Source organism: Microbispora sitophila (genome assembly GCF_014892245.1).
Lineage (GTDB): Bacteria > Actinomycetota > Actinomycetes > Streptosporangiales > Streptosporangiaceae > Microbispora > Microbispora siamensis.
Genome location: NZ_JADBGC010000009.1, coordinates 57,672 through 115,342, shown reverse-complemented (window position 1 = coordinate 115,342; position 57,671 = coordinate 57,672). Strand labels below are relative to the sequence as shown.

General features: G+C 72.0%; 43 protein-coding genes (2 of these 43 cut by a window edge). 18 read left to right on the top strand and 25 right to left on the bottom strand.

The genetic code is table 11. The features are described 5' to 3' along the window. The 5 genes from IL992_RS18140 to IL992_RS18120 form a co-directional block, all read right to left on the bottom strand. Positions 1-619 carry the beginning of an ABC transporter substrate-binding protein gene (locus IL992_RS18140; protein ID WP_193204540.1) on the bottom strand. The gene continues 731 nt to the left of window position 1, outside the view, so the window shows 619 of its 1,350 coding nt (coding positions 1-619); its start codon is at positions 617-619; its stop codon lies beyond the left edge, outside the window. Between the two features lie 341 nt (positions 620-960). Then, positions 961-2,469 carry a sulfatase family protein gene (locus IL992_RS18135; RefSeq protein WP_319018637.1) on the bottom strand — a complete coding sequence of 503 codons (1,509 nt, stop codon included), beginning with the start codon at positions 2,467-2,469 and terminating at the stop codon, positions 961-963. 203 nt (positions 2,470-2,672) lie between these two features. After that, positions 2,673-3,329 (bottom strand): DAK2 domain-containing protein, encoded by a 657-nt coding sequence (locus tag IL992_RS18130; protein ID WP_226873296.1) that lies wholly within the window; start codon positions 3,327-3,329, stop codon positions 2,673-2,675. Between the two features lie 11 nt (positions 3,330-3,340). Beyond that, entirely contained in the window at positions 3,341-4,357 is a 1,017-nt protein-coding gene (locus IL992_RS18125) for a dihydroxyacetone kinase subunit DhaK (RefSeq protein WP_193204538.1), read from the bottom strand. Continuing rightward, on the bottom strand, positions 4,354-5,694 hold the full coding sequence (locus IL992_RS18120) for an MFS transporter (RefSeq protein WP_193204537.1): 1,341 nt from the start codon (positions 5,692-5,694) through the stop codon (positions 4,354-4,356). The genes IL992_RS18125 and IL992_RS18120 overlap by 4 nt, the downstream gene beginning before the upstream one ends. Positions 5,695-5,781: 87 nt before the next feature. Here IL992_RS18120 and IL992_RS18115 point away from each other — a divergent pair, with 87 nt between their 5' ends. The 3 genes from IL992_RS18115 to IL992_RS18105 are packed head-to-tail and all read left to right on the top strand — an operon-like array spanning position 5,782 to position 8,916. Next, positions 5,782-6,669 (top strand): dihydrodipicolinate synthase family protein, encoded by an 888-nt coding sequence (locus tag IL992_RS18115; protein WP_193204536.1) that lies wholly within the window; start codon positions 5,782-5,784, stop codon positions 6,667-6,669. Positions 6,670-6,685: 16 nt separating this feature from the next. Next, positions 6,686-7,393, top strand: coding sequence for a GntR family transcriptional regulator (locus IL992_RS18110; protein WP_226873295.1), 708 nt, complete (start codon positions 6,686-6,688; stop codon positions 7,391-7,393). 5 nt (positions 7,394-7,398) lie between these two features. After that, on the top strand, positions 7,399-8,916 hold the full coding sequence (locus tag IL992_RS18105) for an aldehyde dehydrogenase (NADP(+)) (RefSeq protein WP_193204535.1): 1,518 nt from the start codon (positions 7,399-7,401) through the stop codon (positions 8,914-8,916). A 70-nt stretch (positions 8,917-8,986) separates the two neighbouring features. Here the strand turns inward: IL992_RS18105 and IL992_RS18100 are convergent, their stop codons facing one another. Then, positions 8,987-9,805 carry an aldo/keto reductase gene (locus IL992_RS18100; RefSeq protein ID WP_193204534.1) on the bottom strand — a complete coding sequence of 273 codons (819 nt, stop codon included), beginning with the start codon at positions 9,803-9,805 and terminating at the stop codon, positions 8,987-8,989. A 99-nt stretch (positions 9,806-9,904) separates the two neighbouring features. Between IL992_RS18100 and IL992_RS18095 the strand changes: the two genes are divergently transcribed. Both IL992_RS18095 and IL992_RS18090 read left to right on the top strand, forming a co-directional pair. After that, a complete protein-coding gene (locus tag IL992_RS18095; RefSeq protein ID WP_193204533.1) occupies positions 9,905-10,936 on the top strand; it encodes a hypothetical protein in 1,032 nt (343 codons plus the stop codon). Beyond that, positions 10,933-12,159 carry a DUF6716 putative glycosyltransferase gene (locus IL992_RS18090; RefSeq protein ID WP_193204532.1) on the top strand — a complete coding sequence of 409 codons (1,227 nt, stop codon included), beginning with the start codon at positions 10,933-10,935 and terminating at the stop codon, positions 12,157-12,159. Before IL992_RS18095 ends, IL992_RS18090 begins: the two co-directional genes overlap by 4 nt. Before the next feature lie 34 nt (positions 12,160-12,193). On the opposite strand, the gene IL992_RS18085 is transcribed toward IL992_RS18090, so the two are convergent. From IL992_RS18085 to pulA, 5 genes are all read right to left on the bottom strand, one after another. Then, a complete protein-coding gene (locus IL992_RS18085) occupies positions 12,194-13,456 on the bottom strand; it encodes a polysialyltransferase family glycosyltransferase (RefSeq protein ID WP_319018636.1) in 1,263 nt (420 codons plus the stop codon). After that, positions 13,449-14,399: a glycosyltransferase family 2 protein gene (locus tag IL992_RS18080; protein WP_193204531.1), complete on the bottom strand. Its 951-nt coding sequence runs from the start codon at positions 14,397-14,399 to the stop codon at positions 13,449-13,451. The genes IL992_RS18085 and IL992_RS18080 overlap by 8 nt, the downstream gene beginning before the upstream one ends. Then, positions 14,396-16,480, bottom strand: coding sequence for an N-acetylneuraminate synthase family protein (locus IL992_RS18075; protein WP_319018635.1), 2,085 nt, complete (start codon positions 16,478-16,480; stop codon positions 14,396-14,398). Before IL992_RS18075 ends, IL992_RS18080 begins: the two co-directional genes overlap by 4 nt. A gap of 115 nt (positions 16,481-16,595) precedes the next feature. Next, positions 16,596-18,002 (bottom strand): sensor histidine kinase, encoded by a 1,407-nt coding sequence (locus IL992_RS18070; RefSeq protein WP_193204529.1) that lies wholly within the window; start codon positions 18,000-18,002, stop codon positions 16,596-16,598. A 135-nt stretch (positions 18,003-18,137) separates the two neighbouring features. Continuing rightward, positions 18,138-23,855 carry a pullulanase-type alpha-1,6-glucosidase gene (gene pulA / locus IL992_RS18065; RefSeq protein ID WP_226873294.1) on the bottom strand — a complete coding sequence of 1,906 codons (5,718 nt, stop codon included), beginning with the start codon at positions 23,853-23,855 and terminating at the stop codon, positions 18,138-18,140. Between the two features lie 121 nt (positions 23,856-23,976). Here pulA and IL992_RS18060 point away from each other — a divergent pair, with 121 nt between their 5' ends. Further along, positions 23,977-24,621: an ACT domain-containing protein gene (locus IL992_RS18060; RefSeq protein ID WP_319018634.1), complete on the top strand. Its 645-nt coding sequence runs from the start codon at positions 23,977-23,979 to the stop codon at positions 24,619-24,621. A 6-nt stretch (positions 24,622-24,627) separates the two neighbouring features. On the opposite strand, the gene IL992_RS18055 is transcribed toward IL992_RS18060, so the two are convergent. Continuing rightward, positions 24,628-25,899 (bottom strand): ABC transporter ATP-binding protein, encoded by a 1,272-nt coding sequence (locus tag IL992_RS18055; protein WP_193204528.1) that lies wholly within the window; start codon positions 25,897-25,899, stop codon positions 24,628-24,630. A gap of 313 nt (positions 25,900-26,212) precedes the next feature. Here IL992_RS18055 and IL992_RS18050 point away from each other — a divergent pair, with 313 nt between their 5' ends. The 6 genes from IL992_RS18050 (at position 26,213) to IL992_RS18025 (ending at position 33,147) form a co-directional block, all read left to right on the top strand. Beyond that, complete coding sequence (locus IL992_RS18050; RefSeq protein ID WP_193204527.1) at positions 26,213-27,508, top strand: extracellular solute-binding protein; 1,296 nt, start codon at positions 26,213-26,215, stop codon at positions 27,506-27,508. Positions 27,509-27,511: 3 nt separating this feature from the next. After that, positions 27,512-28,474, top strand: a complete 963-nt coding sequence (locus IL992_RS18045) for a carbohydrate ABC transporter permease (RefSeq protein ID WP_193204526.1) — start codon at positions 27,512-27,514, stop codon at positions 28,472-28,474. Beyond that, the gene (locus IL992_RS18040) at positions 28,468-29,340 is read left to right on the top strand and encodes a sugar ABC transporter permease (RefSeq protein WP_193204525.1); all 873 of its coding nucleotides are present in this window, start codon (positions 28,468-28,470) and stop codon (positions 29,338-29,340) included. The genes IL992_RS18045 and IL992_RS18040 overlap by 7 nt, the downstream gene beginning before the upstream one ends. A gap of 26 nt (positions 29,341-29,366) precedes the next feature. Continuing rightward, positions 29,367-30,989: a glycoside hydrolase family 13 protein gene (locus IL992_RS18035; protein WP_193204524.1), complete on the top strand. Its 1,623-nt coding sequence runs from the start codon at positions 29,367-29,369 to the stop codon at positions 30,987-30,989. 10 nt (positions 30,990-30,999) lie between these two features. Then, positions 31,000-32,022, top strand: coding sequence for a LacI family DNA-binding transcriptional regulator (locus IL992_RS18030; RefSeq protein ID WP_193204523.1), 1,023 nt, complete (start codon positions 31,000-31,002; stop codon positions 32,020-32,022). Positions 32,023-32,253: 231 nt separating this feature from the next. Then, complete coding sequence (locus IL992_RS18025) at positions 32,254-33,147, top strand: carbohydrate kinase family protein (protein WP_226873293.1); 894 nt, start codon at positions 32,254-32,256, stop codon at positions 33,145-33,147. 202 nt (positions 33,148-33,349) lie between these two features. On the opposite strand, the gene eda is transcribed toward IL992_RS18025, so the two are convergent. From eda to edd, 3 genes are read right to left on the bottom strand one after another with little or no spacing between them, the layout of a single operon-like run. Continuing rightward, complete coding sequence (gene eda / locus IL992_RS18020; protein WP_193204521.1) at positions 33,350-33,967, bottom strand: bifunctional 4-hydroxy-2-oxoglutarate aldolase/2-dehydro-3-deoxy-phosphogluconate aldolase; 618 nt, start codon at positions 33,965-33,967, stop codon at positions 33,350-33,352. Further along, positions 33,964-34,923: a glucokinase gene (locus IL992_RS18015; RefSeq protein ID WP_193204520.1), complete on the bottom strand. Its 960-nt coding sequence runs from the start codon at positions 34,921-34,923 to the stop codon at positions 33,964-33,966. The genes eda and IL992_RS18015 overlap by 4 nt, the downstream gene beginning before the upstream one ends. Next, positions 34,920-36,767 carry a phosphogluconate dehydratase gene (gene edd / locus IL992_RS18010; RefSeq protein ID WP_193204519.1) on the bottom strand — a complete coding sequence of 616 codons (1,848 nt, stop codon included), beginning with the start codon at positions 36,765-36,767 and terminating at the stop codon, positions 34,920-34,922. The genes IL992_RS18015 and edd overlap by 4 nt, the downstream gene beginning before the upstream one ends. 241 nt (positions 36,768-37,008) lie before the next feature. Here edd and IL992_RS18005 point away from each other — a divergent pair, with 241 nt between their 5' ends. Further along, entirely contained in the window at positions 37,009-38,160 is a 1,152-nt protein-coding gene (locus tag IL992_RS18005) for an ROK family transcriptional regulator (protein WP_193204518.1), read from the top strand. 2 nt (positions 38,161-38,162) lie between these two features. On the opposite strand, the gene IL992_RS18000 is transcribed toward IL992_RS18005, so the two are convergent. Beyond that, positions 38,163-40,061 (bottom strand): serine/threonine-protein kinase, encoded by a 1,899-nt coding sequence (locus IL992_RS18000; RefSeq protein WP_193204517.1) that lies wholly within the window; start codon positions 40,059-40,061, stop codon positions 38,163-38,165. A 166-nt stretch (positions 40,062-40,227) separates the two neighbouring features. On the opposite strand from IL992_RS18000, the gene IL992_RS17995 reads away from it, so the two are divergent. Further along, entirely contained in the window at positions 40,228-40,992 is a 765-nt protein-coding gene (locus IL992_RS17995) for an ion transporter (protein WP_319018633.1), read from the top strand. A 48-nt stretch (positions 40,993-41,040) separates the two neighbouring features. Continuing rightward, on the top strand, positions 41,041-41,637 hold the full coding sequence (locus tag IL992_RS17990) for an HD domain-containing protein (protein WP_193204515.1): 597 nt from the start codon (positions 41,041-41,043) through the stop codon (positions 41,635-41,637). Between the two features lie 33 nt (positions 41,638-41,670). Here the strand turns inward: IL992_RS17990 and IL992_RS17985 are convergent, their stop codons facing one another. The 6 genes from IL992_RS17985 to IL992_RS17960 form a co-directional block, all read right to left on the bottom strand. Continuing rightward, positions 41,671-42,624 carry a zinc-dependent alcohol dehydrogenase family protein gene (locus IL992_RS17985; protein WP_319018667.1) on the bottom strand — a complete coding sequence of 318 codons (954 nt, stop codon included), beginning with the start codon at positions 42,622-42,624 and terminating at the stop codon, positions 41,671-41,673. A gap of 220 nt (positions 42,625-42,844) precedes the next feature. Beyond that, on the bottom strand, positions 42,845-43,411 hold the full coding sequence (locus IL992_RS17980) for an AAA family ATPase (protein ID WP_193204513.1): 567 nt from the start codon (positions 43,409-43,411) through the stop codon (positions 42,845-42,847). Further along, positions 43,408-43,659, bottom strand: a complete 252-nt coding sequence (locus IL992_RS17975; RefSeq protein ID WP_319018632.1) for a hypothetical protein — start codon at positions 43,657-43,659, stop codon at positions 43,408-43,410. Before IL992_RS17975 ends, IL992_RS17980 begins: the two co-directional genes overlap by 4 nt. Before the next feature lie 106 nt (positions 43,660-43,765). Then, positions 43,766-45,127: a S8 family peptidase gene (locus IL992_RS17970; protein WP_193204512.1), complete on the bottom strand. Its 1,362-nt coding sequence runs from the start codon at positions 45,125-45,127 to the stop codon at positions 43,766-43,768. 133 nt (positions 45,128-45,260) lie between these two features. After that, on the bottom strand, positions 45,261-46,619 hold the full coding sequence (locus IL992_RS17965; protein WP_319018631.1) for an LCP family protein: 1,359 nt from the start codon (positions 46,617-46,619) through the stop codon (positions 45,261-45,263). 438 nt (positions 46,620-47,057) lie between these two features. Beyond that, a complete protein-coding gene (locus tag IL992_RS17960) occupies positions 47,058-48,572 on the bottom strand; it encodes a neutral zinc metallopeptidase (protein WP_319018630.1) in 1,515 nt (504 codons plus the stop codon). A 556-nt stretch (positions 48,573-49,128) separates the two neighbouring features. On the opposite strand from IL992_RS17960, the gene IL992_RS17955 reads away from it, so the two are divergent. The 3 genes from IL992_RS17955 to IL992_RS17945 all read left to right on the top strand — a co-directional run bounded on the left by IL992_RS17955 (position 49,129) and on the right by IL992_RS17945 (position 52,775). Beyond that, positions 49,129-49,998 carry a LysR family transcriptional regulator gene (locus tag IL992_RS17955; protein WP_193204510.1) on the top strand — a complete coding sequence of 290 codons (870 nt, stop codon included), beginning with the start codon at positions 49,129-49,131 and terminating at the stop codon, positions 49,996-49,998. 86 nt (positions 49,999-50,084) lie between these two features. Continuing rightward, entirely contained in the window at positions 50,085-50,966 is an 882-nt protein-coding gene (gene folP, locus IL992_RS17950; protein ID WP_226873292.1) for a dihydropteroate synthase, read from the top strand. A gap of 618 nt (positions 50,967-51,584) precedes the next feature. Further along, on the top strand, positions 51,585-52,775 hold the full coding sequence (locus tag IL992_RS17945; protein ID WP_193204509.1) for a Cmx/CmrA family chloramphenicol efflux MFS transporter: 1,191 nt from the start codon (positions 51,585-51,587) through the stop codon (positions 52,773-52,775). Between the two features lie 190 nt (positions 52,776-52,965). Here the strand turns inward: IL992_RS17945 and IL992_RS17940 are convergent, their stop codons facing one another. From IL992_RS17940 to IL992_RS17930, 3 genes are all read right to left on the bottom strand, one after another. Then, positions 52,966-54,033, bottom strand: a complete 1,068-nt coding sequence (locus IL992_RS17940; RefSeq protein ID WP_193204508.1) for a glycerophosphodiester phosphodiesterase family protein — start codon at positions 54,031-54,033, stop codon at positions 52,966-52,968. 157 nt (positions 54,034-54,190) lie between these two features. After that, positions 54,191-55,966, bottom strand: a complete 1,776-nt coding sequence (locus tag IL992_RS17935) for a bifunctional metallophosphatase/5'-nucleotidase (RefSeq protein WP_319018629.1) — start codon at positions 55,964-55,966, stop codon at positions 54,191-54,193. A gap of 150 nt (positions 55,967-56,116) precedes the next feature. Beyond that, positions 56,117-57,671, bottom strand: partial view of a bifunctional YncE family protein/alkaline phosphatase family protein gene (locus IL992_RS17930; RefSeq protein ID WP_226873291.1) — the 3' portion only. 977 nt of this gene lie beyond the right edge of the window; only the last 1,555 of its 2,532 coding nucleotides appear in the window; its start codon lies beyond the right edge, outside the window; the stop codon is at positions 56,117-56,119.

Here is a 57,671-nt window from a genome sequence, read left to right as displayed (position 1 = left end):
CCTGGAACTTGTGGGCGACCTTGATGAAGTCGTCCCAGGTCGGCCAGAGCTTGCTGACCTCCTCGCGGTCGGCGGGCAGACCGGCCTTCTCGAACAGGTCACGGCGGTAGCACAGGCTCATGCCGCCGACGTCGGTGCCGAGGCCGAACAGCTTGCCGTCGGCGGTGATGCCGTTCTCCCACTTCCAGGCGGCGAAGTCGCTCTTGCGGTTCTGCAGGCCGAACTCGCCGAGGTCGGCCCACCACTCGGGGTGCGCCTTGGCGAGGCCCATGCCGCCCTCGTCGATGCCGACGACGTCGCCGGCGCCGGCGCCGGACTGCAGCCACTGGATCATCTGCGGCCAGTAGACCTGCTCGAACTGGTCGGTCAGGTTGTCATACTTGATCTGGATGTCCTTGTGCTCGGCGTTCCACTTGTCGACGGCCTCCTTGTAGCCGAAGTTCTTGCCGCCGCCGAACGTCTGGAGCGTGATGGTGACGGGGCCGGCCGCCGCCGCGGACGACCCGCCGGACGCGGTGTCCGAGCCCTTGTCGTCGGACTGGCAGGCGGTGGCGCCGAGAGCCAGCGCCGCCACCGCGGCGACCGCGAGCAGCCTGCCGCGGCGCGAGTTTGCAATCATTCCGGACCCCTCTCAGGTGGTATCCCGAATCGTTCGTGGGAGGTGCATCCCAGGCCGGTCCCCGATCTCTCGGCCCGCGATCGAAGGTTGTGCTCGGTACTCCCGCACCGTGTGCTTCGCACTTTTTGGGAGCGCTCCCACGAAGGGTCCTCTATGAGCAACGCGGGCGTCAATATGCCGAAACCTAACTGTTACTCCCTGGGTGGTTAGAGCCGGTCAACGGGACATACTAGGACATAGCACGCTTGGGAGCGCTCCCATATCCATATGGGCAGAAATGAATAGGGCACGCCCCCAACCTGCCGGGGCGCGCACCCTTATCCGCTCCGTCACCTCACCCGTCAGCCGCCGGGGGCCGTGCCCAGGGACACTCCGCCCTCAAGCGAGACCCCCGTGCCTGAGATCACTGTGCCGGCGGCGTCCGCCAGTCGGCAGACCGGTCCGGAGCAGGCCCGCAGCAGCGCCAGCCGGGCCGAGAGCGCGGCCCTCAGGCCCGGATCGGCCGTCGCCGCGATGTTGTGCAGTTCCGCCGGGTCGTCCCGCAGGTCGTAGAGCTGCCGCTCCCCGGTCTCGTACTCCACGTACGCGTATCGCCCGGTCCGCACCATCGCGTACGTGGGCGGCGAGCTCGGCGAGTAGGAGGGGTGGTAGAACTCCGCGAGGACGGCGTCGCGCCAGGGGACGTCGCGCCCGCGCAGGAGCGGGACGAGCGAGCGGCCCTCGGCCGTGGGCGGCACCGTGGCCCCGCCCAGCTCGGCGAACGTGGGCGCGAGGTCGACCGTCGACGTGAGCGCGTCGATCACGCCCCCGGCCGGCACGCCCGGCCCGCGCACCACCATCGGCACCCGGATGTCCTCCTCGAAGGGCGTCGTCTTGCCCGGCCGCAGCCGATGCTGGCCGAGGTGGAAGCCGTTGTCGGAGGTGAAGAAGATGTAGGTGTCGTCGAGCCGGCCCGCCCGGCTCAGCGCGTCCACCAGGGCGCCCACCATGTCGTCCACCCCGAGCATGGCGCGCAGCCGGTCGCGGTGGACGCGGTCGATCCGGCGCGTGTCCGCGGCCGACAGCGGCGTGCGCTCGCTGAGCCAGCGGGGCTCGGCGGACAGGTCGGCCTGGTCGAACGACGCGGTCCGCGGCGCCCGCTCGCCGGCGAAGGCGGCCGCGTGGCGCGGCGCGTAGTGTGCGGGCAGGTGCGGCGCGACCGGGGCGAGGTAGAGGAAGAACGGAGCGTCTCCTCCGGCGGAATCGGTCGCGAACCTGGCGGCCTTGGCGCTCAGCACGTCCTCCAGGTAGTCCTCGGGGGCGTCGCCGTACCGCCGGATCACGCCGTTCTCGTTGAGCGTGTAGCCGTACTCCTGGTAGAGGCGGGTGACGGGGACGTGCCACTCGTCCCAGCCGGGCGGCACGTACGTGCGCGGCGCGCCCTCCGGGTAGTTGTTGAGATATTTGCCCATGAGTGCGGTGCGGTAGCCCGCATCGTGCATCCACGTCCCGAGCGTGGAGGCCTCCAGCGGCCGGAACTTCGGGAACCCGCCGGTCGGCGACCGGTTGCTCTCCACCTGGTGGCTGTGCATGTACTGCGAGCGGAGGATGGACGAGCGGGAGGGGCAGCACCAGGGATTGGTGACGAAGAAGCGGGACAGCGTGGTGCCCTGGCGGACCAGGAGGTTGGTGATGTTGGGGAACCGGCTCAGATCCGCCGCGTCAAGGTCGTCGGTGAGGATCAGCACGATGTTGGGCCGATGAGCCGCGGGGGCGGGCTCGGCGCGGGAGGCGCCGGTGAGCCCGAGGCACAGCAGGAGCGCCGCGGCGAGCCCGGCCCACAGCTTTCTCGATCGTCGTGGTTGGGGCACGGCAGCAATCATTGCCATGCGTTCGCCAGGGGAAACGTGCGCAGCGTGACCGCGTGACCGCGCCGCGTCCGTTATGCGGGAGGCTATGGTGAATCCTGCCGCCACGGACGCGGACCCGGCGGCCACGGCACAGCACGAACCGGAAGCCGTCCCCGGCCGTCGCCCGGATCAGCACGTCCGGCCGCTCGACGAGGGGGTCTCCTTCAGCCCTCGGCAGCGGTGATTCGCGTGACCTCCGCGGCGGTCACGCCCGCGCCGGGTTCCAGTACACGGGCCGCCGATATCAGCAGCAGCGCGACGGCGACGGCCCCCGGGTCCGGAACGCCGACGCTGCGGTCGCCGACGTAGCTGGCCCTTCCCCGGCGGGCGCGAAGCGAGGAGGTGGCCCGCGCGCCGTCGGCGGCCGCGCGTGCGGCGCCGCTGAACGTGCCCTCCGCGGCGAACCCTTCGATGGCGGGGACGAGGGCGTCGACGAGGGTCCGATCGCCGGGTTCCGCCTCGCCGACACGCTGGATCGCGGCCAGGCCCGCGACGAGCCCCTCCCGCCAGGCGGCCACGGGATCAGGCAGGCGCCGCCCGGCCCGCGCGAGCTCCGCGAACATGAGGCCGAACAGCGGACCGCTGGTGCCGCCGACCTCGTCGAGGAACACGGACGCCGCCACGGCGAGCGCCGGGTCCTCGACCGCCGCATGGGACTCCTGCGTCTCTTGAGACGGGGCGTCCAGCCGGTCGACGACCCGCCGCAGGCCGTCACGCAGGTTGTCGCCGAAGTCGCCGTCTCCGGCCCGCCGGTCCATGAGAGTGAGGTCCGCGTGAGCGTCCTCAACGACGCGGTGGTATTCACGGATCACTGGTTCCATGCCTGTGGCGGTCATCGGGAGAGCACCTCGTCGTGGTTCGGAAAGGCAGGGGTGACCGAGGGCGCCCGCCACAGGTCCAGCCAGCCGGGCGCGAGCCGCGTCAAGGTGAGCGAGAACCCCCTCATGTCGAGCGCGGCGACGTACGTCCCCACCAGTGAAGCAGCAAGGCGTACGCCGTTGTCGGCCAGGATCCGCGACACATGGCCGAAGATCGAATACAGCTCCAGGGCGGTCGCCGACCCGAGCCCGTTCACGACCAGCAGGACCTCGGAGCCGCCGGTCGGCATGGCGGTCAGCAGGTCGGTCACCATGCGTTCGAGGAGCCGGGAAAGCGCTGGCCGGGCGATGCTTGTGGCGGCTCGTTCCCCATGGATCCCGACGCCGTACTCCAGTTGTCCGGGATCGAGCTCGAAGGCGGGTTCCCCCGCCCGCAGGGTGGTGTACGAGCGGGAGGCGACCGCCAGGCTGCGGGACGCGGCGCCGACGCGGGTGCCGAGCTCGGCCAGTTCGCCCAGGCAGAGCCCGGCGTCGGCGGCGGCGCCCAGGATCTTCTCCACCACCACGGTGGCCGCTGTGCCCCGGCGCCCGGTCGCGGTGTCGTCCCTGTCGGTCGCGAGGTCGTCGTCGACCAGTACGCGGCGTACGGCGACGCCGTCCTGGCGCAGTCTCTCGGCGGCGATGCCGAAGTTGATCCGGTCTCCGGTGTAGTTCTTCACGATGTGCAGGACGCCCTCAGGGCCGGCGACCGCCCGGCTCGCCTCGTAGACCTGCCGGTTGTGCGGTGAGGCGAAGACCTGGCCGGGTGCGACCGCGTCCAGCATGCCCCGCCCCAGGAACCCCGCGTGGAGTGGTTCGTGGCCGGAGCCTCCGCCGGACACCAGACCGACGCGCCGGCCGGGATGCCGTTGCCGGGCGACGAGGTGAAGCGGGTCGTCCCGCATCTCGATCAGGTGACCGTGGGCCTCGGCGAACCCGGCGCAGGCGGCCTGGACCAGGTCTCGTTCGTCAGAAACGAAGGCGGCGGTCATCGGTGTGCCATCTCCTGAGCGTCGGCGGACGTGGGGTGGGCGGCCTCGCCGGAGCGAAGCCGCGAAGCGCTGACGCCGGAGATGACGGCGATGGCGACGCCGTAGAGGGCGACGTAGCTCCAATGACCCCCGGCGGCCACGAGCAGCGAGGTGCCGATGAGCGGAGCGAGGCCTCCGCCGAGCGTCGCGCCGAACTGCTGGGTGGCGGACAGGCCGGTGTAGCGCACCCGCACCGGGTAGAGGTTGGCGAACAGCGCGGCCTGCGAGCCGTACATGGCCCCGTGCCCGATGCCCAGCCCGAGCGTCATCGCGAGCGTCGTGAGGAAGAAGTCGCCCGTGGAGACGAGCAGGAAGAACGGGGCGGCGAGCACCACCTGGAACAGCGCTCCGCCGACGTAGACCTTGCGGCGCCCGATGCGGTCGGAGAGGGCACCGAAGATCGGGAGCGTGAGGCATTCGACGACGCAGGCGATGAGCACGGCCATCAGGATGGGCGTGCGCGGCAGGTCCAGGTGGGTGGTCGCGTACGCGACCGCGACCACGTAGTAGACGTTGTAGAGCCCGCTCTCGGCGATCTTGGCAAGGATCGACAGCACGACCTTCCCGCCGTAGCCGGTCAGGAGCTCCGTGATCGGCAGACGCTGCGTCTCACGGTCGTCGCGCATCGCGAGGAACTCGGGACTCTCGCTCACCCGCAGGCGGATGTACACGCCGACGGCGATGAGGAGCACGCTGAGCAGGAAGGGCACGCGCCATGCCCACCCGTCGTAGGCGCCCTCCGGCAGTACGGTGGTGAGGAGGGTGACCAGTCCGACGGGCAGGAGAACTCCGGCAGGGGTGCCGATGTGGACCAGCGACGTGTAGAAGCCCTGCCGTCCCCGCGGGCTGTACTCCAGCGCCATCAGCACGCCGCCGCCGTATTCGCCGCCCATGCCCAGGCCCTGGATCAGTCGGATCAGCACCAGCAGGATCGGCGCGGCCACCCCGATGCTCGCGTAGGAGGGGATCAGGCCGATCGCGAACGTGCCGAGGCCCATCATCAGCATGGTGGTGATGAGGACGTTCTTGCGTCCGAGCCGGTCGCCGAAATGCCCGAAGATCAGCCCGCCCAGTGGTCGCGCGATGTAGCCGACGAAGAAGGTGGCGAACGACGCGAGCGTGCCGACCAGCGGGGTGCTCTCCGGGAAGAAGACCTTGTTGAAGACCAGCGCCGCGGTCGTGGAGTAGAGGGTGAAGTCGTAGTACTCGACGGTCGTGCCCAGCGCGCTCGCGGTGACGACTCGTTGAAGGGGTGTTCTGCCGAGAGGGGCGCCGCCCGCCGTGGCCGGGGTTGTCATGAGTGTTTCTCCTTGGCTCAGGTCAAGGTGAGGTTCTGGTAACGTAATGCATCAGATATTAGATGTACAGATCCCCTAGGAGGGCCGATGGCCAAGCTCGACCTGCACGGCATGATCTCGACCGTCGTGACGCCGTTCGACGAGCGTGATCAGGTGGACCTGGACCTGCTCCGAGCGGAGGTCAAGTACCTGCTCGACGCCGGCGTGACCGCGATCTGCGCGTGCGGCAGCACGGGCGAGGGGCAGACCCTCTCGGTGGAGGAGAGCCGGCTCATCTGCGAGACCGTCGTGGGCGAGGTGGCGGGCCGCGTCCCGGTGATCGGCGGGGTGATCCAGAACTCCACCGCGCAGGCGATCCGGTACTCGCTGGCTCTCAAGGAAGCCGGAGTCGACGCGCTGCAGATCACGCCGGTGCATTACGTGTTCAAGCCCTCGGCCGAGGAGACGGTCGCCTACTACCGCGAGATCGGCGAGGCCGTGGACCTCCCGATCGTGCTGTACAACGTCGTGCCGTGGGCGCTCGTGCCGGTGGACACGATCGAGAAGCTCGCCGTCGTGCCGCACCTCGTCGCCGTGAAGCAGAGCGGCGGGGACATGCACCTGCTGGCCGACCTGCTCCACCGGGTCCGTGACCGGTTCACCATCCTGGCGGCCCTGGACGACCTCCACTACGCGGCCTTCGTCCTCGGCGCACACGGGGCGCTCGCGGCGATCCCGACGGTGACGCCGCGGCTGAGCGTGGAGCTGTGGGACGCCGTCCAGGCCGGCGACCACGCCCTGGCGCTCGAGCTGCACGAGAGAATCCTGACCGTGTGGCGGGCGATCGACGGGCCCAACCTCCCGGCGACGATCAAGGCGGCACTCGAGCTGCAGGGCCGGAACGGCGGCCGCCCGCGCAGGCCCTTCTCGCCGGCCACCCAGCAGGAGCGGGAGCGCATCCGGGCCGCTCTCGCCGCGGCTAACCTGATCGATTAGACATCACGCTGCACCGATGGAGGAGGCCGTGTTGGCCGTGCCCATGTCGAGCCCGTCGAGGCCAAGCCTCAAGGTGGAGTCCATCGCCGACCAGCTTTACCGTTTCCTGTGCGACCGCATCACCAGCGGCCACTATCGCCCCGGTCAGAGGCTCGACCCCGGAGCGATAGCCGCCGAGTTCGACGTCTCGCGCACACCGGTGCGCGACGCGCTCGTCCGGCTGGAGCACGACAACCTGATCGAGACGCGACCCCGGTCAGGCACCTTCGTGGCCCGGCCGGACGTCAACGACGTGCACGAGGTGTGCCAGGTGCGCAAAGGCATCGAGTGGCTCGCCACGGGCATCGCCGCCGTGAAGATGTCCGACGCGCAGATCGCGGATCTGCGGGCGGAGGTCGTCGAGGCCCAGGAACAGGCCGAGAAGGGCTCGTACGAGCCGTTCTTCGCCAGCGACACCCGGCTGCACAGGGAGATCGTCGCCGCTACCGGCAACCAGCGTCTCATCGCCATCCGCGCCTCCGTCGATCCGTTCGTGCAGTGGCTGCGTGTCCTCGGCGCGACCGGCACCCACCGCACGGCCGGCTCCACGGCCCGCCACCTTCAGATCCTCGACGCCATGGCGTCTCGCGACGTCGCCGCCGCCCAGCAGGCGGCGGCCGTCCATCTCGACGAGGTCGCGGCGTGGACCGCCGCGGACATGGAGTCGCACGTCATCGAGACCTGAGCCGCATGCACTATCGGAATGGAGTTGCCCTGTCTCACAGAAGCGGGTCCCACGAAGCCGGGTCCCACGAAGCCGGGTCCCACGACACCAGCCCCCAGGTCCTGACCTCCGTTCTCGCCGCGAGCGCCGCGAGCGCCCGCCCCTTCGCCCGGACGACCCCCGAGGAGCGGTCTCGCATGCTCCACGCGGTCGCGGCGGCACTCGACGCCCATGCGGAGGAACTGGTGCCGCTGGCGGAGGCCGAAACGCATCTGCCCGAACCCCGGCTGCGGGGTGAGCTGAAGCGCACCAGCTTCCAGGCCCGCCTGATGGGCGACCGGCTGCGCCAGGGGTTGCTGGCCGACGTGCGGATCGACCACGCCGATCCCGGCTGGCCCATGGGTCCACGTCCGGACATCCGCCGCACGACGGTTCCGCTCGGGCCGGTGCTGGTGTTCGCGGCCAGCAATTTCCCCTTCGCCTTCAGCGTCGCCGGAGGCGACAGCGTCAGTGCCTTGGCCGCGGGCTGCCCCGTGGTGGTCAAGGCGCACCCTGGGCACCCGCGACTGTCGCGGCGCACGGCCGAGGTGGTGGCCGCCGCGCTGGGGGAGACCGGAGCGCCCGAGGGGGTCTTCGCCCTGATCGAGGGCGTGGCGGCGGGGGTCGCCGCCGTGCAGGACCCGAGAGTTCGCGCCGTGGCCTTCACCGGCTCACTTCGCGGTGGCCGCCATCTCTTCGACCTGGCATGCGCCCGCGACGAGCCGATCCCGTTCTACGGCGAACTCGGGAGCACCAATCCCGTAGTGATCACGCCCTCGGCCTGGCGGAGCCGGGCGGAGGAGGTGGCGCGAGGGCTCGCAGCCTCATTCACGCTCGGATCGGGACAGTTCTGCACCAAGCCGGGCATCGTGCTCGTACCCGACGCCTCGGCGCTGGTCGCGGCGCTGCCGCCGGTGCACAGCGGGCCGATGCTGACTCCGGGGCTCACCGACGGGTTCCGTAAATCGCTCGACGAGCTGTCGGCCACCCCTGGTGTCGAGGTGGCCCTGGTCGGCGAACCTCTCGAAGAGGGGGTCCCCGCCCCTGTGGTCCTGCGCACGACCGCGGCCACCGTGCTGGCCGACCCACGGATCCTTGAACTGGAGTGCTTCGGGCCGTCGACTCTGCTCGTGGAGTACGTGCGGGAGGACGAGGTGTACGAGGTCGTCGGGGCGCTGCGCGGGCAACTGACGGCCACCGTGCAGGCCGGGCCGGACGACGACGAGCTGGCGCTGGCACTGGTGCCCCTGCTCGCCGAGCACGCGGGCCGCGTGCTGTGGAACGACTGGCCGACCGGTGTCACCGTCAGCGACGCCCAGCAGCACGGCGGACCCTACCCGGCCTCGACCGCTCCGGCCACGACCTCGGTGGGAACCGGGGCCGTCGCGCGCTTCCTGCGGCCCGTCGCATTCCAGAACCTCCCGGACGCCGCCCTGCCCGCGGAACTCCGGGACGGCGCTTCCGGCCCGCGCCTGGTCGACGGGCACCTGAAGACGCCGCGCTGAGGCGCCTCCCGCCGCCCGGCGGGCCCCGCCGCCTCGACCGCGGAACGCGGTCGAGGCGCGGCGCCGGCCGTCAGCCGAAGGTGGCGGGGTCGGGGCCGAGACGGCGGCCCTCGTCGAGACCGTTGATCGTGGCCATGTCCTCCGGGCTCAGCGCGAAGTCGAAGACCTCGATGTTCTCCTTGATGCGCGACGGCGTCACCGACTTCGGGATCACCACGTTGCCGAGCTGGATGTGCCAGCGCAGCACCACCTGCGCGGCCGTCTTGCCGTACTTCGCGCCGATCTCGGCCAGGACGGGCAGGTCGAGCAGGCCCTTGCCCTGACCGAGGGGGCTCCACGCCTCGGTGGCGATGCCGCGCTCCGCGTGGAAGCCGCGCAGCTCCCGCTGGGCGAGTTGCGGGTGCAGCTCGATCTGGTTCAGCGCGGGGATCACACCGGCCTCGGCGAGCAGGCGCTCCAACGTGCTCACGGTGAAGTTGGACACGCCGATCGCCCGCACGCGCCCGTCGGCGTACAGCTTCTCCAAGGCCTTCCACGTCTCGACGTACCTGTCCTGCCTGGGGGCCGGCCAGTGGATCAGGTACAGGTCGAGGGTCTCCAGGCCGAGCCGCCGCATGCTGGCGTCGAAGGCGCGCAGCGCCTCGTCGTAGCCGTGCTGGTCGTTCCAGAGCTTGGTGGTGACGAACAGCTCGTCGCGGGGGATGCCCGAGGCGCGCAGGGCGCGGCCGACGCCCTCCTCGTTGTGGTAAAGCCTCGCGGTGTCGATGCTGCGGTAGCCGTACTCCAGGGCCGTCGCCACGGCCTTCTCGGCTTCGTCGTCGGCCACCTGCCACACACCGAAGCCGAGCTGGGGCATCCGGACGTTGTTGTTCAAAGTGATGACGTTCATGCCTCTCATGCTGCCGTAATGCCCCGAGAAGATCCCTTCGGGGTCTGTTCACCGCGTGTTCCCGCCGTCGTCGTGTCGGGCGGCTAAGGTGAGCGCGTCGTGAACGTTTCTTTACGGGGCGTGGAGAACGAGGGACGGCGCCACGCCGCCGAGCAGGGGCAGGCCGTCGCGTGGGTGGAGTCCCCTCTGCAGCTGCTGTGCGTCGTCGAGGCGCACCACGCGGGGCTCCTCGGGTCCGGCACCACGGTGGTGCCGAGGGCCGGGTTGCCCGCGCTGCGGCTGACCCGCCGCGAGCTCGAGCGGCTCGGGCTGCCCGAGGGGCTCAAGTTCGCCGAGCCGGCCGAGCGGGTGCCCCGGCCGGGCCGCGTGTGGGCGGTGGGCGACGCCTTCTCCGGGCGCGTCCAGCTCGCCCTCGTCACGGCCCTTCCCGGCCGTACGGTGCTGGTGGACGACGGGCTGGCCACGATCCGCCTGCTCGAGCTGCTGGTCGCGCGGCGCCCGCTGCTGCGCGCCCGCGGAACCCCGGGCCTGCGCCGCAAGGTGCTCGCCGCGGCCGCCGGGTTCCGCCTGCGCACCCGCAGGCCCACGGTGTTCACCGCGCTTCCGGTGCCCGCCGGCCTCGCCGAGGCGGTGGAGGGCACGGGCGCGCGACTCGTCCGGCACGACTTCGCCTGGCTGCGCGCCCAGCCCGCCGACCGGCCGCCGCCGGAGCGCACGGTCGTGCTCGGCACCTCGCTCGTACGCAACGGGCTCATCCACCGCGACCGCTACCTGCGCTGGCTGGAGCGGATCGACGAGCCCGTCGCGTACTTCCCCCACCGGCGTGAGGACCCCGGGGACCTCGACCGGGTGCGCAGGATCGCCGGGCTGACCGTCTACGACGCGGGAGCGCCCGCCGAGATGACGCTGCGCGACCTGCGGCCGGACCAGCGGGTGCTGAGCCTGCCGTCCACCGCGGTGACCTCGCTGCGCGTCCTGCTGTCGGCCCGCGGGGTGCCGGTGGAGACCGTGGACGTGCCGGAGGACTGGTGGACGGCCTCGGCCGCCCCGTCGCTGCGCTCCCACCTCCAGCTCTTCGCGCATGAACCCCATCAGCCCCACACGCACGATCCCGGAAAGGTCGCTCCTTGACCCGTCTGCTCGCCGTGGCCGACTCCGACTCGTATCTCAAGTGGGCCGCGGGCCTGCTCGACGCGACTCCGGAGGACTGGGTCACGGATCTGGCCGTCGTCCGCACTCCCATCACTCCCTCGGCGGCGCAGATCGCCGCCGCGGTGAGCGGCACCCGCGCGCACGGCGACGCTCTTCCCCCGGTGCTGCCGGCCCGGCAGCTGCGCCGGGCGGCCGAGAAGTTCCGGCCCGACGCCGTGCTGCTGGCCTGCACCGGGCCGGTGGTGGACGCGCTTGCGGCGGAGACGCTGGCCGGGCTGCGGCCCCGGCCGGTGCTGGTGTCGGGGCTGCCCGGCATCTCGGTGCCCGCGACGGAGAAGGCCTGGCTGTTCCGCAGCGGCTGCGACCTGTTCGTGGTGCACAGCGGCCGGGAGGTCGCGGAGTTCTCCGAGATCGGCGCGCGGCTCGGCGGGGGCGGGGCGGTGGCGCTGGCCCGCCTGCCCTACCTGGACCTCCTGCCCCCCGAACCGGGCGCGTACGACGCCGGGGGCGTACGCGACCGCGTCGTGTTCGCCACCCAGGCCAAGGTGCCGCGCCGCAGGGAGGAGCGGGAGCGGATCCTGCTCGCCCTGGCCGAGCTCGGGCGGGCCCGGCCCGACCTGGACGTGGTGGTCAAGCTGCGGGCCCGCGACGACGAGCGGCAGACGCACAACGAACGACACCACTACGAGCGGCTGTGGACCGAGATGGAGTCCGAGGGCCGGGTGCCCGCGGGCGCCGTGCGCTTCGCCGCCGGCCCGATGCACGAGCACCTGAGCCGCGCCGCCGGGTTCGTCACGGTCAGCTCGACGGCCGCGCTCGAGGCGATCGCCGGGAACGTGCCGCTGCTCGTGCTGTCCGACTTCGGGGTCAGCGCGGAGATGATCAACCTGGTGTTCGAGGGCAGCGGCTGCCTGGGCACGCTCGACGACCTGGCCAAGGCGGACTTCCGGGTCCCTGTGGAGGAGTGGTGCCGGGCCAACTACTTCCACGACTCCTCGGCCAGCGACTGGACCGGCCGCGTCGCCGCGCTGGTCGCCGCGGCCCGCGCGGGGACGCTGGAGCCCGCGCGCTCGCTCCTCGACGGTCCCGAGCACGCCGCCGCCCGCCGCCGCGCCCGGCTGCGCCTGGAGGTGCCGCCCAAGGTCCTGCGGTACGGCTACCGCGCCAAGCGCCGGATGCGCCGCTACCTCAAGGCGTTCTGACGCGCCGGTCGCGTCGACGCCCCGCGAGCGCGGTTCAGCGGGACAGCAGGCGGCGCAGGCGCGACTCGGGTCGGGCCTGCGCGGGGGCCGGGCGTTCGATCAGGCCGATCGACTCCAGCCTGCGCTTCTTGAAGTAGGGCGCCGGTCCGTGGGCGCGCACGTAGGCCGCCGCGGTCTCGCGCAGCCCCGGGTGGGCCGCGCTCTGCATGCAGTAGCCCACGGCCCCCACCAGGGCGGCGAGGTCGGCGGCGGGCGGCTCCGTGACCGTGCCGTCGGCCTCGAGTCGGGGCAGCGTGGCGTCCACGATCGTCGCCGGGATCCGGTTGCTGTTCTCGTACGGCGTGAGCCGTTCGAGCACGAGATCGGTGCCGACGGCCGCGACCGGCAGGCCGAACAGCCGCCGCGCGGTCACCAGGGCGGTGGAGAAGCACCCGGCGACCAGTTCGGGGCGGTGCGCGGCGAAACACGCCTCGGCGGGCGTCGTCTCGGGGGCCACGAGGAGGTCGACGCCCAGCTCCGCGGCGACCGGCCGCAGCTCGCGGGCGTGCCGCCGCCCGGCGGCGGGGTGCGGCTTGAACAGCACGGTCCGGTGGCCGCGCGCCGCCAGGCCGCGCAGCATGCGCTCGTGCAGCGCGGCCTCCTCGGCGGCCGTGACCAGGCCGAGCGCGGACAGGTACTGGCCGAGGACGATCGCCTCGGCGCGGGGAGCCGCCTCGGCCGCCTCCGCCACCCGGCCCACCACGTCGGTGAACGACGCGTCCGCCAGGGCCTCGGCCGGCACCCCGTGCTCGGCCAGGAGCAGGGGCGCCAGGCCCGGGACGAGGTCGAGGTGGAGCAGCCGGGTGATCCGCCCGGCGATCTCCTGCGGGAGCGGGTCACGGGTCGGCCCGTAGCTCATGAGGCCGTCGGAGTAGACGGTGATCGGGCAGTCCTTGATCAGGCCCGCGAGCGTACGCGACGGCGGCACCGCGATCGACTCCAGGACCAGCTCGCCCGGCTCGCCGGCCAGGTCGCGCAGCAGGCGGCCGAGCATGGGCGTCTCGATCGAGCGGGGCTTCCAGTCCGACGGGTGCAACGGCGCGATGATCTCGTTCCAGGACAGGACGCGGTCGAATTTTTCGCGCAGCGCGGCGAACCCCGGCGCCTCGTCCAGCGCCGGGGTGACCTCCGGGATCGCGGCGTTGTTCGACACGAGGAGGACCCGGCCGCCGTCGCGGAACCGCCCCTCGTCGATCGCCGCCGCGAGCGTCATCGCGCCGAACAGCGTGGAGGCGTAGAACAGCGTGGAGTCAGGCACGCGGCCCTCCCGGTAGGTAGGGGTCGAGCAGAGCGGCCCGCTCGGGCTCCAGCCCGCCGATCGCCTCGGTCAGCGCCTCGTGGGGCAGCCGGGCGAGCGCCGCCCGCGCCCGCTCGTCGAACCGGGCGCGTACGGCCGGGGTGAACCGGCCGGCCAGCTCCACATGGTGGGCGAGCAGCGCGCACAGGTTGCGGGCCGCCTTGGGCAGGTAGCGCGGCTCGGCCTCGTCCAGCACGATGTCGTAGGCGTCGAAGAAGTGGAGTTGCCGCTCGTCGCCGATCTGGGTGAGCGAGGCCGCCAGCCCCCGCCGGTAGAACAGCCCGGCGAGGGAGACCACGGCGTACGACCGGGCCAGGCGGTGCAGCCGCCAGATCCACGGGCGGTCCTCGGCGGTGTGCAGCCCGGTGGGGAAGGTCAGCAGGTCGTCCAGCTCGCGCCGGTAGATCCCGGCCCAGGCGTAGGGGTAGTCGACCATCGTCTTGAAGTCGGCCGGCAGGATGCCGTCGCGCGGGTCCAGCACGACGCCGCGGCGCGGCTGCGGCGCCCGGTGCGTCTCCCGTCTGCGGCCCTCGACCTGGACGTGGTCCACGCGCACGAAGTCGCACCCGAGCCCGTCGATGGCGGCGACGAGGCGGGGCAGGTAGCCGGGCGCGAGCCAGTCGTCGGCGTCGAGGAAGGTGACGTAGCGGCCCGCGGCCAGCTTCAACCCGGCGTTGCGGGCGCCGGCCAGCCCCAGCGGGACCGGGTAGCGCACGACCGTGAGCCCCGGCAGGTCGCGCCGGAAGTCCTCGACGACCTCCGGCGTCGCGTCCGCCGAGCCGTCGTCCACGACGACGACCTCGGTCTCGAACTCGCGCGTCCGGTTGCGCACCAGCGACGTGAGCGCGTCCCCGAGGTACGCCTCGCCGTCCCGGACCGGCACGATCACGGAGAGAGTGATCATGCGGTGACCCGGCGCAGGCGGGCCCGGGGGGCCTCCTCGCCCGGGTAGACGCGCTTCACGCCGTCGCCGAGTGCGGTCTCGATGATGCGGATGTCGCGGACCAGGTGCTCCAGGCCGGTGGGCTCCAGCGAGGCGGCGTGGTCGGAGCCCCACATCGCGCGGTCGAGGGTGATGTGCCGCTCGACGGTCACCGCGCCCAGCGTCACGGCGGCGAGCGAGATCTGCAGCCCGCGCTCGTGCCCCGAGTAGCCGACGGGCACGCCGTACCGCTGCTGGAGCGTGGTGATCATGCGGAGGTTGGCCTCCTCCGGCGGGAGCGGGTAGGTCGAGGTGGCGTGCATCATCACCAGGCGCTCGGTGCCGAGGATCTCCACCGCCGCGTCGATCTCCTCGATCGTGGACATGCCGGTGGACAGGATGACCGGCTTGCGGGTGGCGGCCAGCGCGCGCAGCAGCTCGTGGTCGGTCACCGAGGCCGAGGCCACCTTGTGCGCGACGACGTCCATGTCCTCGAGGAACTCCACGGACGGCACGTCCCAGGGCGAGGCGAACCAGTCCACGCCGCGCTCCTCGCAGTACTTGGCGATGTGGGCGTACTCGTCCGCGCCGAACTCGGTCCGGATCTTGTACTCCATGTAGGTCATCTCGCCCCACGGCGTCTGCCGGATCTGGTCGCGCTGCTCGAGCGGCACGCAGATCTCCGGCGTACGCTTCTGGAACTTGACGGCCTGGCACCCGGCGTCGGCGGCCACGTCGATCAGCTTGCGGGCGATGTCGACGTCGCCGTTGTGGTTGATGCCGATCTCGCCGATCACGTACACGGGCCGCCCCGGGCCGACCAGCGACCTGCCGATCCGCACCGGCCGCACCTGCCCGAGGTGGCCGAGCGCGGTGACGGGCACGGTGACGGGAGCCGGAACGGTCTCCAGCGCGGTGGCCGGGCGGGCCGCGAGCACCCGGTCGGACAGCTCGCGCAGGGCTCCGGCGCCCCCGGGGGCCGACAGCACGACGCGGGCGGCGGCGCGCACCCGGGGGTGGGCGTCGGGCACCGCGACCGGCCAGCCGACGATCGCCATGCAGGACAGGTCGTTGACGTCGTTGCCCACGTACGCCACCCGCTCGGGAGCCAGGCCCTCGGCGGCCAGCCACTCGCGCAGCGCGACGTCCTTGGCGCCGAGGCCCTGCACCACCGGCACGCCGAGCTTGGCGGCGCGGGCGGCGACGACCGGGTTGCGCTCGGTGGACAGCACGAGCACCTTGACACCGGCCCGGCGCAGCAGCGCGATCCCCATCCCGTCGGAGCGGCTGACCGCGACCATCTCCCTGCCGTCGGAGTCGACGAACGCGCGGTCGTCGGTGTGCACGCCGTCGAAGTCGGTGACGACCGCGTCCACGTCGATCGGCAGCGGCTCGTCCACGAACGGCGCGAGCGCCCGGGCGATCTCCAGGTCCTCCGGGGTGTCGATCTCGACCGCGTGCCGGCCGGGCACCGGCTGGACCGCGACCCTGCCGAAGAAGCGGTGGCCGCGCTCGCGCAGGCCCTCCGTACGCATGACGTAGAACGCGCCGGTCTCGCGGAAGTGGGGCTCGCGGTCCTGGCGGCGCGGGCGCACGGCCGGGTCGTGGTTCACCCCGTGGCCGGCGCCGGTCCAGACGAACTCGTAGGTCTCGGTGCCGGAGAAGACCGAGTCGGCCTCGCCGTCCAGGACCTTCGCGACGGCGGCGTCGAGGTCGCGGGGATCGAGGAACGCGCTGGTGCACTGGACGAGCACGACGATCTCCGGCTGCTCGGCGGAGATCTCGGAGGGGATCTCGGACAGGGCGTGCAGCACGGCGGACTCGCTGGAGGCGGTCGAGCCGCTGAGCTCGGCGGGGCGGCGCACGACCCGGGCGCCCGCGCCCTCCGCCACTTCGGCGATGCGGTCGTGGTCGGTGCTGACGACCACCTCGTCCACCAGTTCGGCGCGCAGACAGGCGTCCACCGCCCGGGCGACGAGCGGGACGCCGCCCACCTTCTCGAGGTTCTTCAGCGGGACGCCCACCGACCCTCCACGGGCGGGGACGACGGCCAGCACTCGCACGAGTGACTCCTCTACCTGCGACATCGGGAACCCCAGGGGGCCGGGGTGTCCCGAAAACTAGCCAGCAGGTTCTCCAGTTGGGGGTTACTGGGCTGAACGACCAGGGGCGCGGTCCTTAACTTTGGGTGTCGCCGCACGGGTCGGCACCGTCGGCGGCGGGATCGTCCGCGGTGCTCGGGGCCAGCGGCAGTGAGATCACGAACCGCACGCCGGGTTCGCCGTCCGTGACGTCCTCGACCCGGATGGAGCCGCCGTGGGCCTCCACGACCTCACGGGCGATGGCCAGGCCGAGGCCCGTGCCGCCCCGGTCGCGGCTGCGCGCCGCGTCGGTGCGGTAGAACCGCTCGAAGATCCGCTCGCGGTCCGCCTCGGGGATCGGCCTGCCGTCGTTGCGCACGCACAGGACGGCCGCGTCCTCGGTGCGCGCGACCCGCACGCAGACCACCGTCAGCGCGTGCCGCTCGGCGTTGTCGAGCAGGTTCGCCACCACCCGGGCGAGGTGGCGCCGTAGGCCCCTGACCGTCACCCCCGGGGTGTTGTGGAGGTGGGTCGGCAGCCGTTCCGCACGCCGCTCGACCTCGGTGACGACCAGGTGGGACAGGTCCACCTCCTCACGGGCGGTCTCGGGAACCGTGGGGATCCGCGCGAGCAGGAGCAGGTCGGCGACGATCGCCTCCAGGCGCTCGGTGTCGCGCAGCGCGGCGCAGACGGCCTCGGGGGTGTCCTCGGGATGCAGCCGCGCGCTCTCCAGCTGGGCCCGGATCCCGGCGATGGGGGTGAGCAGTTCGTGCGAGGCGTCGGCGGCGAACTGCCGCTGCCGCTGGATCGACGTGTCCAGCCGGGACAGCGCGTCGTTGGCGGCCTGGGCCAGCCGGGAGAACTCGTCGTCGCCGGGCGGCTCGGGCACCCGGCCGCCGGGGTTCCTCTCGGTGATCTCGGCGAGCTCCGACCGGATCGCCTCGACCGGCCGCAGCGCGCGGCCCGTCACCTTGTACGCCGTCCAGCCCGCGAGCGCGGTGAGCAGCAGGGCCGCCAGGAGCAGCGCCGGCAGCGTGAAGGAGGTGTTGAGGATCGCCGGGGCGGCCCGGCCCGCGTAGACGAGGTCGGAGCCGGGCCCCGGGGAGACCCGCAGCACGGTCACGTAGAGGCAGTCGTGCCCGGCGGGCGAGCAGGCCGTCGTCTGGGTGACCTCGCGGTCGGGGGCCGGGCGTAACGGGCTGAGGCGCGGCAGGGTCCTGGCCGCCGCGCTCTCGGCGACGACCCGGCCGTCCGGTCCCGTCACCTCGATAAGGTCGATGCCGTTCCCGCCGGTCGGTACGGGGTTGCGCAGGCGCCCGTCGCGGATCTGCGCGGCGACGTGCGTGGCGGTGTCCAGGCTGCGGTCCCAGATGCGGTCCGCGACCAGGTCGCGGACGAGCACGTGCACCACGACCGCGAGCGGGATCAGCAGGATCGCCGCTGTCCCGGTGGCGAGGAGTGCCAGCCGGGCTCGCAGTGACGGGGAGCGCCTGGGGAGGAGCATTACCCGAGGCTACTGATGGTCATCTTTTGGGAAACTCGCGACAGCGAAAAGCTCGCCCCAAAGTTGCCCAAAGTCTCTTAATGAGTGCAACCGGGCGCGGGGGTGCCCGCGCCCGGTGCCACTCCTACGGCGTCCCTATGGTGTCTCGGTGAACACCGCGACCGTGCGGGCGGGCACGGTCAGTGTGCCGTCCGCCGGATTCGCCGACGCCTGCCGGACCACCGGGTCGTCCGACGCCGCCTGCACGGGGTGCAGCGCGACCCGGGCACCCTTCAGGGCGGGCACGGCGGGTGCGGCGGTCTTCCCGGTGGCGTTGAACACCACGTAGATCGCCTTGTTCGCGGGATCGACGCCGGTGGCGTCGACGCGCATGACGATCACGCCGGGGGTGCCGGACGGCGGGAAGGAGACCCGCCTGCCGATCTCCGCGGCGGAGCCCAGCGAGAAGGCGGGGGAGGAGCGGATCCGCAGGAACTCGCCGAACCTCGCCCGGGCCGCCCCGATCGCCGCGCAGTCGGGCCGCAGCGCGGGGTCGGCCAGCAGGGGCCGCGCGTACGGCCAGCGCGCCTCGTTGTCCTTCGCGGGCGGCAGGCCGCCGCCGAAGCCGTTGCCTTGGCGGCAGTCCCACAGCAGGCGGTTGAACCAGTCGCCCGAGTCGTAGGAGTTGCGGTCGAGCGACTTCGACCGCAGCCGCTCGCTGCCGGCGTGGACGAACGCGGTGCCCTGGCCGAGCAGCACCGTCGCCAGCGACAACGACTGCATCCTGACCCGGTCGGCCATCGGGGTGTCCCTGGGCAGCTTGTAGGCGAGCGCGTCGAACAGCGTCTCGTTGTCGTGGGCGTCCACGTAGGTCACCGTGTCGCCGGGCACGGCGGCGTACCCGGCGGGGCTGCCGTTGTAGTCCACCTCGGACCCCTTGACCGGCTCGCCGGACGATCCGGTGAACGTGAAGTCGCGCAGGTTGCCCGCGAGCCCGAGCTTGATCAGGTCCTCGTAGTGCGCGAGCCGGTCGCCGGGCTCGTCGCCCAGGCCGGAGCCGAAGCCGCGGACGCCGGGGTCCGCGTCGAACGGCGTGCCGCCGCGCACGGCGTCGCGCAGCCGGTCGCTGAAGGTGCCGATCCCGGTGCCCGCCATGTTGGCCTGGGTGGCCTGCTCGAACCGGGCGCCGTCGGCCACCTCGCCGAAGTTCCAGCCCTCGCCGTACAGGATGATCGACTTGCCGTCCACGCCGTCCTTCTCGGGCGTGAGCGCGTCGAGGGCCTTGCGCACGGCCAGGATGTTCGCCTTGGGGTGGTGGCCCATCAGGTCGAACCGGAAGCCGTCGACCTTGTACTCCTTGGCCCAGCTGACGATCGAGTCGACGACGAGCCGGCCCATCATCGCGTGCTCCGGGGCGGTGTTCGCGCAGCAGGTGGAGGTGGCCACCGTGCCGTCCTCCATGAGCCGGTGGTAGTAGCCGGGGACGACGCGGTCGAGCACGCTGGTCGGGTCCTGCCCGGCGGCGTGGGTGTGGTTGTAGACGACGTCCATGACCACCCGCAGGCCCGCGCCGTTGAGCCCCGCGACCATCTCGCGGAACTCCTTGATCCTCCGGTCCGGGTCGGTCGCGTACGACCCCTCGGGCACCGTGTAGTGCAGCGGGTCGTAGCCCCAGTTGAACGAGTCCTTCGCGGCGGTCTCCGCGACGCACGCCTGCTGCCGGTCGGAGTCGGGCGGCAGCGCGGCCAGGTCGCAGCCGGGCTCGGTGCGGTCGGCCCTCCGGTCGGGCACGGTGGCGAAGTCGAAGGCCGGCAGCAGGTGGACGTGGGTCAGTCCGTCCTTGGCCAGGCTCCGCAGCTCGGTCATCCCGGCGCTGCCGGACTCGGTGAACGCCTTGTAGGTGCCGCGCTCGGCGGCCGGCACGGTGGCGTCGGAGGCCGAGAAGTCGCGCACGTGCAGCTCGTAGATCGACGCCCGGTCCTGGCGTACCGCCGGGGGCTTCCGCAGCGCCGGCCACCCCTCGGGCCGCAGCGACCGGTCGTCCAGGTCGACGATCTGGCTGCGTCCCGAGCCCGCCGAGACCGACAGGCTGTAGGGGTCGGTCACCTCGTTGGTCACGATCTTCCCGGCGGCCGGGGCGTAGACGGTGACGAGGTAGGTGTAGTACCTGCCCCGCCACGACGCCGGGCCGTCGACCGACCACACGCCCGTCGCGTCGTCCCTGCGCATCCGGTGGACCGTCCTGCGATCGGTGGACGGGCCGTCGTACAGGGCCAGCTCGACCCTCTGGGCGGTCGGCGCCCACACCGAGAGCCCGCCGCGGCCGGTGGGGCCGAGCGGGACCTTGGCGGCCCCGGCGTACAGGTCGTCGAGGACGCCGGGGATCTGCACGCCGGTGGCGGTCAGCAGCGCGCCGGAGGGGCCGCGCTCGATCGCGACGACCTGGCCGCGCAGCGCGTCGCGCACGAGGTCGGCGTCGCGCGGGTCCACCGTCAGCGCGCCGTACGCCGCCAGATGCGGCCACGCGGCCTTCTGCGCGTCACTGAGCTGTCCGGACGTCAGCCGGATGAGATGGACGTCCCCCGTCAGGTCGCCCTTCTCGTACGCGATGTCGCCCTTGGGGGAGTAGGCCAGCGCGTAGTGGTTCGCCGAGGCGACCTTGCCCTTCCAGGCGACCGTGTCCCGGTCGATCCACTGGGCCGTGGCCTTGGACAGGTCGGCGTCCGCCCCGGTGGCCGCGGGCTGCGGCAGCAGGTATCCGTCCACACCTGACAGTTTCCACGCCTCGTGGCCGGTCACGCCGAGGTCCAGCGACTGGTCGGCCTGCTGGTCCTTCCGATCACCCTTGTGGATGATCCACCCCAGCGTCTTCGCGTCCTGTTTGAGCGGCACCTCGAAGTACACGCCGAAGGCGTCGGTCCCGGCCGGCTTCAGCGGGTCGCCCCACTCGACCGAGCCGGACGCGTCGCCCCAGAAGTGCAGGCCCCAGCCGTCGTAGTCGCCGTCCGCCCGGTGGTAGTGCAGCACCGCGACGTTCCGCGCCGCCGCCGCGCTGCCGTGGATCGCCGTCCCGCCCGAGTTCACGTACGCCTCGGGCTGCCTGGCCGGTACGAACGACTGGTCGGGCCCGGGGTCCTTGGTGTCGCCCTTGTGGATGATGTAGTTCAGCGGCGCGTCGGCGTTCTTCAGCGGCACCCGCCAGAAGGCCCCGAACGCGTCGGTCCCGTCCGGCGGACGCGGGGAGCCCCATTCGGTGCCCGCGCCGTCGGCGAGCGCGTCACCCCACAGGTGCAGGCCCCAGCCGTCGTACGCGCCGTCCGGGCGGCGGTAGTGGATCGTGGTGTACCCCTCGGCGGCGGCCCGGGAGGCGTACACGTCCGGCTTGCCCTCCACGAGCCACACCTCGCCCGTACGGATCGGGTTGACCGTCCGGTCGCCCTGGTCCTTGGTGTCGCCCTTGTGGGTGATCAGGCCGACCTCGGTGGCCCCCGGCTTCAGCTTGAGCCAGGCGAAGCGGCCGAACGCGTCCTCGCCCTCGAAGGCGACGGGTGACCCCCACTCGACCGTCTGGTCGATGTCGCCCCAGGCGTGCAGGCCCCAGCCGTCGTAGTCGCCGCCCTCGCGCTTGTAGTGGACCACCAGGTGGTCGCGCTTGACCGCGCCCGGCTCCTCTTCCGCGGGCTCCGGCCCGGCCGTCGCGGTCGCCGTGGCGCCCGCGTAGCGGCCCGCCGCGTCCTTGACGACGGCCTTGTACGTGAGCGGGGTGCCCTCGGGCACACCGGTCAGATCATGAAATATCCGGTAGGTGTGGCCGTTGGGGGCGTCGTCGGTGCCGAGCACCCGCCACGGCGCGTCCCCGGCCCTGACGGCGAACGTGACCTGCGCGAACCCGTCGCCGGGCACCTCGGCGGAGATCGCCACCCGGCCGTCGGCGGCCGTGCCGCGCAGCGTCGCGCCGGGCAGCGCGAGGGAGACCTCCGGCGCATGCGCCGGAGCGGCCAGGGCCTTGTCCGCGCGGTAGACGACGGCCGACAGCGGCGGCACGGTCACGGCCAGCTTCCCGTCGGCCGCGCCGGCCAGCAGTTGCGTCCCACCGTAGACCTGGGTGAACGAGGCGCCGGGGGAGTACGTCGGGATCTGGACGGTCTTCGCCGCCGCCCCGTTGTTGAGCGCCACGACGAACTCGACCCGTTCCTTGGCGGCGATCCGGGAGAACGCGAACACGTTCCCGCTCGCCAGCCGCATGATCTGGGCGCCGTCCGCCAGCGCCGGATAGCGGTCGCGCAGCCGGGCCAGCTCGGCGATCGAGGTGTAGAGGGGATGGGTGGTGACGAAGTTGGCGGTCGCGTGGGTGGCGGTGGTGCCGATGAGGTCGTCGTCGAGGTAGTCGGCCGTCTTCGAGGCGAACATCGGCTGCCGGGCGTCCTTGTCGCCACCGCCGCCGGTGAAGCCCTGCTCGTCGCCGTAGTACACGACCGGCTGGCCGCGGGTCAGGTACATGAGCTGGTGAGCCAGGCGGTCGCGGGCGAGCAACGTGGCGTCGTCCGCCGAGGGGTCGTCCTGCGCGAGGAAGTAGCCGATCCGGCCCATGTCGTGGTTGCCGAGGAACGTCGGCAGCGACGAGGCGTTGGAGTCGGCGTCGGTGAAGTAGTCGTCGGCGGCGTACAGCCGGCCGAGGCTCGCGGCGTCGCCGCCGCTCGCGTACGAGCGCGCCGCCTCCTGGAAGCCGAAGTCCAGCGTGGCGTCGAGCGTGCCGGTGGTGGTGTAGCGGCTCTCGAACGCGGGGTCGGAGCTGTAGACCTCGCCGAACATGAAGAACCTGTCGTTGCCGAGCTTGGCGGCGTAGCCGTGCAGGGCGGGCGCGAAGCGCCTCCAGAACTCCATGTTGACGTGCTTGGCGGTGTCGATCCGGAACCCGTCGATGCCGGTCTCCTCGACCCACGTCTTGTAGATGTCGGTCATGCCCCTGACGACCTCGGGCCGCTCGGTCCACAGGTCGTCGAGGCCGGAGAAGTCGCCGTACTCGGAGCTCTCGCCGGAGAAGGTCGAGTCGCCCCGGTTGTGGTACATCGTCGGGTCGTTCAGCCAGGACGGCACCTTCGACTTGGCCGTCACCACGGGCGTGTACGGGAACGACTCGGCGGTGACCTTCGGGAAGTCCTCGCGCAGGGCGTAGTCGTGGTCGTCGAAGGCCCGGCCGGAGGCGTCCACGTAGGGGTAGGCGGCCTTGCCGCGATAGCCGTACGTCTTCTCGGCGTAGTCGATGAGGTCGGCGGTGTGGTTGGTGATGATGTCGAAGAACACCTTCATGCCGCGCTTGTGCGCCTCCTTGACGAGGCTCTTCATCCGCGCGTTCGTACCGAGGTGCGGGTCGATCCGGGTGAAGTCGGTGATCCAGTAGCCGTGGTAGCCGGCGCTCGCGTTTGCCCCGGTGCCCTGCACGGGCCGGTTCTTGAATGACGGCGTGAGCCAGATGGCCGTGCTGCCCAGGCCCTTGATGTAGTCGAGCTTCCCGATCAGGCCCGCGAGGTCGCCGCCCTGGTAGAAGCCCTTGTCCGCGGGGTCGAAGCCGGTCGTCAGGCGGTCGCCGGACAGCCCACCCCGGTCGTTGGACGGGTCGCCGTCGGCGAACCTGTCGGTCATCGCGAAGTACAGGCGCTCGCGGGACAGGTCCGTACGGAGGGCGTCGCGGGCGAGTTCGGCGTCGGACGGCGCGCCGGCCGCGACCGTGTCCGCCACAACCGCGCCCGCCACCTCCAGGGCCGAGGCCGCCGGGGGAGGCGTCGGAGGGAAGACGATGAGCGCGGCGGCGAGTGCCGCGACGGTGGACAGCGCTATGGGCACGCGCGTGCGCCGGTGCTGGGGGGTCACCATGGCCCGGAAGCTACTGTCGGGCCCCGGCTCGTGCAAGGCTTTGCTGCAACTTCCAGAAACATTGCAGCCATTCCGTGACCCACCCCTGTAACAGCCGCGAAACGTGTGTCCGACACTGTTGGTGTCGCACGAGAAGGAGGTGGTGGGGATGCTGCTGCGGCTGCGGGTCTCGCTCCCCGACCGGCCCGGGGTGCTCGGCCAGGTGGCGCGCGCGTTCGGGGTCATGGGCGCGGACATCCTGCAGGTCACCGTGCTGGAGCGGCAGGCTGGCCGCGCGGTGGACGACTTCACCGTCTCCTGGTCGGGCGTGTTCGAGCCCGGCGAACTGCGCGAGCGGATCGGCGTGGTCCCCGGCACGCGCGTGGAGGCCGTGTGGCCGACCCGTGAGGTGCCCGGATCGACCCCCGACTACGACCTGCTCGGCCACGTCGCCGCGGACCCCGACCGGGCGTACGTCACCCTCGTCGACGCGGTGCCCGACCTGGTCAGCGCCGAGTGGGCGGTGGCGGTCGACTCGGCCGACGGCGCGATCGTCCACGGCAGCTGGCAGGCCCCCGAGAAGGTGCCCGCGGCCGACCTCACCCCGCTGCGCGCCTCGGCGTTCGAGGAGGGCGGGCTGCACCTGGCGAGCGTGCCGATGGACGGCGTCCACCTGGTGGTGGCGCGCTCGCAGGGGCCCGCGTTCCACCGGGCGGAGCTGGACAAGATCGTCCGCCTGGTCGGGATCGTTTCCGTGCTGGCCGGCGGCGTCAGCCGGCCGGTCTGAGGTGTGTCAGCGGCGCGGCGGGTCGATGCGGGCGCCGTCCATCGTGAACAGCATGAGCCGGGAGACGTCCACGGCGACCCGGCCTGCGTCGCCCGCGCGCCACACGGGCCGGTTGCCGAGCCTGACGATCAGGTCGGCGCGGCGGTGCGTGCCCGACTGCGAGAGCGGCGGCGGCTGCTCCTCCTCCACCGCGGCCGATCCGTTCAGCAGGCGGCGCATCATCGACCGCGCCTTGCCGCCGCCTCCCGCGCCGTTCAACTGGCGGCGGTCCGGCGGCTCCGGCACGTTGACGGCCGGGATCCCGGCCTCCAGGTAGGCGAGCCACTCGTGGCCGTGATACTCCAGCGTCCTGACCCGGCCGAAGAAGGTCGGGCCCTCCGTCCGCTCCGGCACCGGCACCAGCCCGTCCGGCCGGATCCCCACGATGATCTGCATGCCGGTGTGCTGCGACACCGCGTACGCCCGTGGATCGGTCCAGGGCATCGTGATCTGGTGAGGGCCGAAGTCGAGCATGATGAACTGGTTCTGCGGGGTGCGCACGGTCGCCGCGAGCAGGTTGAGCTGCTGGGAGTTGAGGAACGCGGCGGTGAACGCGGTCGCGGGGTCGTTGTAGACCTGCGCCGGGGTGCCGAGGTCCTGCAGCACGCCCCGGTTCATGATGGCGATGCGGTCGGCCAGGGTGAGGGCCTCGACCTGGTCGTGCGTCACGTAGATGGTGGTGACGCCGAGCGCGCGCACCAGCGACGAGATCTCCATGCGCAGTTCGGTGCGCATGCCGGCGTCCAGGTTGGACAGCGGCTCGTCCATCAGGAACAGCGAGGGCTGGCGCACGATCGCGCGGCCCATCGCCACGCGCTGGCGCTGACCGCCCGACAGCGTGCCCGGCCGCCGGTCGAGCGTCTCGTCGATGTGCAGCGCGCGCGACAGCTCGACGACCCGCTGCTTGACCATCGTGGGGTCGGCCTTGGCGATCTCCAGCGGGAACGACAGGTTGCCGCGTACCGTCCGGTGGGGATACAGCGCGCCGTTCTGGAAGACCATCGCGACGTCCCGGTCCCGGGGCGCGAGGTGATTGGCGAGCTGCCCGCCCAGCCACAGGTCGCCGGAGGTGATCTCCTCCAGGCCCGCGATCATGCGGAGCAGTGTGGACTTCCCGCAGCCCGACGGCCCCAGCAGGACGAGGAGCTCGCCCTCGTCCGCGCGCAGGTTCATGCGGTCGACCGCGAGGTACCCCCCCGGGTAGATCTTCGTCACGTTGTCGAGGACGACGGTGCTCATGCGCGCTCGTTCCTCCCGGGCAGGCACGCCCGGATCCCCAGCCTTCGGTGTGAATGATGAGGTAGTACATCGCGTCGCGGGCACTCGTGTCCATACGTGTCGTGAAAGATCCGGCATCTACGTGAAACTTCTCGTTACTCCTAACTTTCCCCTTGCTAAAGACGGTTGTCAGGGGCGCGCCATGACCTCCCCGCGCCCCTCTCGGGGGCGTCAAATGTAACGAAATTGCTGAAAGTTTCTGTAAGGCCTTTCATCCCGTTCGCACCCCTGTTACGTTCCGCTCAAATCCCCCTGAGCAAGGAGTGCGACGCAGATGAGGCGAGTCCTCACGTCCGCGGCGGTGGCCGCGGCGCTCGCTTTGGCGGTCACCGCCTGTGGCGACGGTTCCGGCGACGCCGGATCGTCCCCGGCCAAGAGCGCCGCCCCCGCCGAGGTGTCCGGCACGGTCACCTGGTGGGACACCTCGGACGCCACGACCGAGGGCCCGGTCTTCCAGGAGATCATCAAGGACTTCGAGGCCAAATATCCGAAGATCAAGGTCAACTACGTCAACGTGCCGTTCGCGGACGCGCGGGACAAGTTCAAGACCGCCGCGCAGTCCGGTTCCGGCGCGCCCGACGTGCTGCGCACCGACGTGGGCTGGGTCGCGGAGTTCGCCTCGCTCGGCTACCTCGCGCCGCTCGACGGAACCCCCGCGGTCGACAAGCCCGAGGAGTTCCTGCCCGTCCCGGCCGCCAGCGGCAAGTACAACGGCAAGACGTACGGCGTGCCGCAGGTGACGGACACCCTCGGCCTCCTGTACAACAAGGAACTACTGAAGAAGGCGGGCTACGACGAGCCTCCGGCGACGATGGCCGACCTCAAGAAGGTGGCGCTCGACGTCAAGTCGAAGACCGGAGCGGGCGGCCTGGCCCTGAACGTGGACGCCTACTTCCTGCTTCCGTTCATCTATGGCGAGGGCGGCGACTTCGTCGACGTCCAGAACAAGAAGATCACGATCTCGTCCCCGCAGAGCATGGCGGGGGTGAAGATCGTCGAGGACCTGATCACGTCCGGCGCCGCCGTCAAGCCCGCGCTGCAGGACAGCTACACGAACGCCGAGACCGCGTTCAAGGACGGCAAGGTCGCGATGATCTTCAACGGCCCGTGGTCCAACGCCGACAACCTCGGTGGCAAGGTGTTCAAGGACAACCCGGACAACTTTGGCGTCGCCCCGGTGCCGGCCGGCTCGGCGAAGGCGGGCTCGCCGCTGGGCGGCCACGACTACACCGTGTACGCGGGCTCGAAGAACCTCGACGCGTCCTACCTGTTCGTCCAGTTCATGGACAGCGCGGAGAGCCAGGCCAAGATCGCCGGCAAGCTCGGCCTGCTGCCGACCCGCCAGCCCGCCTACAGCGCCTCCGAGGCCACGGCCAACCCCAAGATCGCCCAGTGGCAGAAGCCGATGGAGACGGCCGTCGAGCGTCCCTGGATCCCCGAGGCCGCCTCGCTGTTCCAGCCGCTGGTCGAGGGCTACCAGAAGCTCGCCGGCGGGCAGACGACGACCGAGCCCATGCTCAAGGACGTCGCCACCGCCTACCAGGGCATCCTCAAGGGCTGGAGCCTGTAGGACATGACGGCTGACGTCGTCGCGACGAGAAGGGCCGCGCCCCGTTCCGGGGCGCGGCGCCTCCTGTCGCGTCACTGGTACGCCTGGGCGATGACCGCGCCGGTCGTCATCGTGATGCTGGTGCTGGTCGGCTACCCCCTCGTGCGAGGCGTGTACCTGTCGCTCACCGACGCGACCGAGGGCAACATGGGCCGCACGATCGGGATGAACGTCATCCCGTCCACCTACGAGTTCGTGGGCCTGAAGAACTACGCCGACATCCTCACGTCCGCGGAGTTCCTCGGCCGGCTGGCCTGGACGGTCGTGTGGACCCTGGTGTGCGTCGCCCTGCACGTGGGCATCGGTCTCGGCCTGGCGATGCTGCTGAACCGGCCCATGCGGCTGCGGTCGCTCTACCGCATCCTGCTCGTCCTGCCCTGGGCCGTGCCGGCCTTCGTGTCCGCCTTCATCTGGCGTTACCTGCTGAACGGCGAGTTCGGCGTGGTCAACGCCATGCTGCGGGCCGCCGGGTTCGCCGGGGTCAGCTGGCTGGACGACCCGTTCTGGGCCAAGGTCTCGGTGATCGCCTGCAACGTGTGGCTGGGCGTGCCGTTCATGATGCTCGCGCTGCTCGGCGGCCTGCAGGCCATCCCGCGCGAGTTGCACGAGGCCGCCGAGGTGGACGGCGCCACGCCCTGGCAGCGCTTCCGCCACATCACGCTGCCGGGCCTACGCCCGGTGTCGAGCACGGTCGTCCTGCTCGGCACGATCTGGACGTTCAACCAGTTCCCGGTCATCTTCCTGCTGACCAAGGGAGGACCGGGCGGAGCCACGGAGATCCTCGTGACGTACGCCTACCGCCAGGCGTTCGAGGGCATCAGGAACTACTCGGGCTCCGCCGCCTGGGGCATGGTGATCCTCGCGCTGCTCGTCGTCATGGCCACGGTCTACCGGCGCGCGCTCAGGCAGCAGGGGGAGGCATGGTGAGCCAGGCCGCTCCCGCCCGGGCCGGCGGGTGGAGCCGCGACAGGCGCAGCCCCGGCAAGTCGATCGCCCTGCACCTCACGCTGATCGCGGCGAGCATCGTGTCGGTGTTCCCGGTCGCGTGGCTGGTGCTGACCTCGCTCAAGCCGCGGACGGTCATCGAGACCGCCTCCGTCGCGCCGATCGACCACCCCACGCTCGCCAACTACACGCAGGTCCTGGGGGAGACCAGGTTCCTGACGTGGGCCGTCAACTCCGTCGTCGTCTCGCTCATCACGGCCGTGCTCGGCGTGCTTCTGTCGGCCACCACCGGCTACGCGGTCAGCCGCTTCCGCTTCCCCGGCTTCCGCTCGGTGATGTGGATGCTGCTGATCACGCAGATGTTCCCCGTGGCGATCCTGATCGTGCCGATCTACAACCTGATGGCCGGGCTCGGGCTGATCAACCAGTTCCCGTCCCTCGTCATCGCCTACCTCACCTCCACCGTGCCGTTCTGCGCGTGGATGATGAAGGGCTACTTCGACACCGTCCCCGTGACGATCGACGAGGCGGGCCGGGTGGACGGCCTGTCCCCCTTCGGCACGTTCTGGCGGCTCATCCTGCCGCTGGCCAAGCCCGGCCTGGCCGTGGCCGCGTTCTACTCGTTCATCACCGCCTGGGCGGAGGTCGCGTACGCGACCGCGTTCATGACGGGCGACGACAAGTACACGCTCGCGGTCGGTCTGAGCCAGTTCGTCGGCCAGCACAAGGCGGAGTGGGGCCTGCTGACGGCCTCGTCGGTGCTGATCGCCATCCCGGCGGCCGTCGTCTTCCTGCTCGTCCAGCGCCACCTCGTCACCGGCCTGACGGCCGGCGCGACGAAGGCGTGACCCTATATGAGAATCGGGGGATCCCAATGACCGAACTCGCCGTCCAGCCGTCCGCGGTCGCGACCCGGTGGTGGCGCGACGCGGTGATCTACCAGGTGTACGTCCGCAGCTTCGCGGACGGCAACGGCGACGGGATCGGCGACCTGCTCGGCGTGCGCAGCCGCCTGCGCTACCTGTCCGAGCTCGGCGTGGACGCGATCTGGCTGACGCCGTTCTACCCCTCGCCGATGGCCGACTTCGGATACGACGTGGCCGATTACCGCGACGTCGATCCGATCTTCGGCTCGCTCGCGGACGCCCAGGCGCTGATCACCGACGCCCACCGGCTTGGCCTGCGGATCATCGTGGACGTGGTGCCCAACCACACCTCCGACCGCCACCCCTGGTTCGAGGCGGCGCTGCGGGCCGGGCCGGGCAGCCCGGAGCGGGAGCGCTACATCTTCCGCGAGGGCAAGGGCGCGGCGGGCGAGTTGCCGCCCAACGACTGGGAGTCGATCTTCGGCGGGCCCGCCTGGACCCGCGTCGCGGACGGCCAGTGGTATCTGCACCTGTTCGCGCCCGAGCAGCCGGACCTCAACTGGGAGCACCCGGAGGTGCACCAGGAGTTCGCCGACGTGCTGCGCTTCTGGCTGGACCTCGGCGTGGACGGCTTCCGCGTCGACGTGGCGCACGGCATGGTCAAGGCGCCCGGCCTGCCCGACGTGGGCGCCCGGGGCCAGGCCGAGATGATCGGCGCGCAGGTCGTGCCGTTCTTCGACCAGGACGGCGTGCACGAGATCCACCGGGCCTGGCGCCGCATCCTCGACTCCTACGAGGGCGAGCGGATCGGGGTGGCCGAGGCGTGGGCGCCCTCGCCCGAGCGGCTGGCCAACTACGTCCGCCCCGACGAGCTGCACCAGGCGTTCAACTTCCACTTCCTCAAGACGCCCTGGGACGCGGCGCGCTTCCGGGAGGTCATCGACGAGTCGGTGCGGACGTCGGCGCTGGTGGGCGCGCCCCCGACCTGGGTGCTGTCCAACCACGACGTCAAGCGGCACGTCACCCGCTACGGCGGCGGCGAGCGCGGCCTGCGCAGGGCGCGGGCGGCGGCGCTGCTCATGCTGGCGCTGCCCGGCTCGGCCTACGTCTACCAGGGCGAGGAGCTGGGGCTGCCCGAGGTGCTCGACCTGCCCGAGCAGTACCTGCAGGATCCGCAGCGGCTGCGCGATCCCGACAGCGGGCGCGACGGCTGCCGGGTGCCGCTCCCGTGGACCGCCGCGGGCGAGCCGCCGTACGGCTTCACCCCGCCGGGCATCTACGAGAGCTGGCTGCCGATGCCGGCCGACTGGCGCGACCTGTCGGTGGAGGCGCAGCTGCGGGACGGCGCGTCTATGCTCAGCCTCTACCGGACCGCCCTCGCCCTCAGGCGGGAGCATCCGGAGCTGGGCGACGGCACGCTGACCTGGATCGACAGCCCGGCCGGCACGCTGGCGTTCCGGCGCGGGGACTCGTTCGTCTGCGTACTCAACATGACGCAGGAGTGGGTGGAGATCGAGCCGGGTCAGGGGTACGGCGACCTGCTGCTGGCCAGCGGAGGACCGGAGACCGCCGGCGACGTCGTCCGGCTCGCTCCCGACTCCGCCACCTGGTGGACCGCGAGAGATGTCTAAAGTAATGCTCATGAACAACACACGGCTCGCCGACATCGCCGCCCAGGCCGGAGTCAGCGAGGCGACGGTGAGCCGTGTGCTCAACGGCAAGGCGGGAGTCTCCCCGGCCACCCGCCAGGCCGTGCTCACCGCCCTCGACCTGATGGGCTACGAGCGGCCCCAGCGGCTGCGCCAGCGCAGCAACGGCCTGATCGGCCTGGTGATCCCGGAGCTCGGCAACCCGATCTTCCCGGCGTTCGCGCAGGCGATGGAGAAGTCGCTGATCCAGCACGGCTACACGCCGATCCTGTGCACGCAGGAGCCCGGCGGCGCTCCCGAGGACGAGTTCACCGAGATGCTCCTCGACCGGGGCGTGTCCGGCATCGTCTTCGTCTCCGGCCTGCACGCCGACACCACCGCGCGGATGGACCGCTACACCCGGCTCACCGACCGGGGGCTGCCGATCGTGCTCGTCGACGGCTACAACGAGGGCATCCCGGCGCCGTTCATCTCGCCCGACGACCGGCTCGCCGCGCGCCTGGCCGTACAGCACCTGGTGGACCTCGGGCACGAGCGCATCGGCCTCGCGCTGGGGCAGCGGCGCTTCGTCCCGGTCATCCGCAAGATCGAGGGCTTCCGCCAGGCGATGGCGCAGCTGCTCGGCCCGGCCGACGTCGACGACCTCATCCAGCACTCGCTGTTCTCCGTCGAGGGCGGGCAGGCAGCCGCCGCGGCGCTGCTCGACCGCGGCTGCACCGGGATCTTCTGCGCGAGCGACCTCATGGCGCTCGGCGCGATCCGCGCCGCCCGCGAGCGCGGGCTGTCGGTGCCGGGGGACGTGTCGGTCGTCGGGTTCGACGACTCGCCGCTGATGGCGTTCACCGACCCGCCGCTGACGACCGTGCGCAAGCCGATCGGCGCGATGGCGGCCGCCGCCGTCGAGACCCTGCTGGAGGAGATCGGCGGCACCCCGGCCAAGCACGTCGAGCTGGTCTACCAGCCCGAACTCGTGGTGCGCGGCTCCACCAGCTCGGGGCCGCTCGTCAACCGCTGAGCTCTGTAGCTGAACCCTGTAGCTGAGCCCTGCCGTCGCCTCCTGCCGCTGACACGGGCCCCTGACCACGGCCGCGGCCGCCGGCCTCCGCGTGAGGCGCCGGCGCGCTTGCGCGTACCCGGGGGCCGGTCCCGGCATGCCCGCGCCGGCCTGATCGCCTTACCCGCCTGTTCCGGCGAATGCGCGAGGTCACCGCGCCGGATTCCCATGACGTCCTCTGGAGCGTTGCGAATGACCGATCACACCTTCGACGTCCTGGTCGTCGGCGGCGCCGGCGTCGACACGACCGTCTACGTGCCCGAACTTCTCCTGCCGTACGCCGACACCTACGCTGTGCCGCCCGTCGTGGACCGGATCGGCAACACCGGCGCGGGGGTCGCGCTCGGCTGCCACGCCCTCGGCCTGCGCGTGAAGTTCGTCGACCTGATCGGCGACGACCCGCAGGGCGCGCTGATCCGCGACCACCTCGCCGCACGCGGCGTGAACTTCGCCCACGCCCTGTCGGAGGCGGGCACCCGCCGCAGCGTCCTGCTCGTGGACCCGGACGGCAGGCGCCTTTCGCTCTTCGACCCCAGGGCCGTCCCCGGCCAGCGGATGCCCCGCGATCTGTACCTGCCGGCCCTCCGGTCGGCCCGGCACGTCCACGTCTCGATCGTGGATTTCGCCCGGCACGTGTACGCCGACATCCCGGACGGCACGACGATCTCGACCGACCTGCACGACTGGGACGGTGAGAACCCGCACCACGAGGACTTCGCCTACTCCTCCGATGTGGTCTTCCTGTCCGCGGTCAAGCTCGGCGGGCGGCGCGAGGAGGTCATGCGGGCGATCGCGGAGCGGGGCCGCGCCGCGGTGGTCGTGTGCACGGCCGGAGCCGAGGGCTGCCACGTGCTGGCAGAAGGAAAGGTCCGCAGCTTCCCGGCCGAGCCGCTGCCGGGCCCGGTGGCCGACAGCAACGGCGCCGGCGACGCGTTCGTGTCGGGCTTCCTGTACGGCCGCCTGGCCGGCCGGCCTCTGGAGGAGTGCGTACGGCTGGGCGCCGTGGCCGGGGCGCACGCGTGCACCTCGGAGGGCACGCACGAAAACCCGATCGGCCTGGACGCCCTCCTGGGCCTGGCGTCGTGAGTTGGGTGTCGTGAGACCGGGCGCTGTGTCGTGAGACGACGCCGGGCCCGCCACCGCAGGTGAGCGGTCGCGGGCCCGGCACCCATGGACGTGCCCGGGTCGCGGACACGAGCATGGCCACCGGCTCCGCCGAGGGAGGAAGGACGGACCGGCGAGCTGGGAAACCCAGGGAGCGCTCTTGGGCACAGCGCGGGCCCGGCGCTCATGGGCGCAGCGCGGCGGCCTCGGACGCGAGCTTCTCGATCCTGGCGAAGTCGCCCGCCGCCACCAGGCTGCGCGGCGTGAGCCAGCTTCCGCCGACGCAGCCGACGTTCGGCAGGGCGAGATAGGCCGGGGCGTTCGACGGGGTGATCCCGCCCGTGGGGCAGAACCGCACGTCCGGCAGCGGGCCGTTCAGCGACTTGAGGTAGGCGACGCCGCCGGCCGGCTCGGCCGGGAAGAACTTCAGCTCGCGCACGCCGCGCTCGGCCAGCGTCATCGCCTCGGTGGCCGTGGCGACGCCCGGCAGGAACGGCACGCCCGCGGCGAGCATGGCCGCGAGCAGGCCGGGCGTGGTGCCGGGGGAGACGAGGAAGCGGGCGCCGGCCCCGGTCGCGGCCTCCACGTCCTCGGGCGAGCGCACGGTGCCCGCGCCGATCACGGCCTCCGGCACCTCGGCGGCGATCCGCCGGATCGCGTCGAGGGCGGCCGGGGTGCGCAGCGTGACCTCGATGACCGGCAGCCCGCCCGCCACCAGAGCCCGGGCGAGGGGGACGGCGCTCTCGGCGTCGTCGAGGACGACCACCGGGACGACCGGCGCGAGGTCGAGAAGGTTGCTCATACAAACTCCACATCGGGGTTTCGTTGGGCGAGCCAGGCGGCCGCACCCGTCAGCGCGGGTTGCTCGGCGATGATCAGAACGGTGGCGATCGCGGCGGCGTACTCCGTCAGCGCCGGCGCGGTCGTCTCGAACCGGGCCCGGAACGCGCTGCCGGGGATCCGCGAGACCAGGCGGGGCAGCACGCCGCCGCCCAGGTAGATCCCGCCCCGCGCGCCGAGGGTGAGCGCCACGCCGCCGGCGAAGCCGCCGAGCAGGGCGAGGAAGACCTCCACGGTCTCGGCGCACAGCGGGTCGTCCGAGGAGGTGATCTGCGCTGCCGTACGGGCCTCAGGCGCGACGCCGCGCACGAGCGCGAGCCCGCGGTGCAGGCGCGGCAGCCCGGTGCCCGACAGCAGGTGCTCGGCGTCCACGTACGGCAGGCCGTCCGCGCGCAGCGCCCGGACGATCTCCATCTCCAGGTCCGTGACGGCGGGGACCGCCACGTGCCCGCCCTCGCCGGGCACCGGCTGCCAGCCCTCCCGCACGGGGACAAGACCGGCCACGCCGAGCCCGGTGCCGGGCCCGAGCACGGCCTTCGTCAGGCCGGCGGTCGGCGGCGGGCCGCCGAGCGGCACGAGGTCGTCCCCCGCCAGATGCGGCAGCGAGATCGCCAGCGCCTCGAAGTCGTTGAGCAGCACCGTACGCGGGATGCCGAGCTCCTCCACGGACCCCGACCATCCCGCGTTCGTCAGCCGGTACCGGTCTCTGTCGACCGGACCGGCGATCGCCAGGCACGCGGCCCCCGGCCGAACTCCGCCCGCATGGTCTGCGAGATAGGCGGCTACGGCATCGGCAAGGCCGAGATGCTGGGAAACGTCGAGTACGGCTACCGCCTCCGGCTGCCCTCCGGGCCGGGTCACCAAACCGAACCTGGCGTTGGTTCCGCCGATGTCCGCGACCAGCCAGGGAAGGCTCACGCGGCACCTCCGAAGACGCTCGCCCCGCGCTCGGCCGGGCCGACCGAGCGGCGGAAGGAGGCGAACAGCTCGCGGCCGGTGCCGGCCCACTGCTCGTCGGTCAGCGGCGCGCCCTCCGGCGTACGCCCGGTGAGGTCGGCGAGCACGGTGAGGGTCCCGTCGGCCGAGTCGAGGCGGATCACGTCGCCGTCGCGCAGCAGCGCGATCGGCCCGCCGTCGGCGGCCTCGGGAGACAGGTGGATCGCCGCGGGGACCTTCCCCGAGGCGCCGGACATGCGGCCGTCGGTGACGATGGCCACCTTCTGGCCGCGGTCGAGCAGGACGGCCAGCGGCGGCGTGAGCTTGTGCAGCTCCGGCATGCCGTTGGCCCGGGGGCCCTGGTAGCGGACGACCGCGACGAAGTCCTGCCCGTCGAGCTCGCCCCGCTCGAACGCGGCGAGCAGGTCGAGCTGGTCGTCGAACACCTTGGCGGGGGCCTCGATCACCAGGTGCTCGGGCTTGACGGCGGAGACCTTGCTCACCGCCCGGCCCAGGTTGCCCGACAGCATGTGGATGCCCCCGTCGGGGGAGAACGGCTCGGCGACCGGCCGGAGGACCTCGGTGTCGGCGCTGGGCTCGGTCCGCTCCTCCCAGACCAGCGCACCCTCCTTGAGCACCCCGCCCTCCTTGAGCACCGGGACAGACCGATAGAGGCCGAGGCCGTGCCCGGCGACCGTGAGCACGTCCTCGTGGAGCAGCCCGGCGTCCAGCAGGTCGCCGATGAACACCGCCATGCCGCCCGCGGCCTGGAAGTGGTTCACGTCCGCCTGGCCGTTGGGGTACATGCGGGTGATCAGCGGCACGACCTTGGACAGGGCGGCCATGTCGTCCCAGGTCAGCTCGATGCCGGCGGCCGCCGCCATGGCGACCAGGTGCATCGTGTGGTTGGTGGAGCCGCCCGAGGCGAGCAGCGCGACGACCGCGTTGACGATCGCCTTCTCGCTCACGACCTCGGCGACGGGCGTGTACTCCTCGCCGTGCGGGGTGATCTCGACCGCCCGCCGCGCCGCCGCCGCGGTCAGCGCGTGCCGCAGCTCGGTGTGCGGGTTGACGAACGTCGCCCCCGGCAGATGGAGGCCCATGACCTCCATGAGGAGCTGGTTGGAGTTGGCGGTGCCGTAGAACGTGCAGGTGCCGGGGGAGTGGTAGGAGGCCGCCTCGGCGTCGAGCATCTCCAGGCGGCCGATCTTGCCCTCCGCGAAGGCCTGCCGCGCCCTGGCCTTGACCTTGTTCGGCAGGCCGGAGGTCATCGGCCCCGCGGGGACGAATATCGCCGGTAGGTGCCCGAAGCGTAAGGCGCCGATGAGCAGCCCCGGAACGATCTTGTCGCAGACCCCGAGCAGCAGGGCCGCGTCGAACATGTCGTGCGACAGCGCGATCGCCGTCGCCATCGCGATCACGTCGCGGCTGTAGAGCGACAGCTCCATGCCCGCCCGGCCCTGGGTGATGCCGTCGCACATCGCGGGCACGCCGCCCGCCACCTGCGCCACGCCGCCCGCCTCCCGGACCGCCCGCTTCAGCTCCGGCGGGTAGGTCTCGTACGGCTGGTGCGCCGACAGCATGTCGTTGTACGACGTCACGATGGCCACCCCGGGCTTCGCCGTACCGCGCAGGTCGAGCTTGTCCTCGGCGGGCGCGGCGGCGAAGCCGTGGGCCAGGTTGGCGCAGCCGAGCCGCCCCCGGGCCGGCCCCCGCTCACGCAGCTCGGCCCCGGCGCGGCGCACCCGCTCCAGATAGGCCCTGCGGCTTTCCCGGCTGCGCGCGACGACGCGCTCGGTGACCTCGGTGATAACGGGGTTCGTCACGGAAGGTCCTCCTCCTGCCGGGGCCGCCGCGAGGCGGGGTCCAACTCGCCCCGGGGCCTTCGTCCCGGGACGTGCGCCTGGCGGCACGTCCGGCCCCCGATCCGTTGATCGGGCACCAGGTGTCGATCAGGCACGGATGGGACAGTATCGGGAAGTTATGCGACTTTTCAAGCCCACTTTTGTAACTCGAAATGAATAAGTCGTTGAACTTCGGTGAGCTTCTGTGCTTCACTTACGCTCGATGTCACGTTTAGCCACCACCGGCGAGGTCCTCCAGCTCATCCGGAGCGGGGAGGCGGTGACGCGCGCCGACATCGGCCGTGTGACGGGCCTGTCCCGCCCGGCCGTCGCGCACCGCGTCGCCGACCTGCTCCAGCGCGGGTTGATCGTGGAGGACGCCGAGGGGCCGTCCACCGGGGGCCGCCCGCCCGTACGGCTGCGCTTCGCCACCTCCGGGGGAGTCGTCCCGGTGGCCTCGCTCGGTGCCCGCCGCACCCAGATCGCGCTGTGCGACCTCGCGGGCGAGGTGCTGCACCGCACCGACCTGGACATCGACGTCGAGGAGGGGCCCGGGGTCGTCCTGCCCCTGCTCATGGACACCTGGGAGAAGCTGCTCGACGGGCGGGACGACGTCGTCGGCATCGGGCTGGGCGTGCCGGCGACCGTGGAGTTCGCCGCCGGACGGGTCGAGAGCGCCCGCGTGATGGCGAGCTGGACCGGCGTGGTGATCCCGCCGATCATCGCCGAGCGGTTCCGCGTGCCGGTGCTCGTGGACAACGACGTGAACGTCATCGCCATGGGCGAGCACCGGGTCGTCTACGCCTCCGAACTCGACGACCTGCTGTTCGTGAAGGTCTCCACCCGCATCGGTGCGGGGGTGATCTCCGGCGGCGGCATTCTGCGCGGCGCGCTCGGCGCGGCCGGGGAGATCGGCCACATCCCCGTGCGGGACGGCGGGGGCGTGCTGTGCCGCTGCGGCAACCTCGACTGCGTCGACTCGGTCGCCAGCGGCACCGCGATCCTGCGCGACCTGAGGGCCAAGGGCCGCGACGTGATGTCGCTCGCCGACGTGACCGCCCTGGTCCGGGCCGGCGACGCGGAGACCATGGCGGTGGTGCGGCAGGCCGGCCGCTGGCTCGGCGAGGTCATCTCGGGCGCGGTCAACCTGCTCAACCCCGCCGTCGTGGTCCTCGGCGGCGACGTCGCCGAGATGTTCCAGCCGCTGGTGTCAGGGGTGCGCGAGGTCGTCTACCGGCGCTCCACCCAGCTCGCCACCCGCAGCCTGCGCATCGAGCGCAGCCGCCTCGGGCCCGGCGCGGGCATCACCGGCTGCGCCCTCATGGTCCTCGACCACGTCCTGTCGGCCCAGGCCGTCGACGCCGCCGCCCGCTGATTTCAGGAAGCCGGGGCGACGATCGGCCGGGCCGGGCCCCACTCACGGTAGGTCGTCGTGAATGACGACGAGAGCAGTCCCAACTGCGGCACGGACGCCTTCCAGGTGAACACGAACCTGACCGGCAGGTCCTCCTGGTCGAGCGTCACGATGTACGAGATGCGGGACCTGTCCAGACCCCTCGCCGGGCTGAGCCAGCGCGCGAGGAATTCGCGCAGCACGTAACCGGCGTCCGCGACCTGGACACCGCCCGCGTACGTCCTGCCGTCCTTCCCCGAGCGGTAGACCCTCGGGGTGGCGCCGACAAGGGTCAGGATCGTGGGGATCGAGCCGACGAGGATGAAGAGCGCGGCGCCCGCCGCCGCGCCGTCGCGCCCACGGGCGGCCGGCCCCTGCGGGTCGAGATCCAGTGGCAGCCTCTCGCCGTTCGGAAGGTGGACGTCGTCGGCGATGACGACGACGCGTTTCCGCTCGCTCCCCGGATAGGTGACGCGCATGTCGTAGGAGCTGCCGTCGTACCGGCCTGCGGGATCATGGGTGTATCGGCCGTCGGCCTCCAGGTAGGTGTCGCTCTCGGTGAACGCCCCCGTGCAGGCGAACCTCGCGGAAGGAGTGGCCGTGACGGCGGCGTCGATCGCCGCGCCCAGCTCCGCCGGAGTCCCGGGAGCCACGGCCGGGGGCGGCACGGACGTACGGGCCGGGCTCGCCGACGGTGAAGTGGTCCCGCCGGCCGTGGAGGCCTGCGAGGCGGGGACGCGCGCGGTGGGTCCGCCCGCGGCGAGGGAGGAGGAGCCGGACGCGGCCGTAGGCACGGGCGATGCCCCCGGCCCCGAAGCAAACGGCCCCGACGCGGACGGGCCCGACGGGGACGGGCCCGACGCGGACGGCCCGGCGCCGCCGGCTCCGGTCCGGTCAGGCAGACGGGCGACCGCGATCCAGGTGCCCGCGAGGGCCGCGACCACCGCTCCCGCGCCGGCCAGCAGCGCCCGGCGGGGGAGCCGGCGCTCCCCGCCGCCCGTCGTCCCCGGCGCGAGGAGATCGGGGGCCTGTCCGATCGCCGCCTGCCGGCCCATCTGGAGCGCAGCGACGTCCCCGCCGGAGGACGGCACGTCGTCCAAGAGGCTCAGGAGGACCTCGCGGGCGGTCGGCCGTCGCGCCGGGTCCTTGTCCAGGCAGCGTGTCACCAGATCACGCAGCCCGCCCGCCAGGTCACCGAGGACGGGCTCGCCCTGCACGATCCGGTAGGCGATGGCCGCGGGCGTGTCCCGGCCGAACGGCGGCGCCCCCGTGGCGGCGTACGTGATGGTGGAGCCCCAGGCGAACACGTCCGCCGGAGGCCCGATTCTGTCGCCGTGGAAGTGCTCGGGCGCCATATATGGCGGCGTGCCGGCCGGGAGGCCGGTGGTGGTCGAGGCGTCGACCAGCCGGGCGATGCCGAAGTCGATGACGCGCGGCCCGTCGGGGCCGACCAGCACGTTGCTCGGCTTGAAGTCGCGATGCACCACCCCCGCTCCATGGACGGCCGCCAAGGCGGTGATGGTGCCGATGGCCAGCCGATGCAGCACCGCGCCCGTGAGCGGCCCGCCGCTCTCGATCACCTGCTGGAGCGACGGGCCGTCGACGAACTCGCTCACGATGTAGGGCGGGTCGGCGTCCAGCCTGGCGTCGACGATGCGCGCCGTGCAGAACTCGGCCACCTGGCGTGCCGCGGCCAGTTCCCTGGCGAAGGGCGTGGGAACGCCGATGGACGGCCGCGCTCGCACGACCTTCACCGCCACCCTCTCCCCGGCGGCGGTTTCGCCGAGATACACCACGCCCTGGCCGCCTTCCCCCAGGCGGCCCACGAGGCGGTAGTCACCCAGCCGTTCGGGGTCTCCGGCACGTAACGGACTTTCGGCCATGCAGCCCCTCATCCATCGCGACCACGGCTCTGCGGCGCCAGCGTAGCGAAAGCACCCGTCCCGTCCAGGCGCTCGATCGGGCCGGCCACGGCCGGGGCGGAGCGGAATTGTCTGACGGTGGCACTAGGCTCTGTGGCGATCTTTCATGGCCCCCCAGGAGTCCTTCGTGCGTGAACGTGTCCGCCGCCTGATCGAGTCGCGGCGGTTCCAGCAGGCGATCACCGTGGTGATCCTCTTCAATGCGGCCACGCTGGGCGTCGAGACCTCCGCCGAAGCGGTCGCGCGCTACGGCACGGAACTGCACGTCGCCGACCACGTCGCCCTGTACGTCTTCGTCGCGGAGATTCTGGCCAAGATCTACGTCTACGGGTGGCGGTTCCTCCGCGACGCCTGGAACGTCTTCGACCTGGTGATCATCGGCTTCTCGTTCCTGCCCACCGCGGGCGGCCTGTCGGTGCTGCGAGCCCTGCGCGTCCTGCGGGCGCTGCGGCTGATCTCGGTGGTGCCGTCGCTGCGCCGGGTGGTCTCCGCGCTGCTCACCGCCATTCCCGGGATGACCTCGATCGTCGTCCTGCTCGGCCTCGTCCTGTACGTCGCCGCCGTCATGGGCACCAAGCTGTACGGCGCCGCCGCGCCCGAGTACTTCGGCGACCTGCCCACGTCGCTGTACACGCTGTTCCAGGTGATGACGGGCGACGGCTGGTCGGATATCAACCGCGAGTTGATGGAGAGCCATCCCTCGTCGTGGATCTACTTCGTCGTGTTCGTGCTGGTCTGCACGTTCGTCGTGCTCAACCTCTTCATCGCGGTCGTGGTGAGCGCGATGGAGGAGGAGGCCAGGGACGACCGCTCGACGCTCGCCGAGCTGTCGGCCCTGCGCGAGGAGATCAGGGGTCTGCGCGAGAGCCTGGGCGAACGGGTGCCCTCCTGACGGCAGGGATCCGATCGCCCATGATCGTCGCTTGCTAGACTCCGCCGTATGCGGCTTCCGACGGACGCTGAGATCCGCGCACTGCACGCGAAACACGCGCCCACGGAGGAAGCGTTCGAGCTCGTGCACACCCACTGCGAGATCGTCTGCGCGGTCGCCCTGCGACTGGCCGACCGCGCCGGACTCGACGTCGACGCCGAGTTGGTGCGGGCCGGAAGCCTGCTGCATGACATCGGCGTCTACCTGCTCTACGACGAGGACGGACGGCTCGACCACGCCGGATACGTGCGCCACGGCGTCCTCGGTCACGAACTGCTCCGCGGGGAGGGCTTACCCGAGATCCTGTGCCGCTTCTGCTCTCACCACACGGGTGTGGGGATCACCCGGGAGGACGTGCTGCGACAGGGCCTGCCCCTGCCTCCCCGCGACTATCTCGCGGAGTCGGCCGAGGAAGAGCTCGTGATGTTCGCGGACAAGTTCCACAGCAAGACCGACCCGCCGAGATTCGTCACCGCCGACGTCTACGCGGCCCACGTCCGCCGGTACGGCGACGACAAGGCCGAGACATTCGCGTCGATGTGCGCCGCCTTCGGCGTCCCCGACCTGCGGCCGCTCGCCGCCGCGTACGGCCATGAGATCATGTGACCGGTGAACGGCGACCGGCGTGAGCCGCGAGGGCTACGGCGTCAGCACGATCCTGCCGAACACCTCGCCGGCGTCCATCTTCCGGTGCGCCGACACGGCGTGCTCCAACGGCAGCACCTCGTGCACCACCGTGCGCAACGCGCCGCGGCCGGCAGCGGCGAACTGCTCGATCCTCACGGCACGCCGAGCGGGTCCGGCCACCGTGTCGGCGCTGAAGGTGGCGAACGACATCGACTTCCGGAACGACGCCATCATCGTCGTGCCGAAGTCCGCCGGCGGCTGGCCTCCGACCGCGCCGACGGCCACCAGGCGGCCGTTCGGGTTGAGCTTGTCGAAGAAAGAAGGCATGTCCGCGCCGGCGACGATGTCGATGATGACGTCGTAGCCCGCGGGAGCCTCCTCGCCTCCCTCGCCGGAGCGGTCCAGCACGTGGGTCGCGCCGAGCGCGCGCAGGCGCTCGCCGCGCTCGGCCGACGACGTCGTGACCGCCACCGCGCCGGCACCACCACGAGCCGCGAGCTGGACCGTCATGATCCCGATGCTGCCGGCCGCGCCGCGCACCAGCACCGACTCGCCGGGAGCGAAGTGGGCATGGGAAAGGCCGAAGTGGGCCACCACACCGGCGCTTCCGAGCGTCACGGCGTCGACGGCGGACAGGTTCGCGGGGAGGGGAAGGATCTCCTCGAGCGGAGCGATCGCCCGCTCGACGTAGCCGCCGCCCACGCCGGTGAACGCCCACACCCGCCGACCGATCCATGAGGTGTCGACGTCGTCGCCGACGGCGGTCACGGTGCCCGCCACCTCGCTGCCGGGGATGAGGCCTTCCGTGAAACCGTAGGCAGCCAGAGCACCGCTCCGGATCACGGCGTCCGCGCCGCCGAGGCCGATCGCCTCGGTGGCGATCAGCACCTGTCCGGCGGCGGGAGCCGGGGCGGGGAGGTCGATGACCGCCAAACCTTCGGGACTTCCGAACGCCTGGATCACCACTGCTTTCAACGTCGTCTCCGTGTTCTGGGATCGATCGGTACCGGCCCGGGCGCCGCGCGCCGGGCGCGTGGAAGCCCGGTGAAGGCGCACTCGAAGAAGCGCGCGGCTTCCATGCGTTGGACCGTAACGGGCGGCGCCGTCCGCTCAGCTGAAGTGAGAACGGTGACCGGCCGTTTGCCTCACATCCCGCGTTCGCGGCGGCAAGAACGTATGAAGACGCCTACGCCCTCGTCAGCAGCCGGTCGATCTGGGCCTCCAGCGGGGGCGCGCCGAGGCGGTTGTCGACCTCGTCGTACGGCACGGCGGGCGGTTCGTCGACGCGGATGGCGCGCAGGTATTCGGCGAACCTCTCCAGCTTCTGCCCGTCTCTGGCGAGGCCCCGGCGGATCAGCCGCTCACGCAGCGTCGGGCCGTCGGAGCGGATCCAGACCAGACGCACCTCGGGCCCGCCCAGCGCGTCCACCCACGCGTGCCAGAGCGCCGCGTCGTGCACCTGGGAGGTGAAGGGCCCGCCGAGCATCACATGGCAGCCGTGGGAACGGATCTCCCTGGCCGTCGCCGTCATGCCGGTGTACTCGTGCCGCTTGACGTGCTCGTCGTACCACGGCCCCTCACGCTCGCCCGGCGGCCTGCCGTACGCGGCGAGCGTGGCCTCGACGAAGCCGCCGTACATCGTGTCCTTGTCCAGCAGGGCGGGCACCGGGTCGAGGCGGGCCAGCAGCAGGTCGCAGACGGTCGACTTGCCCGCGCCCGGCGGACCGGACACCACCCAGACGGGAGCGGTCATCGCGGCGGGCCGTAGGGCTCGATGGGCGGATCGGAGTACGGCCCGCCGTCGGCCGTCCCGGCGCCCGAGTCGCCGACGCGCCGTCCGGCGTCCTCCGTCACCCGCAGGACGTACAGGTTCCTGCCGGGATCGACCGGCACCAGGCCGTACGCGGTGTCGACCTCGTCCTCGGCGAGGCCGAGCCGCCGCATCGCGGCCTCCAGCGTCGCGGGCGCGGCAAGCCGCACGGTGATGAGCACCTTGGCCACCGGTCCCGCCTCCCCCTGCTGGACGTCTCGTCACCGGACGGCGCGGCGGCCTCAGACCGCTTTCGCGGCGCTGTGGTTGTCAGGCCGCCTTCGCGGCGCTGCGTTCTCAGGCCGCTTTCGCGGCTCGGCGGCGCAACGCGGCGATGACGCCGGCGGCGTCCACCACGCCGTATCCGTAGTCGTGGTCATACCCTACGGCACTGCGATCATCGGCCGTCCGGCGGAGCAGGGTCCGGAGCTGGGCGGGCGGCAGCACCGTCGAGGGCCAGCGGGAGCGGACGGCGGCGACCAGCCCGGCCGCGACGGGGCAGGCCGCCGAGGTGCCCGAGTCGGGCTCGCCGTCGCCGAGCGCGCCCGAGCCGGCGAAGTGCGTGTAGGCGCAGACGTCAGGCTTGCGCGCGGTCAGCCGCCCGGGGCCCTGCGAGGAGTAGCCCACCCGCGTTCCCGTCGTGTCGACTCCGCCGATCGACAGCGCGCGGGGATGGGAGTTGGCCCCGACGATGGGCCGGTCGGGGTAGGCGCACCTGCCGTCGCGGCACTGCGTCCCGCAGTTGCCCGCGGCGAACAGGATGTCCGCCCCCGCCTCGGCCAGGCTGCCGACGATCAGGTTGAACGGATGGGCCGGGTTGTCGGAGTAGTTGCCGGGGTGTCCGGGCGGGAAGTCCCAGCGCGGGGAGAACGACCCCCAGCTGTTGGTCACCACGAGCGCCCGCGACTCGGCGGGCTGGGCGTCGAGGACCTCGCGCAGGTGGGCGTACGCGGCGATCGCGTCGGACAGCAGGCCGTCGAGCGTCGAGCCGCCCTGCCGCCGCGACAGCAGCACGGGCACGTCCACGAGCGACGCCTTGGGCGCGGCGATGAGCGCGTCGAAGGCGCACATCGTGCCATGGTCGACCGGGAAGTCCCCCGGGGTTCCGGAGACGCTCTGGGGGCTCCAGCTCCGCTCGTGATCCACTGTCACGTCGTAGCCGCGGGCGGCCTTGACGTACGCCGCGTTGATGCCGGTGTCGATGACCGCGAGGGGGACGCCGGAGCCGTCCAGCCCCTCGGCCGTCAGGTCGGGCACGCGCAGCAGCCGTCCGACGTCGTGCCAGTCGCCGACGGCGGGGTCGCCCCCGCAGGTGAGCGTGGTCTCGATCGCCGGGTCGGCGTACACCGCGACCACGTCGCGGCGGGCCGCGGGCAGGAGGGCGACCCTGCTGGTGACCTCGTCGTCGGCGATCTCCCCGCGGACCACGACCGAGGCGTCCTGGGGCGCCAGGGAGAAGACCAGCGGCTGGTTGAGCGACAGCGGGTCGCCGCCGGGGGACGCGGGCATCGGGCGGGGCACGGCCACGGGGGCGTACGAGTGGTCGAGGACGACCCCGGGCAGGCCGTCGGCCACGTCCGACGCCATCGACGGGACCGACGGGTCGGCGACGGCGGCGACCAGGTCGGGGGACGGACGCAACTGGATGAGTACGCGCACGACGAGTCCACTCCGTTACTAGGCGGATCGTGACTGGGTGGATACGTTACGTGACAACCTTGCTGCATCCGGGAGGCGGCGTCCACGCCTTCGCGGAAAAACCCTCCGGTGTGGCCCGGTCAGAAGCCCTCGCTCAGAAGCCGCACAGCTCCGACAGGCTCTTGGCCGCCTTGTCGTTGGTGGTGGGCGTCTTGCGGGGGCTCGCCCCGGCGACGACCGGCGTACGGGAGACGGACGGGCTCGGCGACGCGGACGGAGAGAGCGAGCCGGAGGGGGTGGCGGACGCCGCCGAGCCGGCGGACGTCATCGGCGAGGCGGTGGCCGCGACGATGTTCCGGTCGGACATCGACTCCCGGATCGCGTCCTTGGTCAGCTGCCTGATCTTGACCCAGTCCGGGTTGCCCGTGTAGATGAGCGGCGGCACGAACTGGAGGCTCGTGATCTTGGCGCTCCGCACCTTCATGCCGAGCGGGACGAGGTGCTCAAGCAGGTCGCGGGGGATGTCGGTGCGGAACATGTGCCGGGCCGCCGCGGCGATCTTGCTGAAGTTCGCGAGCACCGTGGCCGGGGTGACCTGCTGCGCGAGCGCGCCGATGACGCAGCGCTGGCGGGCCATGCGGGAGAAGTCGTCGCTGTCCACTCGGGAGCGGCCATACCAGAGCACCTCCTCGCCGTTGAGCGTCCGGTAACCGGCCTTGATGGTCCCGGCGGTGCCGAACTTCCCGCCCCACTTGACGTCCTGCTCGACTCGGATCTTGAGCCCGCCGACCGCGTCGATCAGGGCCGCGAAGCCGTACATGTCGACCATCGCGTAGTAGTCGATGCGCAGGCCCAGGGTGTAGCCGATGGCGTCCTTCAACGCCTGCGCGCCCCTGTTCTTGCCGCCCATGACCTGGGGATTGTTGTCGGCGTAGTACCAGACGGAGTTGAGCAGCCCCTGCCCCTCGGCGTTGAAGCCGTTGGGGAACACCTTGTGCAGGGGGCTGGTCGGGGGGAAGCGGACGTACTGGAGGTTGCGCGGCAGGCTGAACAGGACGGTGTTGCCGGTGGCGATGTTCACGCTGGCCACGGTCATCGAGTCGGTGCGCACCCCGACCCGGTTGCCCGCCGCGTCGCCGCCGATCAGCAGGAAGTTCACCCGCGTGCGGCCGTTCCACGGGTCCTCGGCGTGTACGGGGGCGGGGGTCGAGCCCTCCACCGGAGCCGTGACGTCGTCGAGTAACTGGCTGGCCGTCCTGATCGTGTTCGCGGTGAAGGCGAACGGGGCCATGACGGCCACGCACAGCACGCCCGCGACGATGCCGGACACCACCTGCCCGGTCTGCGACAGGCGCTGCGGGCGCAGGGCGACGAACGACAGGAGCACGAGCGCGAACCAGGCGAGCGCGCAGACGGCGGCGCCGGCCATGACGGCGGTCATCGTGCTGCCGCGCAGCACGACCCCCGCATTGTTCTTCAGGCGCAGGACCAGGACCACAAGAGCGACCAGCACGACGCCGAACGTCGCCAGCAGCGCGATCCCGGTGCGGCGGTTGCCCGACCGCAGGTGGGCCGCACCGGGCAGGACGGCCGACAGCGCCGTCCAGCCGATGAGGGAGGCGGTGGTCAGCGGAGGGCCGAAACGCGGCCCTTTGGGGCGCGTGGCCGATGCGGGCGGCGGGCTCGTCGTGGGTTCCTTGCCGTTCCCACTCCCGCCACGTCGCCCTGCGCCTTCGCTGCGCTGACCTGTGTTTCCGCTGCGCTGACCTGCGTTTCCGCTGGGCTGACCTGGGCCTTCGCTGTGCTGACTTGGCCGCTGGCCTTCCCCGGGCCCCCCGGCCTCGTCAGCGGGACCCCCGCCTCGCATGGTTCACCGCTCTCTCCCTCGAAGCTGTGGCTAGGGATTCTAACCCCCATATCCGGACAAGGTAGACGTAAACCAGAGGGCCGATCATGACACGTAACTGGAGCCGACCACCCAGGTGTTGCACTGGTAGGCCAGCGGGCGGGTGTACCCCTGACGGAACCAGGCGGCGTTGCTGCGCGTGTTCCCGTGGTCGCGCGGCCCTCCCGGCTGGTCGCCCAGGTGGCCGTACGCCCACAGCAGCGTGTTGCGCCGGGTGGCGTCGATCGGATACGAGGCGGCGACCGACCGCATGAACATGCCGCCGAAACACGTCGCCTGCAGTTCGTGCCGGCGGCTCAGCGCCATCTTGCCGCTGCGCGAGCCGGAGTCGAGCGTCTGCCGCCACCAGGAGTCGGAGATGCCCGACAGGCTCTGGATGTGGTGGCCGTACTCGTGGGCCATCATGCTGATGATGATCCCGTTCCACGACCCGAGCGAGCCGTACTCCCTCGCCATGGCCGAGGTGGAGGCGTAGATCGTGGCGTTGCTCGGGCAGTAGTAGGGCACGTTGCTGCCGGGGGAGGGATAGTCGCCGCACGCGCCCCTGCCCTTGCGGGCCGCGATCATGTACTTCGGCGGGCTCCAGTCGATCCCGACCCGCTTCAGCGCCGGCGCCCACGCCTTGCCCATACAGGCGCCGGTCTTGAGGATCAGCGCCTTGAACTGGGCGTGGTTGTAGATGCTGGCGTTCCCGGCCCGGCAGTTCGTTTTCGCCAGCGACCCGGCCCGATAGACGGTGTTGTTCTTCGTCGTGCGGTTGAGCACCGGAGTCGGCCGCGTCGTGGGCTGCGACGTCGGCTTCGAGGTGGGCTTCCGGGTCGGTTCGGTGTCCCTGGTGGCTTCGTCCGAGGGGAACGGCGAGAAGGTGAAGGTCGGGATCGCGACCGGCGAGACCGTTTCATCGTGGTCCGACAGGCCGGCCAGCGCGCTCACGACCACGACGAGCACGAAGACCAGCGCCAGCACGCCCAGGAGCGCGCCGACGACCGCCCCCGCGCCGGACTTGCGGCGGGGCGGGCGCCAGGCGGGCGGCGGATAGGGGGCGGCAGGCCCGCGCGGGGGAGGCGGAGGCTGCGGCGCCCACCCCGGCCCCTGCGGCGGCGCCGTCTGTGGTGGCGGCGGCACCTGGAACGGCGTCCCCTGGGGTGGCGCCGGCTGCGGTGCTGCCTGCGGCGGCGAGTGTGGCGCCGCCTGGAACGGCATGCCCTGCGATGGGACGGGGGCGGCCGTGCTCCCTGGCGATGCGGGGAAGCCCTGCGGGTACGCCGGCCCGCCCGGCGCGTACGCCTGGCCTCCCTGGTGGCCCGCCGCTCCGTTCGGCGGCGCGTACGGAGTGCCGGGTGGCGGGCCCGCCGGAGCGGCGGGGGACGGCGGGGGCGCGTAGGACTGCGCGTAGGGCGCCGCGGGAGAGGGGGGCTGCGCGTTCGGCCACGCCGGGGCCTGTGGCTGCGGCCCGGCACCGCCCTGGAACTGCGCACCGCCCTGGAACTGCCCCCCGGCCGGGTAGGGCGTCGCGCCCGGGTATGGACCGTTCGGCGGGTAGGCGCCGCCCTGTGGCACGCCCGAGATCGCCCCGTACTGCGCGCCGGAAGGATAGGGACCGCCCTGCGGCGAGGCGTTCGCCGGATGGGCCGGGCCGTGGGACGGGGCGTTCTGCGGGTACGCGGCAGGGCCCTGGGGGTGTGCGCCTGGCGGATAGGGGCCGCCGTAAGGCCGGCCTCCCGGCGCCGGGGAGCCGTTCTGCGGCTGTGGCGGCGGCGGGTAGGGGGCCCCGCCGGTCCCCGGCTGCCACGCGCCGCCCTCAGGGCCGCCCCATCCCGGCGGACCGTACGGCCCCGGCGCCGCGTCAGCGAAGCGCGGTGCGTCCGGTGAGCCGGGCACAGCCTCCGGTTGCGGCGAATACGGCGGCCCGGAATAGGGAGAACTCTCCCCCGGTGGCTCCTGGGGAGGGTACTGCTGCGCCACGACATTGCCCCCTTTGTGGATTTGGGGCAAAAGAATACTGTTTTCTCATCCATCACGGATGTAGCAGATGTCGGGCACGATGTGTAATCGACCAGCGTGATCTCTGCGATGTTCCGGAATCGCCGGGCTCGTCTGCCCTAGCGTTTTTCGCATGAATCTGCAGCAGCTCCGTTACGTGGTCGCCACTGCGGAGCACCGCACCATGACCGATGCCGCCAGATCGCTCTATATCGCGCAGCCCGCTCTGTCCCGCGCGATACGCGACCTGGAACGTGAACTCGGAATGACGCTTTTCGCGCGCTCGGGCCGCGGGGTCGTCGTAACCGCCCAGGGACGCCGGGTCGTGAAGCTGGCCCGCGAGGCCCTCGACGCGGTGGCCGAGATCGAGGCCCTCGCGACGCAGGGCAACGCCTCCGGCGCCGAACTGCGGATCGCGTCCACGCCGAGCCTGGAGCCCGGTCTCGCCGGGCGCCTGCTGCCCGCCTACGCCGCCGAGCATCCCGGGATCCGGGTGCACATCGTGCGGTGCGAGGGCCGGGAGGGGGTGGTCAGCGCGGTCCGCGAGCAGCGCGCCGATCTCGGGCTGACCGACCTCCCGGTGCCCACCGACCTGGTGAGTCACCCGCTCGAACGCCAGGAGATCGTGCTGATCTCCCCGCCCGGCCTCGACCTGCCCGACCCCGTCCCCGTGACGCGGCTCGACGGCATGCGGCTGGTGCTGCCCGCCCCCGGCAGCCCCCGCCGCAGGGAGTTCGACCAGATCTTCGCCACGCACGGCGTCCGCCCGATCCCGGCCGTCGAGTCCGACGAGCGCCGGGGCTGGCTGCGGACCGTACGGGAGGGGCGGGCCTCGCTGCTGTGGTATCGGGGCATGAGCGAGCAGGCGGCCAGGGCCGGTTTGGTGGTCCGCTCGCTCGACCCCTCGCTCCGGAAGATCATCGCGGTCGTGCACGCCCGGCGGCGGCTGCCCGCGATGGCGCAGGACTTCGTGGCCCTGGCCGAGGGCGGCTCCGCGGCATGACCGTATGCCGTGGGATTGGACCGTTCCACGACTGTGCTTCCGGCGGGCAGGCGAGAGGACGACGTCCAGCTAGTACGCTGGCGGCGATGTCCACTACGCCGATGCCCGCCGAGGCGCCCGGCCTGCCGGCCGTCCTGCGCCTGCGCGGCCGTGCCTTCGGTCCCGGCGACTTCGCGGTCATGGCCGTGGTCAACCGGACCCCCGACTCCTTCTACGACAGGGGATCGACCTACGCCTTCTCCGCCGCGGTCGACGCCGCCTCCCGCCAGATCGAGGAGGGGGCGGACATCGTGGACATCGGCGGCGTGAAGGCCGGTCCCGGCACGGAGGTCGATCCGGCCGAGGAGATACGCCGTGTGGCGGAGGTCGTCGCGGCGGTGCGCGACCGGCACCCCGACGTGATCATCAGCGTCGACACCTGGCGGTCGGAGGTCGCCGAGGTCGTCGCCGAGGCCGGGGCCGACCTGCTCAACGACACCTGGGGCGGCGTGGACCCCAAGCTCGCCGACGTCGCCGCGGCGTACGGCATCGGCCTGGTGTGCGCGCACGCCGGGCGGGTGGAGCCGCGCACCCGGCCGCACCGCATCGCCTACGACGACGTGGTGGCCGACGTGGTCGCGTACACGACGGACCTCGCCGAGCGCGCGGTCGCCGCGGGCGTCCGCCGCGACGCGATCCTGATCGACCCGGCTCACGACTTCGGCAAGAACACGTGGCACTCGCTGGAGGTCAGCAAACGGCTCGGCGAGCTGACCGGCACCGGCTGGCCGGTGCTGGTGGCCGTCTCCAACAAGGACTTCGTCGGCGAGACGCTGGGCGGCCTGCCCGTGGAGGAGCGCCACGCGGGCACGCTGGCGACGCTCGCCGTGTCGGCGCTGCAGGGCGCCCGGGTGTTCCGCGTCCACGACGCGGCGAGCGCCCGTACGGCTCTGGCGGTCGTCGCCCGCCTCGGCGGCGCTCCGTCCTAGCCCGCTCTCTGCGGGGTCCTGGCGCGGGTTCCGGCAGGGCCCGGGACGCCGCGGCCATTCCGGATGGACGACCGCCCGCCGGCAGGCCGCGATCAAAGCGGTGGACAGGGCGCTCGCGCCGTGACTAACGTGTCGGCCATGTCGAGCCCCGAGGCGTCGAGACGCTAGCCACCGGTCATTCGGTGGCTGAGTCGTCGCACCGCTGAGTCGTCGCACCGCCCACCTGGCGCGCTGAGCCGCAGCGCCGGCGTGTCACGCTGTGTCCGCCGCCGCGCTGTGTTCTTCGCGCTGGTTCGCCGCGCTGTCTTGTCGCGCTGAATCGCCGCGGCCGTCGCCGCCCCGCCGTTGCCGCCTGGTGCTGCCGCGCCCGTCGCGGCGCGGCTGTGCGGTGCCTGTCACCGAATCACCGTCGTACGGGCCGTTTTCTCCCGGGCTCCGCGCACGGTCGCCGTCGTCATGCAGTGCTTCCGTCGCCGGGCTCCGGGTTCCCTCGCGCGGTGATCCCGTGTGCCCGGCTGGACGCTCCTCGCCGTCCGGCTGTGGTCCGCCGTGGCTCACCGCGTCCTCATCGACCTCTCGCGATCCTTCGCGACCTCTTACGACGCGGTGTGGAGTGTCATGCCAATCGCCATCTACATGCTCGGACTGGCGGTCTTCGCCCAGGGGACGTCCGAGTTCATGCTGTCGGGCCTGGTGCCCGACATCGCCCGTGACCTGCAGGTGTCCGTCCCGGCCGCCGGGGCGCTGACGTCGGCCTTCGCCGTGGGGATGATCGTGGGCGCGCCGCTCACGGCCGTCCTCAGCCTGCGGTGGCCGAGACGGCGGGCGCTGCTGGTCTTCCTGACCGTCTTCATGATCGTGCACGTGGCCGGCGCGGTCACCACCAGCTTCGGCGTTCTGCTGGCCGCCCGCGTCGCCGGAGCGCTGGCCAACGCCGGGTTCCTGGCCGTGGGTCTCGCGACGGCGACCGCCATGGCCGGGCCCGGCGCCAAGGGCCGGGCCGCCTCCGTACTGCTCGGCGGGATCACGCTCGCGTGCGTCGCCGGGGTGCCGGCCGGCGCCATGCTCGGCCAGGTCTGGGGCTGGCGCTCGGCGTTCTGGGCGGTGGCGGTCGTCTCGGTGCCGGCCGTCGTCGCGGTCGCGCGCGCCGTTCCGGCCACGCCATCGGACGCGGCCGTGCCCGACGCGCGGCGGGAGCTGAGGGCGTTGCGCCGTCCCCGGCTGCTCGTGACCCTGCTGCTCGGCGCGCTGGTGAACGGCGCCACCTTCTGCACCTTCACCTACCTGGCTCCGGTGGTCACCGACGTCGGCGGGTACGGCCGGCAGTGGGTGCCGGTGCTGCTGGCACTCTTCGGCCTGGGGTCGTTCGCGGGGGTGTCGATCGGCGGCCGGATGGCGGACCGGCGGCCGATGTGGCTGCTGGCACCCGGCGGCCTGGCCCTGCTGACCGGCTGGATCGTGTTCGCCGCGGCCGCGGGCGACGCGGCGGCGGTGTTCGTGCTCGTCTTCGTGCAGGGCACGCTGTCGTTCGCCGTCGGCTCCACGCTGATCACGCGGGCGCTCTACACGGCGGCCGACGCGCCGTCCCTGGGCGGTTCGTTCGCGACCGCCGCCTTCAACGTGGGCGCGACCGCCGGGCCCCTGCTGGGCGGGGTCGCCATCGGCGCGGGGCTGGGCTACCGATCTCCGCTCTGGGTCAGTGCGCTGCTGGTGGCGCTGGCGTTCGCGGTGGCGGGCCCGGCCCTGGCGGCGCGAAGGATCGGGAGGACCGGCGGGAGAACCTCGTCTCCACGCGATGCCGCCCTGTAACGCCGGACCGTGAGCCGCGACAGGGCCGCCTCCGGGTGAGGGAGGCGGCCCTGCCGGCCCTGAATCAGAGCGTGGTCGGAGCGCGATCACGCGGTCGAGCGCGGGGGGGAGCGACCGTCTCGTTCGCCTGAAGGTAGGCCGGAAGGCGTCGTGGTCGCGCGAGCCCCGCCTCCTGATCGGGTCGCGATCGTCAGCGCGGCTCGTAGGCCTTCGGCAGCCGCATGCCGCGGTCGGCCATGATCTGGCGGACGACGTTCGGATAGTCGGTGATGACGCCGTCGATGCCCATGTTCATGAGAGCCTCGATGGTCGCCGGGTCGTCGCAGGTCCACGGGATGACCTTCAGGCCGCGTGCGTGCGCCTGCGTCACCATCGCCTCGTCCACGTAGAAGCGGAAACCGGGGTCACTGATCTTCCCGTTCTGCGGGAAGCCGTACACCGGGGACAGCGCGGTGACGCCGGGGATAGCGGCGGCGGCCTTCACGAAGTCGCCGCCGAAGTCGTCGGCGTCGAGCCCGCCGAGCCACGGCGAGGCGCCGGGCCTGCCCACCTGAAGGAAGTCGTAGTTGGTGAGCGCCACCAGCGGCCAGCTCGGGGCGAGCCGGTGCATCTCGTTCAGCGCGCCCCAGTCGAAGGACTGGATGGTGACCTGATCCTCGATGCCCGAGGCGTGGATCTCCTCGTACACCCGGCGGACGAACAGCTCGCGCGGTGCGGTCTGCTCCGGCGCGCCCGCCTCGACCTTGGTCTCGATGTTCAACGTGACCTGCTTGGCGTGGTAGCTCTTGACGAGGTCCAGCACGTCCTTGAGCTCGGCCATCCGGAAGCCGTGGATCACCTCCTGCTCGGGGAACCCGGGCAGCTGCCGGTAGCCGCAGTCCATGGTCTTGATCTGCGCCAGGGTCAGGTCCTTGATGTACTTGCCGACGTAGGGGTACGTCGGGTCGCCGGGCACGACAGGCCCGGTGTCGCGGCACTTCTGGGCACTGATCTGCCGGTCGTGGTTGACGACGACCTTCTCGTCCTTGGTGACGTGGGTGTCCAGCTCCAGGGTCGTGACCCCGAGGCGCAGGGCCTTGGCGAAACCCTCCAGCGACTCCTCGGTCGTCATGCCGATCCCGCCGCGGTGGGCCTGCAGGTCGAAGTGGGTCTTCTGGGGCAGCACCCCGGGGCCGCCGGCCGCCGAGGCGTGGGCGGCCGTGGGCGCGGCGAGTGCGGGTGCGAGGGCCAGGCTCAACAGAGTCTTGCGAAGGTGCACGGGGGCTCCGGTTCGTTCGGTGGGTGCGACGTCGGGACACCGGATCGGCGGCCGGTCGCCATTGCCGACGGGACATGCGGGAGTCTTCTGGGACGGTGCACGACGGGGCCGTCTCCGGAAGGGGAGACCGCCCCGCCGGCTCTGAATCAGAGCGTGGTCAGAGCGCGGTCACCCGGTCGAGCGCGGGCGGAGCGACCGTCTCGTTGGCCTGGAGGTAGGCGCGGAACGCGTCGTAGTCACGCGAGCCCCGCACGGGATCGGTGAAGGAGGCGAGCGCGTCGAAGCCGTCCGCCCCGATCAGGGTGTACGCGAGGGCGGCCACCCGGTAGGTCCGGCCGAGGTCGAGCGGGGCGCCGCCGATCAGCACCCGGGAGGGGTCGATCCGGTCGCCCACCGGCCGGGAGGCGTCATAGGAGTACCGGACGTTGGCCGAGACCGCCAGCGGGCCGAACCGCACCGTGCCGTCGGCCTGCTTCTGCCACTGCTGCTCGAGCGCCTGCTCGATCTGCCCCCCGGTGAGCGAGACGGTGAGCACCGGGTTCGCGTAGCCGTACGTGGCCCAGGCCTCGCCGAACAGGACGGTGCCGTCGGCGTCCGCCGGGTTGGTCCCCTTGGCGAAGCGCAGGTCGCCGCGCAGACTGGCGGAGCCCTTCAGCGGCGCCGTGGCCACCAGCGCCAGATCGACCGGCCCGCCGGCCGTCCGCAGCGCGTCCGCGTACTCCACGTCGGCGACGAGGTTGCCGAGTGTGCTCTCGCCGTCGGCGGCGCGGGTCCGCGTGATGTCGCCGCTGATCCTGCCGACCGGGCGGGCGGCCGTCTGCGCGGACCGGGCCTTCCAGTGGTCGACGAGCCGCACCGTCGCCGGGTCGGGGGCGACGTCCCGGGTGACCGGGTGGTTCACGGCGGTGGTGGCGGAGCGGATGACCTCACCCGTCTTCGGGTCGATCTTGAGGTTGATCTCGCTGATCAGGCGGCCGTGGTTGGCCGCCTCCACGACGGGACGGGGGTTGCCGGCCGGGTCGGGGATCGTGCAGTTGAACAGTGCGTGCCAGTGCCCCGTGACGATCGCGTCGATGTCGGGGGAGACCTGCCTGGCGAAGTCGACGACCGGGCCCGACGGGTTCGTGCAGCCGTCGTAGTAGCCCCCGGCCGAGCCGCCCTCGTGCACGTTGGCCACGATGGCCTCGACGCCCCGGCGCTTGAGCTCCGCCGCGTACCGGTTGGCCGTCTCCACCAGCGGCAGGTTGTCCAGTTCAGGCTGGTATGACGTCGAGCCGGCGACCGTCGTCGGGGTGGTCAGGTTGATGAAGCCGATCCGGACCTCCCGGCCGCCGTGGACCTTCACGTGCTTGATCACGTACGGCTTGAAGATCGGTGTGGTGGAGCCCTTGCGGGTGATGTTCGCCGAGGAGATCGTGTAGTCCGCGCCGTGGAACCTGCGGCCGGTCGAGTCGGTGAAGCAGCTGTCCACGTCGACGACACCGAAGCACTGACCCTTGCCCATGTGGTCGCGGAGGAACTCCGGCGTCCGGTCGAGCTCGTGGTTGCCCACCGCGGCGAACTCCACGCCGATCGAGTTGAGGAACTCGACGGTCGGCTCGTCCTGGTGGTAGGCCACCTCGACCGGCCAGCCGCTGAAGTCGTCGCCCGTGGTGAAGGTGATGGAGTTGTCGTGGCCCTGCCGCAGGTTCTTCAGGTGGGCGGCGATGTACGGCGCGCCGCCCACCACGATCGTCTGGCCCTGGGCGTCCTTCACCGTGCCGTTCGCCGCGTCGTTCTGCGGCGTCAGGTAGCCGTGCAGGTCCGTGAACGACAGGAGCTGCACGTCCACCGGCGGCGGTGCGGCGTCGGCGGCGGCCGGCAGGGCCGTCGTCACCGAGAGGGCCAGGGCCGCGGTGGCCGTCGCCCAGCGCCGGAAGCTGTTGTGATCCACGTAGATGCCTTCGCTAGCTCGTGCTTGCTTGCGGCAGGCATCTGATCAACTCCAGATGACGTCCGGCGGGCGGGCGTCCGCCGGGCAGGTGAAGATCGGAGGACGAGCGGGGTCGAAAACAGCTTTCCGGATCTCCGGAAACTGTCGCCTTCAGTCGTCGTCCTCGTGCCTTCCGGCCTGGTCGCCGGGCACGGATCCCCGCAGCGAGTGCCTGGGCGCGGGCATGACCGACGTGTCACCCTTGACGCTCTTCCAGATGGCCTGGTTGAAGACCTGCTCGTCGATCTGGTCCTCCTTGCCCAGGCTCTGCTCGGCGGACTGCCCGGCCATGGGGGCGTTCGCGCCGTTCACCTCGGCCATGGTGCCGGGCCGGATCGCGCTGTACGGCGTGAAGACGGGCTTGTGGGTGAAGGACCTCGTCATCGGGGTGGCATACGCGTCGAACTGGGTCAGCGGGCGCAACCCGGCGAGCAACTCGATCGTGCGGAGCATCGACGCGGTGCTGTAGAAGGTGGAGTCCACCCGTCCGGTCTGGGTGTAGGGGCTGATCACCAGGGCGACCGTGCGGTGCGCGTCGACGTGGTCGGGGCCGTTCTGGGAGTCGTCCTCCGTGACGAAGACGGCGGTCGACCTCCAGTATTTCGAGTGCGACACGCTCTCCACGAGCTTGCCGAGCGCCCAGTCGTTGTCGCCGACGTACGCCCGCGGGGTGGGCGAGCCGGCCCTGGTGCCGGCGGTGTGGTCGTTGGGCAGGCGCACGAACTGCACGGCCGGCAGACCGCCGTCGGCCACGTACCGGTCGAACTCCCGCTTCCACTCGGTGAACCGGTCGGTGGGGCCGCACGTGTCGGCCCGGGGCTCGAAGGAGCCGGGGCCGTCGGGGCAGCCGAGGGCGAACCCGGTGAAGGCGTGGTCGGTGTTCGCGTCGAGCACCGGGTCACCCGCGACGAACCTCCCCGCGGAGTCGCGGGTCACGTAGAAGCCGTAGTTCCGGAACGAGACGCCGGCCTTGGCGAGCCGCTGCCAGATGTAGGCGTTGTCGGGCCTCTGGGGGGCGATGGCCGGGTCGTCGCTCTCGGAGGGGTAGGAATGGTTGCGGCCGGAGTAGTTCGCGGGCCATCCCTGCTCGGAGTAGGGGTTGGAGTTGGCGGCGACCACCCAGTTCCAGCCCTGCGCGCTGACCTCGGCGTCGGCGTAGAAGTTGTCGATCGTGACGAACCGCCGGGCCAGGGCGCGGGCGTTCGGCGCCGACTCGTCGCCGAAGAGGTTCAGCGAGGGGTCGCCGTCGCCCTTGCCGAGGCTGCCGAGCTCCTGGTCGAACGTCCGGTTCTCGCGCACCACGTAGATCACGTGCTTGATGGGCGAGGGCTGCTTGGCCCAGCGAGGCACCACGCTGGAGGCGCCCCTCGGCGTCATGCCGCCGCCCGCGCCGTGGAAGCCGTTGTCGGCGTCGACCTGGCGGGTCCAACGGGCGAGCCGGTCCTGCCGGATCGGCAGCGGGATCCGGGACAGCGTGCCGACGATCATGGACCCGGCGTACCGGCCGGGGGAGGCGGAGGGGCCGTAGGGATCGGGACGGCCGGGACCGTCGTTGGGCCCGGCTCCCAGGCCCTTGGCGTTCGTCACCAGCAACCGCCCGCCGAGGGACACCACAGCCGTCGGATACCAGCCCGTCGGGATCAGGCCCCTGACCGCGCCCCTGGCG

Coding starts and splice junctions, on each gene's coding strand:
- IL992_RS18130 (WP_226873296.1), bottom strand. CDS start 3,329: ATGGAACCAGTGATCCGTGAATACCACCGCGTCGTTGAGGACGCTCAC.
- IL992_RS18125 (WP_193204538.1), bottom strand. CDS start 4,357: ATGACCGCCGCCTTCGTTTCTGACGAACGAGACCTGGTCCAGGCCGCC.
- IL992_RS18120 (WP_193204537.1), bottom strand. CDS start 5,694: ATGACAACCCCGGCCACGGCGGGCGGCGCCCCTCTCGGCAGAACACCC.
- IL992_RS18115 (WP_193204536.1), top strand. CDS start 5,782: ATGGCCAAGCTCGACCTGCACGGCATGATCTCGACCGTCGTGACGCCG.
- IL992_RS18110 (WP_226873295.1), top strand. CDS start 6,686: ATGGAGGAGGCCGTGTTGGCCGTGCCCATGTCGAGCCCGTCGAGGCCA.
- IL992_RS18105 (WP_193204535.1), top strand. CDS start 7,399: ATGCACTATCGGAATGGAGTTGCCCTGTCTCACAGAAGCGGGTCCCAC.
- IL992_RS18100 (WP_193204534.1), bottom strand. CDS start 9,805: ATGAACGTCATCACTTTGAACAACAACGTCCGGATGCCCCAGCTCGGC.
- IL992_RS18080 (WP_193204531.1), bottom strand. CDS start 14,399: ATGATCACTCTCTCCGTGATCGTGCCGGTCCGGGACGGCGAGGCGTAC.
- IL992_RS18070 (WP_193204529.1), bottom strand. CDS start 18,002: ATGCTCCTCCCCAGGCGCTCCCCGTCACTGCGAGCCCGGCTGGCACTC.
- pulA (WP_226873294.1), bottom strand. CDS start 23,855: ATGGTGACCCCCCAGCACCGGCGCACGCGCGTGCCCATAGCGCTGTCC.
- IL992_RS18055 (WP_193204528.1), bottom strand. CDS start 25,899: ATGAGCACCGTCGTCCTCGACAACGTGACGAAGATCTACCCGGGGGGG.
- IL992_RS18050 (WP_193204527.1), top strand. CDS start 26,213: ATGAGGCGAGTCCTCACGTCCGCGGCGGTGGCCGCGGCGCTCGCTTTG.
- IL992_RS18045 (WP_193204526.1), top strand. CDS start 27,512: ATGACGGCTGACGTCGTCGCGACGAGAAGGGCCGCGCCCCGTTCCGGG.
- IL992_RS18040 (WP_193204525.1), top strand. CDS start 28,468: ATGGTGAGCCAGGCCGCTCCCGCCCGGGCCGGCGGGTGGAGCCGCGAC.
- IL992_RS18035 (WP_193204524.1), top strand. CDS start 29,367: ATGACCGAACTCGCCGTCCAGCCGTCCGCGGTCGCGACCCGGTGGTGG.
- IL992_RS18030 (WP_193204523.1), top strand. CDS start 31,000: ATGAACAACACACGGCTCGCCGACATCGCCGCCCAGGCCGGAGTCAGC.
- IL992_RS18025 (WP_226873293.1), top strand. CDS start 32,254: ATGACCGATCACACCTTCGACGTCCTGGTCGTCGGCGGCGCCGGCGTC.
- eda (WP_193204521.1), bottom strand. CDS start 33,967: ATGAGCAACCTTCTCGACCTCGCGCCGGTCGTCCCGGTGGTCGTCCTC.
- IL992_RS18005 (WP_193204518.1), top strand. CDS start 37,009: ATGTCACGTTTAGCCACCACCGGCGAGGTCCTCCAGCTCATCCGGAGC.
- IL992_RS18000 (WP_193204517.1), bottom strand. CDS start 40,061: ATGGCCGAAAGTCCGTTACGTGCCGGAGACCCCGAACGGCTGGGTGAC.
- IL992_RS17990 (WP_193204515.1), top strand. CDS start 41,041: ATGCGGCTTCCGACGGACGCTGAGATCCGCGCACTGCACGCGAAACAC.
- IL992_RS17980 (WP_193204513.1), bottom strand. CDS start 43,411: ATGACCGCTCCCGTCTGGGTGGTGTCCGGTCCGCCGGGCGCGGGCAAG.
- IL992_RS17955 (WP_193204510.1), top strand. CDS start 49,129: ATGAATCTGCAGCAGCTCCGTTACGTGGTCGCCACTGCGGAGCACCGC.
- folP (WP_226873292.1), top strand. CDS start 50,085: ATGTCCACTACGCCGATGCCCGCCGAGGCGCCCGGCCTGCCGGCCGTC.
- IL992_RS17945 (WP_193204509.1), top strand. CDS start 51,585: ATGCCAATCGCCATCTACATGCTCGGACTGGCGGTCTTCGCCCAGGGG.